Annotated in this window: 46 protein-coding genes, 4 tRNA genes and 1 other RNA gene (1 of these 51 running past the window's edge); 5 read left to right on the top strand and 46 right to left on the bottom strand. The window is 35.0% G+C overall.

Going from position 1 to position 57,671, the window contains the following annotated elements; translation table 11 throughout:
- Window positions 1–183, bottom strand: the 5' end (the start) of a protein-coding gene (gene rnhA, locus GXX20_12160) for a ribonuclease HI (protein HHW32401.1). Its footprint begins 261 nt before the window's first position; 183 of the gene's 444 nt are visible here — the first part of the coding sequence; the start codon lies at window positions 181–183; its stop codon lies beyond the left edge, outside the window.
- Complete coding sequence (gene proC / locus GXX20_12155; protein HHW32400.1) at window positions 180–989, bottom strand: pyrroline-5-carboxylate reductase; 810 nt, start codon at window positions 987–989, stop codon at window positions 180–182. Before proC ends, rnhA begins: the two co-directional genes overlap by 4 nt.
- Before the next feature lie 217 nt (window positions 990–1,206).
- On the opposite strand from proC, the gene GXX20_12150 reads away from it, so the two are divergent.
- A tRNA-Trp gene (locus GXX20_12150) sits at window positions 1,207–1,282 on the top strand.
- A gap of 108 nt (window positions 1,283–1,390) precedes the next feature.
- On the opposite strand, the gene GXX20_12145 is transcribed toward GXX20_12150, so the two are convergent.
- The 6 genes from GXX20_12145 to GXX20_12120 all read right to left on the bottom strand — a co-directional run bounded on the left by GXX20_12145 (window position 1,391) and on the right by GXX20_12120 (window position 8,558).
- Window positions 1,391–2,026: an HAD family phosphatase gene (locus tag GXX20_12145; GenBank protein ID HHW32399.1), complete on the bottom strand. Its 636-nt coding sequence runs from the start codon at window positions 2,024–2,026 to the stop codon at window positions 1,391–1,393.
- A gap of 343 nt (window positions 2,027–2,369) precedes the next feature.
- On the bottom strand, window positions 2,370–3,680 hold the full coding sequence (locus GXX20_12140) for a Ger(x)C family spore germination protein (protein HHW32398.1): 1,311 nt from the start codon (window positions 3,678–3,680) through the stop codon (window positions 2,370–2,372).
- A gap of 51 nt (window positions 3,681–3,731) precedes the next feature.
- The gene (locus tag GXX20_12135) at window positions 3,732–4,853 is read right to left on the bottom strand and encodes a GerAB/ArcD/ProY family transporter (GenBank protein HHW32397.1); all 1,122 of its coding nucleotides are present in this window, start codon (window positions 4,851–4,853) and stop codon (window positions 3,732–3,734) included.
- The gene (locus GXX20_12130) at window positions 4,843–6,732 is read right to left on the bottom strand and encodes a spore germination protein (protein ID HHW32396.1); all 1,890 of its coding nucleotides are present in this window, start codon (window positions 6,730–6,732) and stop codon (window positions 4,843–4,845) included. Before GXX20_12130 ends, GXX20_12135 begins: the two co-directional genes overlap by 11 nt.
- Before the next feature lie 474 nt (window positions 6,733–7,206).
- Window positions 7,207–7,284 (bottom strand) — tRNA-Pro (locus tag GXX20_12125).
- Between the two features lie 125 nt (window positions 7,285–7,409).
- Window positions 7,410–8,558 carry an aminotransferase class V-fold PLP-dependent enzyme gene (locus tag GXX20_12120; GenBank protein HHW32395.1) on the bottom strand — a complete coding sequence of 383 codons (1,149 nt, stop codon included), beginning with the start codon at window positions 8,556–8,558 and terminating at the stop codon, window positions 7,410–7,412.
- Between the two features lie 309 nt (window positions 8,559–8,867).
- Between GXX20_12120 and GXX20_12115 the strand changes: the two genes are divergently transcribed.
- Complete coding sequence (locus GXX20_12115) at window positions 8,868–9,659, top strand: amidohydrolase (protein HHW32394.1); 792 nt, start codon at window positions 8,868–8,870, stop codon at window positions 9,657–9,659.
- Between the two features lie 14 nt (window positions 9,660–9,673).
- Here the strand turns inward: GXX20_12115 and GXX20_12110 are convergent, their stop codons facing one another.
- From GXX20_12110 to GXX20_12015, 20 genes are all read right to left on the bottom strand, one after another.
- Window positions 9,674–10,876 carry an HD domain-containing protein gene (locus GXX20_12110; GenBank protein HHW32393.1) on the bottom strand — a complete coding sequence of 401 codons (1,203 nt, stop codon included), beginning with the start codon at window positions 10,874–10,876 and terminating at the stop codon, window positions 9,674–9,676.
- Window positions 10,877–10,928: 52 nt separating this feature from the next.
- Window positions 10,929–12,137 carry a F420-0--gamma-glutamyl ligase gene (locus GXX20_12105; protein HHW32392.1) on the bottom strand — a complete coding sequence of 403 codons (1,209 nt, stop codon included), beginning with the start codon at window positions 12,135–12,137 and terminating at the stop codon, window positions 10,929–10,931.
- Window positions 12,138–12,254: 117 nt separating this feature from the next.
- A complete protein-coding gene (locus GXX20_12100) occupies window positions 12,255–13,853 on the bottom strand; it encodes a response regulator (protein HHW32391.1) in 1,599 nt (532 codons plus the stop codon).
- Window positions 13,825–15,666 carry a sensor histidine kinase gene (locus tag GXX20_12095; protein HHW32390.1) on the bottom strand — a complete coding sequence of 614 codons (1,842 nt, stop codon included), beginning with the start codon at window positions 15,664–15,666 and terminating at the stop codon, window positions 13,825–13,827. Before GXX20_12095 ends, GXX20_12100 begins: the two co-directional genes overlap by 29 nt.
- Before the next feature lie 135 nt (window positions 15,667–15,801).
- Window positions 15,802–16,842, bottom strand: a complete 1,041-nt coding sequence (locus tag GXX20_12090) for a sugar ABC transporter substrate-binding protein (GenBank protein ID HHW32389.1) — start codon at window positions 16,840–16,842, stop codon at window positions 15,802–15,804.
- 54 nt (window positions 16,843–16,896) lie between these two features.
- Window positions 16,897–18,390: a sugar ABC transporter ATP-binding protein gene (locus tag GXX20_12085; GenBank protein ID HHW32388.1), complete on the bottom strand. Its 1,494-nt coding sequence runs from the start codon at window positions 18,388–18,390 to the stop codon at window positions 16,897–16,899.
- Between the two features lie 17 nt (window positions 18,391–18,407).
- Window positions 18,408–19,415: an ABC transporter permease gene (locus tag GXX20_12080; GenBank protein ID HHW32387.1), complete on the bottom strand. Its 1,008-nt coding sequence runs from the start codon at window positions 19,413–19,415 to the stop codon at window positions 18,408–18,410.
- Window positions 19,416–19,775: 360 nt separating this feature from the next.
- Complete coding sequence (locus GXX20_12075; GenBank protein HHW32386.1) at window positions 19,776–20,804, bottom strand: sugar ABC transporter substrate-binding protein; 1,029 nt, start codon at window positions 20,802–20,804, stop codon at window positions 19,776–19,778.
- Window positions 20,805–20,839: 35 nt separating this feature from the next.
- Complete coding sequence (locus GXX20_12070; GenBank protein ID HHW32385.1) at window positions 20,840–22,333, bottom strand: sugar ABC transporter ATP-binding protein; 1,494 nt, start codon at window positions 22,331–22,333, stop codon at window positions 20,840–20,842.
- A 9-nt stretch (window positions 22,334–22,342) separates the two neighbouring features.
- Entirely contained in the window at window positions 22,343–23,155 is an 813-nt protein-coding gene (locus GXX20_12065; GenBank protein ID HHW32384.1) for an ABC transporter permease, read from the bottom strand.
- A gap of 387 nt (window positions 23,156–23,542) precedes the next feature.
- On the bottom strand, window positions 23,543–25,141 hold the full coding sequence (locus GXX20_12060) for a response regulator (GenBank protein ID HHW32383.1): 1,599 nt from the start codon (window positions 25,139–25,141) through the stop codon (window positions 23,543–23,545).
- Window positions 25,134–26,885, bottom strand: coding sequence for a histidine kinase (locus GXX20_12055; GenBank protein ID HHW32382.1), 1,752 nt, complete (start codon window positions 26,883–26,885; stop codon window positions 25,134–25,136). The genes GXX20_12060 and GXX20_12055 overlap by 8 nt, the downstream gene beginning before the upstream one ends.
- A gap of 201 nt (window positions 26,886–27,086) precedes the next feature.
- The gene (locus tag GXX20_12050; protein ID HHW32381.1) at window positions 27,087–27,983 is read right to left on the bottom strand and encodes an N-acetylneuraminate lyase; all 897 of its coding nucleotides are present in this window, start codon (window positions 27,981–27,983) and stop codon (window positions 27,087–27,089) included.
- Window positions 27,984–28,286: 303 nt separating this feature from the next.
- Entirely contained in the window at window positions 28,287–28,865 is a 579-nt protein-coding gene (locus GXX20_12045; protein HHW32380.1) for a dipicolinate synthase subunit B, read from the bottom strand.
- A 2-nt stretch (window positions 28,866–28,867) separates the two neighbouring features.
- Window positions 28,868–29,743, bottom strand: coding sequence for a dipicolinate synthase subunit DpsA (gene dpsA / locus GXX20_12040; GenBank protein ID HHW32379.1), 876 nt, complete (start codon window positions 29,741–29,743; stop codon window positions 28,868–28,870).
- Between the two features lie 231 nt (window positions 29,744–29,974).
- Window positions 29,975–31,222 (bottom strand): insulinase family protein, encoded by a 1,248-nt coding sequence (locus GXX20_12035; protein ID HHW32378.1) that lies wholly within the window; start codon window positions 31,220–31,222, stop codon window positions 29,975–29,977.
- A gap of 30 nt (window positions 31,223–31,252) precedes the next feature.
- Window positions 31,253–33,367 carry a polyribonucleotide nucleotidyltransferase gene (locus GXX20_12030; protein HHW32377.1) on the bottom strand — a complete coding sequence of 705 codons (2,115 nt, stop codon included), beginning with the start codon at window positions 33,365–33,367 and terminating at the stop codon, window positions 31,253–31,255.
- Between the two features lie 397 nt (window positions 33,368–33,764).
- A complete protein-coding gene (gene rpsO, locus GXX20_12025) occupies window positions 33,765–34,028 on the bottom strand; it encodes a 30S ribosomal protein S15 (protein ID HHW32376.1) in 264 nt (87 codons plus the stop codon).
- A gap of 175 nt (window positions 34,029–34,203) precedes the next feature.
- On the bottom strand, window positions 34,204–35,616 hold the full coding sequence (locus GXX20_12020) for an MATE family efflux transporter (GenBank protein HHW32375.1): 1,413 nt from the start codon (window positions 35,614–35,616) through the stop codon (window positions 34,204–34,206).
- A gap of 91 nt (window positions 35,617–35,707) precedes the next feature.
- Window positions 35,708–36,598: a rubrerythrin family protein gene (locus GXX20_12015; protein HHW32374.1), complete on the bottom strand. Its 891-nt coding sequence runs from the start codon at window positions 36,596–36,598 to the stop codon at window positions 35,708–35,710.
- A gap of 246 nt (window positions 36,599–36,844) precedes the next feature.
- Here GXX20_12015 and GXX20_12010 point away from each other — a divergent pair, with 246 nt between their 5' ends.
- Window positions 36,845–37,810 (top strand): LysM peptidoglycan-binding domain-containing protein, encoded by a 966-nt coding sequence (locus GXX20_12010; protein ID HHW32373.1) that lies wholly within the window; start codon window positions 36,845–36,847, stop codon window positions 37,808–37,810.
- 7 nt (window positions 37,811–37,817) lie between these two features.
- Here the strand turns inward: GXX20_12010 and GXX20_12005 are convergent, their stop codons facing one another.
- The 8 genes from GXX20_12005 to GXX20_11970 all read right to left on the bottom strand — a co-directional run bounded on the left by GXX20_12005 (window position 37,818) and on the right by GXX20_11970 (window position 47,341).
- Window positions 37,818–38,729: an RluA family pseudouridine synthase gene (locus GXX20_12005; GenBank protein ID HHW32372.1), complete on the bottom strand. Its 912-nt coding sequence runs from the start codon at window positions 38,727–38,729 to the stop codon at window positions 37,818–37,820.
- A gap of 6 nt (window positions 38,730–38,735) precedes the next feature.
- Window positions 38,736–39,287, bottom strand: a complete 552-nt coding sequence (gene lspA, locus GXX20_12000; GenBank protein HHW32371.1) for a signal peptidase II — start codon at window positions 39,285–39,287, stop codon at window positions 38,736–38,738.
- Between the two features lie 56 nt (window positions 39,288–39,343).
- Entirely contained in the window at window positions 39,344–41,080 is a 1,737-nt protein-coding gene (locus GXX20_11995; GenBank protein ID HHW32370.1) for a peptide ABC transporter substrate-binding protein, read from the bottom strand.
- 29 nt (window positions 41,081–41,109) lie between these two features.
- Window positions 41,110–41,952, bottom strand: a complete 843-nt coding sequence (gene pgeF, locus GXX20_11990) for a peptidoglycan editing factor PgeF (GenBank protein HHW32369.1) — start codon at window positions 41,950–41,952, stop codon at window positions 41,110–41,112.
- 40 nt (window positions 41,953–41,992) lie between these two features.
- Window positions 41,993–42,256, bottom strand: coding sequence for a stage V sporulation protein S (locus tag GXX20_11985; protein HHW32368.1), 264 nt, complete (start codon window positions 42,254–42,256; stop codon window positions 41,993–41,995).
- Between the two features lie 126 nt (window positions 42,257–42,382).
- The gene (locus GXX20_11980) at window positions 42,383–43,165 is read right to left on the bottom strand and encodes a TIGR00282 family metallophosphoesterase (GenBank protein HHW32367.1); all 783 of its coding nucleotides are present in this window, start codon (window positions 43,163–43,165) and stop codon (window positions 42,383–42,385) included.
- Between the two features lie 78 nt (window positions 43,166–43,243).
- Window positions 43,244–44,815 carry a ribonuclease Y gene (gene rny, locus GXX20_11975; GenBank protein HHW32366.1) on the bottom strand — a complete coding sequence of 524 codons (1,572 nt, stop codon included), beginning with the start codon at window positions 44,813–44,815 and terminating at the stop codon, window positions 43,244–43,246.
- Window positions 44,816–44,959: 144 nt separating this feature from the next.
- On the bottom strand, window positions 44,960–47,341 hold the full coding sequence (locus tag GXX20_11970; GenBank protein ID HHW32365.1) for a DNA translocase FtsK: 2,382 nt from the start codon (window positions 47,339–47,341) through the stop codon (window positions 44,960–44,962).
- A gap of 222 nt (window positions 47,342–47,563) precedes the next feature.
- On the opposite strand from GXX20_11970, the gene GXX20_11965 reads away from it, so the two are divergent.
- On the top strand, window positions 47,564–49,699 hold the full coding sequence (locus GXX20_11965; GenBank protein ID HHW32364.1) for a methyl-accepting chemotaxis protein: 2,136 nt from the start codon (window positions 47,564–47,566) through the stop codon (window positions 49,697–49,699).
- A 59-nt stretch (window positions 49,700–49,758) separates the two neighbouring features.
- On the opposite strand, the gene GXX20_11960 is transcribed toward GXX20_11965, so the two are convergent.
- From GXX20_11960 to GXX20_11935, 6 genes are all read right to left on the bottom strand, one after another.
- Window positions 49,759–49,971, bottom strand: coding sequence for a hypothetical protein (locus tag GXX20_11960; protein HHW32363.1), 213 nt, complete (start codon window positions 49,969–49,971; stop codon window positions 49,759–49,761).
- Complete coding sequence (locus GXX20_11955; protein HHW32362.1) at window positions 49,968–50,699, bottom strand: translocation-enhancing protein TepA; 732 nt, start codon at window positions 50,697–50,699, stop codon at window positions 49,968–49,970. The genes GXX20_11960 and GXX20_11955 overlap by 4 nt, the downstream gene beginning before the upstream one ends.
- A gap of 241 nt (window positions 50,700–50,940) precedes the next feature.
- The gene (yfcE, locus tag GXX20_11950) at window positions 50,941–51,489 is read right to left on the bottom strand and encodes a phosphodiesterase (protein ID HHW32361.1); all 549 of its coding nucleotides are present in this window, start codon (window positions 51,487–51,489) and stop codon (window positions 50,941–50,943) included.
- Between the two features lie 66 nt (window positions 51,490–51,555).
- Window positions 51,556–51,906: RNase P RNA component class A (gene rnpB, locus GXX20_11945), an RNA gene on the bottom strand.
- 62 nt (window positions 51,907–51,968) lie between these two features.
- Complete coding sequence (locus GXX20_11940) at window positions 51,969–52,742, bottom strand: Nif3-like dinuclear metal center hexameric protein (GenBank protein ID HHW32360.1); 774 nt, start codon at window positions 52,740–52,742, stop codon at window positions 51,969–51,971.
- Between the two features lie 105 nt (window positions 52,743–52,847).
- Window positions 52,848–53,537 carry an SAM-dependent methyltransferase gene (locus GXX20_11935; protein HHW32359.1) on the bottom strand — a complete coding sequence of 230 codons (690 nt, stop codon included), beginning with the start codon at window positions 53,535–53,537 and terminating at the stop codon, window positions 52,848–52,850.
- A gap of 180 nt (window positions 53,538–53,717) precedes the next feature.
- On the opposite strand from GXX20_11935, the gene GXX20_11930 reads away from it, so the two are divergent.
- On the top strand, window positions 53,718–53,897 hold the full coding sequence (locus tag GXX20_11930; GenBank protein HHW32358.1) for a hypothetical protein: 180 nt from the start codon (window positions 53,718–53,720) through the stop codon (window positions 53,895–53,897).
- Window positions 53,898–53,951: 54 nt separating this feature from the next.
- Here the strand turns inward: GXX20_11930 and GXX20_11925 are convergent.
- The 4 genes from GXX20_11925 to GXX20_11910 all read right to left on the bottom strand — a co-directional run bounded on the left by GXX20_11925 (window position 53,952) and on the right by GXX20_11910 (window position 57,211).
- Window positions 53,952–54,028 (bottom strand) — tRNA-Ile (locus tag GXX20_11925).
- A 3-nt stretch (window positions 54,029–54,031) separates the two neighbouring features.
- A tRNA-Asn gene (locus GXX20_11920) sits at window positions 54,032–54,107 on the bottom strand.
- 194 nt (window positions 54,108–54,301) lie between these two features.
- Entirely contained in the window at window positions 54,302–55,381 is a 1,080-nt protein-coding gene (rpoD, locus tag GXX20_11915; GenBank protein HHW32357.1) for an RNA polymerase sigma factor RpoD, read from the bottom strand.
- A gap of 27 nt (window positions 55,382–55,408) precedes the next feature.
- Window positions 55,409–57,211, bottom strand: coding sequence for a DNA primase (locus tag GXX20_11910; GenBank protein HHW32356.1), 1,803 nt, complete (start codon window positions 57,209–57,211; stop codon window positions 55,409–55,411).
- Window positions 57,212–57,671: the final 460 nt, after the last annotated feature.

The following is a 57,671-nucleotide window of genomic DNA, read 5'->3' as shown; positions in this document are numbered from 1 at the left end:
GGGAAACTTCAGGCATTTAAGTGCTTCCACCGCTGCTAGCAGTTCCATTTGATTGTTAGTTGTATTATCTTTAAAACCTGAAATTTCTTTTTCATGTTCTCCATATTTTAATATTGCTCCCCAGCCTCCGGCTCCAGGATTTCCTGAACAAGCGCCGTCGGTATAAATAGTTACTTTTTTCATGAGTTTTCCAATTCCCGTGCCCTTCTGGTACATTCTCTCATTGCTTCAATGATTGAAGATCTGAAGGCATACTCTTCAAGTTTTGCTACAGCCTCTATAGTAGTACCCGCAGGGGAGCATACCTGATCTTTAAGTACTCCGGGATGCTGGGAGGTTTCAAGAACCATCCTGGCAGAACCTAAAACTGCCTGGGCAGCCAATTTGTATGAAAGCTCACGGGGTATACCTGACAATACCGCTCCGTCAGCCATAGCCTCAATAAGCATAAAAACATAGGCAGGACTGCTGGATGTAAGGGCAATTACTTCACACATAAGATTTTCGTTTAAAATTTCTGTTTTTCCTACACAGTTAAATAAATCCCTGACAGTTTTTAATTCTTCCTCTTTAATTTCACTGCAGGGAGAAAGTAAAGTCATTCCCTCCCTGACAAGAGCAGGAGTATTCGGCATTGCCCTTATTATTTTTTTATCCTTTCCTAAAATTTCTTTATAACGTTTAATAGGAACTCCTGCAGCAACTGATACCAGTATTTTCTCAGGACTAAACTTGTGTTTGCAGTCCATAAGTGCTGCTTCAACAGTCTTTGGTTTAACCGCGAGAACAATAATACTTGATTTATCTATTACTTCTGAATTGCTATTTAACAGATTGACACCTGTTTCTTCACATAATTTAGAAGATTTATTTCTGTCTATATCTGATACGTATATTTTTTCTGCTTCAAGTATCTTTGAAGCTATAATTCCTTTTATTAATGCGGATCCCATATTTCCCGATCCAATAAGGCCCAAAGTAATTGACATGCTTTCACTCCTATCTGACGCAAAAAGGTTGTACTTTATTTTAAACCTGTTATATTTTACAATTATACCTTAATGTTTTATTTGCTATAACTATTTCCTATAATATCATAATAACAGGAAAAATCTACATAAGATCTAAATATTGGCCAAAGAAAATTGAAATTCATCCTATTGACAATCTACAATCCGGTATAGTATACTTTTTAATGTCACTTGAAGGGGTATAGCTCAATTGGTAGAGTAGCGGTCTCCAAAACCGTTGGCTGCGGGTTCAAGTCCTGCTGCCCCTGCCAGAAGTATCAAAGCTTTAAAGCTTTGATACTTTTTTTATTTTATTTAACCTGAATTTTAACATGCTCGTCAACTTTTTCTGAAAGAATACTTATAATAATACCCAATCATCATAGAATTTCAGAAACCTCTTCAAGGTTTTCAAATATATATGCCGCAATCGAACGGATTTCCTCATCAGGTTTTACTATATCAGGTACCATAACAGGAAGCATACCTGCAGCTTTTGCCCCTTTAAGTCCAGCTTTGCTGTCCTCAATGACAATGCAGTCTTCAGGTCTGACTCCAAGTTTCTCTGCGGCTTTCAGGAAAATATCCGGTGACGGCTTTCCATTTTCAACCTCATCCCCTCCCACGATTGCACCAAATCTGTCTATTATACCGGCAATATTCAAATGATGTATGGTCTTATCCCTGGCTGTAGAAGAGGCTACAGCACATGGAAAATTTTTTTCTTTAATAACAGCCATGAGAGTATGGAAACCGGGTTTTATAAGAATTCCATTTTTTTCAAATTCCTCTTCAGCCAGGCGAACACGTTCTTTTCTCACTTCTTCAAAGGGGAAGCCAGGAATTGCCTCTTCCATTATTAATCTGGCTTTGTCAGATGGAATAGCCCTGGTTTTCATCAGAGTATCCATCGTTAACGTAAAACCCATTTCAGCAGCTGCTTTCTGCCATGCCCAGATATATATCCTTTCTGTATCAAGTATTGTACCATCAACATCAAAAATAACTGCCTTCATTATGCAGAACCTCCCTTAATAAATTTGTCTGTACCTAACTGATGCATGCTGATACCTATTTTATCATCAAAATCAGTTAAAGGAAACATTCTGCATAACCTTAAAGTATTTAATACCCATCCAATATTAGTAAGACTACCAAAGGATATTATACTTTTATATTTATCTAACCCTAAATAGCATTATAAATATAGGCATTATTAATGAAATCAATGCCAGTAACATTACAATGACAGCACCAAATTTATTCTTATTTTTTTTCCAGTTCCATGCTCCAAAACTTACAGTATGAACAAATACCCCGAGTATAAGAATAATGGCTAAAAACCTTCCAAATGTCAAATCAGTTCAGCTCCCTTTCTTCCGAGGCCTGTCCTGGAATAGATCTAATCATTAATCCAGGTCTTCTGATTTTTAAAGATACTTCAACATCAAATAAAGCGTCTTTATATCTATCCAGCCACCCGAATTTCTTCCATTCCTCCCATGTAAGAAACTTAATCTTTAGCAGTTTTCCAAAATGAAATATATCACATTTCATTTCTTCTGCTGTTTTTTTAAGCAGCCTTATTATTCCCTGTTTTATCTGCTCTTCTGCAGTTTTTTCTAATATAGGAAGGTTTCCAGTACTTTCATAATTAAAGCCGCTTTGAATTGAAATAATATCTGCTTCAAGATAAATTTTTAAACTTATTAAAGGATTGCCATTTACTATTTCTACTTTATAAAAAGGTTTTTCATTTTGCCTGGTACTCAGAATCACAACGTGTTCTTCTACAATAGGATCCTGAACAGTTATAAAAGATTCACCATATTCTCCTGTTACCATTAGATAATACAAGGCTTCCTCACCATCTAATTCTCCTACCATTCTCCATCCATCAAAGACTGCCAGCCCCATTAATTCTGATTTCAATTCACCGACTTTAGGCATATCTCCTGCCATATAATCACCTTCAAAGGGGTTAGGTCTTCCCTTTTCTTCATAAGTAGACTCTTCAAGTGAAAATTCATCTGAATCTTCATATTTAGAAACTCCAGCCATTATCATCACAGCTTCCCCTGTTGTAGATTCAGCTCTGTTATAGAAAGATATAAGCTGGGTATTGGTTCCAAAACCTGTATGTTTATGCCCTCTGAATATCATCTCATAATATCTGGCGGGACTTATCTCCAATTTCGGATCAACATTTCTTATATATTCTTCAGCAGAACCTCTGGAAACGGCCATATATATATTACCTCTGAATTCCTTACCTCTCATAAGAGCATGGATATACCTCATTATTCCTTCTCTTGCCAGTTCCTCTGAAAAAATTATAACTTTCGCATGAGATACATCAATTTCCCGCCCTATATAGCTATTTGCCATATTTAATCCTGAATAAATAGCCGGCACCTCAAGAGTTGTTATAATGTACGATTTTCCACCTCCACCACCTTCTCCACCAGTTCCGCCTCCAGAAATTGATTTAGGTACAGCTATTTGTAAAGTCATTCTTATTTTGTTAGTAGTTCCTTTATCTAAACCCAGTGCCATTACATAAGCCAGTTCATCAACTTCTCTTCTGTCAAAACAACCAGAAAAAATTACAGAAAACATGATTAAAACTATTATTAAACCAATTGTTTTAATAAATGTTGTTTTTTTCATATTATTACTTACTCCTTAATAAACATTCTGCAAATATTTAGCAAACTCAAACTATTTTTTCTCTCTTATCACTTTTTTATTTCTTACTGATCCTGATTTTATTCTCATTCTGGCTATAATAAGCAACAGAATTACCATTGCAAATGTTACCATCCATGCATATCTTCTGAAGTATTGGGTTTCTATATCAATTGTAGATAAAAGATTTTGAGGCATAAGGCTTAAAGTGAATAGTATTATAGTAAATGGCATCAATAGAGGCTTATAATATCTCAGATTAAAGGTTTTTCTGAAAATATGAGCTAACATATACAGCCCTGCACTTAAATAAAGCAATGCTGCCATAACCCATATGATAATAAATATTGATTCAATTCTTTGGAAAAACAGTCCAAAATAGAATATTCTTGCAAGATGGTATATCGGTAAGAATTCTACAATGGAAATAGGATAAGGTACTACTATTGAATAAACAAATGTAGATATTATTAATACAACCGCTGCCATAGCAGTACCTATATAGGCTACTTTATTCAAGTTCTCTTTAGTTTTAAGAAATGGTGCAATTATGAATAAGGCAATTAATCCTGAATAATTTGATATTCTTTGAATTCCATTAATAAATATATTTTTCAGGCCATTACCAAATAAAGGCAGAATCCTGGTTATGTCATAATATGGGAACATTCCGATGATGATGATTAAATATCCCAAAGTGATAACCGGTACTGCTAATGTACATAACCGTACTATTGGCACTATACCAGCGTAAGCTCCTATTAACATGCCAATAGCAAAGAATGCTGTTACATAGCTTATTGGTGATACTTGAAGAGCTATGATTTTCAAGTCTTCACTAAATTCTCTTAATACAAGTGCCAATATAGATACAAAATGTATTGTAATTATAATACCTACCAATACTTTGGTTATTTTGCCTCCTGCAGCTTCTGCTATATCAATTAAGTCCATGCCTCCAAAAGGTGAATAAAGCCTGGTTATTATAATCACCAGGATATATACAATTAAAGATATGTACACAGCAAGCATCCATCCAGCGGTACCCGCATCCTCCAGCATTATCCTGGGAAAATTAAGAAAAACCTGTGTACATAAAGCAACTAATATGAAGCTGGCGCCTTCAAATACACCAAATTTCAATCTATTTTTCATCTTTATCTGCCCTTTCACCTTTAGAATTTGATCTTACCCATCCCCTGCTTTTTTCAGGCTGACTGTATATATCTTTTGGATTTAAATAATCCGGCCTTCTCTCCTGTTTCCAAACAGGCCTTCTTGTGAAAGACTCATGTGATGTTTTTACAGTTCTTGGAGCAAAAGGTACCATAAATGGAATTCCAAATGAATTAAAGCTCACAAGCCAGATAAAATGAATGAAGAGTCCTACCGTAATGCCTAAAAATCCTGCCATGGATCCAAGAATTATATAAAAAAAACGCGTAATTCTAAAAGAAAAGGCGGAAGAAAAGTTAGGTACCCCAAAGGACCCTATTCCTGTAACAGCTACTATAATAATTAGAATAGGGCTGACAATATTTGCAGCAACCGCTGCCTGTCCAAGTATTAAAGCTCCTATTATGCCTAATGTTGGACCAATCGGTCCCGGAATTCTTATACCTGCCTCCCTTATAAGTTCAAAAGAAATTTCCATAATCAAAATTTCTAATACAGAAGGGAAAGGGACTTTTTCCCTTGAGGCAGCTATTGCCAGCAATAAATCGGTTGGTATCATTTCCTGATGATAATTGGTTATTGCAATATATAATCCCGGGAGAAATATTGATAGAAAAATTGCAAGCAATCTAATTATCTTGTGAAAATTTCCATAGGGAAATCTGGAGTAAATGTCTTCAGGGGAATGAAGCAAGGTTGCAAACGTAGCGGGCACAACAAGTACAAACGGGCTCCCGTCCACTATTATAGCAACTCTTCCTTCCGCAAGCAGAGAAGCAACCCTGTCAGGCCTTTCGGTGGCAATTACCTGAGGCATGGGGAAAAAAGCACTATCCTCTATATATTGTTCTAATTCACCTGAGTCAAATATATAATCAGTTTTTATGCTTTTAAGTCTTTTTCTTACTTCATCCACCAGACCATCATTTGCAATATCTTTAATATACATCATGGCGCATGAAGTCTGACTCCTCAGGCCAATATTTATGCTCTCTGCGATTAAATCACTATCTTTAAGTATTTTTCTTAGCAAAGCGGTATTAACCCTCAATAGTTCAGTAAATCCTTCCTGAGGTCCCCTGATTACAAGTTCAGTATTTGGCCTGTCTACTCCTCTGTGCTCCCAACCTTTAGTATCAGCTGCAATAGCAACACCAAAACCATCTATAAAAACTCCGCAGCCTCCGAAATTTACTTCTTTTATAACATCGCCGTATTTCTTTGTTACTTTTAGTTGAGTATGAGGCATAAGATGTTTCATTATATATTCCGTAATATCTTTATCGCTGCCCTTAACAGGCAAATTTGACAGCAACATTAATGGCTCAAGTATAGCCATGTTAATTACCATTCTATCAACCATTCCATCAAAAAAAATAGCAAAAGCTTTAACAGTTTCTTCTTTTAATGCTATTTCGAATTCCCTCAGTACAATATCGCTATTAGTGGGTATACTATACACTTTTTTAATGAAATTAAGGTTTTCACTTAAATTTTTACTAATTTCAGTTTCACTTTCGGCCTGGTTTTTGTCATATCCCCTACTTTTTTCTTTACTGCTTTCCTCTCCATTTTCTTTATCTTCATTTTTTTCGTCTTCATTTTTTTTACCAGAAGCATTTTTGCCGGCATCTTCTTTATTATGATTCTTTTTGTCATTTTGTTTATTTTCATCTTTATTCTTGCCTTCTTTTATTTTTTCACCTGAATTAGCTTCATCTCCTGCAGGCTTTGTTTTTTCCGTTTCACCATTATCATTTTCTTTTCCGGTTTTAAGATAATTATTTTCTGTATTATTTTTTGTGCTATAATAAGAAAGCTTTATATCTGGCTCTTTAATAGTTTTCAATGGAATCATTCTCTTTTTTGTATCAGATTCTTCCTCTTTACCCTCTGCCTTTTCTTTTTGATCCGAATCAGTATCCGGGCTTCGGTTAACATAATCCTGTTTTTCAATTTTCCCCCTGGAGTCTTTATTCTTTTTGCTTATTGAGCTTCTGTCATATCTGCTTATTTCCTCCAGGGACTCACCCATGGAAAAATCATCGGCGTTATCCGGTTCGCTAAAAAGTAAATATTTTTTAAGAAACTTTTTAATTACAGGCATAGCATTCTCTTCTCCCATAATTGATAAATAATGGTGATTTCTTTCTCTGATGGTTTTATAGTATTTGAATCATATATATTATTCATAATTTGTAAATAAAATATTCTGAATATAGTTTCTGGATTCTATTAGACTCACTATGGATTTTATATGGATTTTTCGAATTAATTTGAATAAAAATAAAAAAAGACAAAGATTTAATCTTTTAAACCCTTGTCTTTAATATGGTCGGAGTGACTGGACTTGAACCAGCGACCTCTTGCACCCCAAGCAAGCACTCTAGCCAAACTGAGCTACACCCCGTAACGAATTTAAATTATAGCACATAGGATAGTTTTTGTAAAGACTGACAACATTCAAAAAACATAAAAACAATAATTAAACTGGTCTAGACTAATTCAATCTAGGTTAATCTTCACTACGCTAAGTTAAATCAGTTCAGATATTCTTTTCAAAGCATTTATTGTATATTTTATTTCCTCTACTGTATTGAATACTCCTACACTTAACCTTACAATTCCTTGTTCCAGTGTTGCAAGTTTTTTATGGGCAAGTGGTGAACAATGGAGACCTCCTCTTGTCGCAATATCAAAATTCTTATCAAGTTCATAACTTACCTGGTTTGAATTAACATTCCCGATATTAAGAGCAACAATACCGGAATTATTTTCGTAATCATCGCTGCTGTACAACTTTATCCCTTTAATATCTTTTATACCATTAACAAGATTTTTGACCAGATTATTTTTATGAGATCTTATATAATCAATACCTAGCCTCCTAATAAACCTAATACCAGCACCAAGCCCTATAATGCCAGGGGTGTTTAATGTTCCACTTTCCAGATAATCAGGCATATCCTGAGGTTGTATAAGCTTAATTGAACTGCTCCCCGTTCCACCTTCAAGAAGAGTCTTAACTGAGAGTCCCTGTCTTACATAAAGTCCTCCTGTTCCTTGGGGGCCAAGGAGTCCTTTATGTCCTGGAAAAGCAAGCAAATCAATATTCATTTCCTTTACGTCAATGCCAATTGTCCCTGCACCCTGAGAAGCGTCCAATAAAAATACAATATTATGTTCTCTTGCTATTCTCCCTATTTCTTTTACAGGCATGATTATGCCATTAACATTGGAAGAGAGGGTAGATATTATCAATTTCGTATTTTCTTTTATAGCTTTTCTAAAAGCCTCCGGACTGATCAGCCCATAGGGGTCATCTTCTTCCAATATAGTCAATTCTATACCTTTATCTTTTTCCAGACCTTTCAGCGGCCTTATAACCGAATTATGCTCCATGCAGGTGGTAATTACATGGTCTCCGGCCGAAAGGAATGATTTTATAGCAATATTTAAGGCTTCAGTAGCATTCTTTGTAAAGCATATTCTTAAAGGATCATCTATGTTGAAGAATTGAGATATTTCTTCTCTGGCTTCCATAACAGCCCTGGCTGATGCCAAAGCCATCCTGTGCCCTCCTCTCCCCGGATTTGCACAAAACTCTCTTAAACATTTATCTATGGCAGTATATACTTCTTCAGGCTTGGGGAATGACGTTGCAGCATTATCCAAATAGACCATATCCTTTTTCCTCCTGGATAAACTCAGTATTTTTTAGATAAAAAAACAACAGGTATATGATATATTATGTATTCAGCATTGTATTGTTCACAAAATTATTTGTCTGCATTAATGCAAATATCTTCAAAAAGTAGCGCTCATCCATGCTGAATTGATACAAAATATAATAAAAATCTTGTTCAGCGGGAGATTACAAGACCCCCGCTGAATCCCCGGGCGAAGCGAGTTTGCTTGTACCCGGTGATTAATTGTGTTAAAATTTCTTATAAACCAAGCTTTTAAATATACAAAAAAGGATGATACATATTGATGCAATATAAAATAATGGACGCTCATGTACATATATATCCTGATAAAATAGCAGATAAGGCAGTTGACGCTATAAGTAAATACTATGGTATCACGATGCAAGGCAGCGGTACCATATCTGATCTTCTGGAAAAAGGTACAAAAGCCGGAATATCAAGATACCTGGTCCATTCTACTGCAACAAAGCCTGAACAGGTTAAGCCCATTAATGATTTCATATCCCTGTTAATTTCACAATATGATTGTTTTACTGGTTTTGGCACTCTTCATCCTGACATGGAAAATATTGAAGAAGAAATTGATAGAATGATTAGTATGGGTATAAAGGGCATAAAAATGCATCCCGAATTTCAGGAATTTTATTTGGATGAAGACAGAATGATACCTCTATATAAAGCAGTAGAAGGAAGACTCCCCCTTCTTGTGCATATGGGCGATAAAAACAAGAACTCTTCTTCTCCTGCCCGTTTAGCAAAAATAATAGATCAATTTCCTAAGCTGCAGGTTATTGCTGCCCACTTAGGGGGATATAGCATGTGGGATGAGTCGTTAGAATTCCTGGCTGGCAAAAATTTATATATGGATACCTCCAGCAGTCTGATGATACTGGACAGCACCACCGCTGAAAAAATCATCAGAACCCATGGTATAGATAAAATTGTTTTTGGAAGCGATTATCCCATGTGGTCCTTTGAAGAAGAGATTGATAGATTTCTTAAACTGAAGCTGACCGAAACAGAGAGAAAAATGATATTTTGGGATAATATAAATAATCTGCTGTCTTCTGTATGACTGCATGTATAATGCTACTGTACTATTATGTTGCGGAATAGCTGGCCAAAATCTATTCCTGCCACCTTGCTGTCTTTAAATCTGTCAAATATGACTCTTCTTCCTTCTTCAAGGAAGGGTGATTTTATTCCGTGATTGATTGACATACATGCTTCCATATATGCGGATAATTTATCACATACTTCAATTATTTGGCCATCCATTGGATTATACATATCAATATTATATTCTCTATTAATATCTTCGGAATCTACTTCTATAATCTGGCCTTCTTTAATTATCTTACTTTTAAATTCGTCTTTAGTAAAATATCTTAATTCATCATGCCAAGATTGAGGAATTAAAGGAAATATTTTTTCCTCTACCTGTCTTTCTTCAATTTCCTTTATAACATCACTTAATCCCTGGATAGAACGCTTTACAGGAGAAATTATATCTCTTGTTAATACTTCAGGCAGATCATGAAATAATCCTGCAAAATAATTGTTATATATTCTTTTATTACATCCTTCAAGTTCAACAGTAAAAACATATGAAAGGATTGCTACTATCAGCATATGACCCATAACAGAAGTCTCAGGTACTCTTGGTGCCTGTGCCCATCTTTGCTGGAACCTGAGCTGACCTATCAGATCAAGAAACGCCTTTGTTTTCTTCCCTATGTTTAATCTTTGAACACCAGCCAGGTCGTAATGTTCTTCAAGTTCATTATCAATACTATTTTTCGTTTCTTCCAGGCCCCAAAAACCTGAACTTAATCTGTATACTATCTGAAATTCCCAATTTGTTGCCATGTAATGAGCAGCTTTTAATATTTTCTTTTCTATGGCACTATACCCAGGATTGAAAAAATACTCTTTAATCTTTTCCTTAAAGTTTCCTTTGATGTCGTAAACACCTTTGCTCCTAAGCCCTTCAATAACCCATTGATTAAGCTGTTTTTCCTTCTTTGCCATTAATTCGTGAAAAATCGGAGGCTTAATATCAGTCAGTAATATCCTGTGAAATAATTCGAACATGCTGCCCTCAATAAGATTAACCCAATTAATAGAAGCTTTCCTGTCAGATTCTTCGTATTTAGCCAGCACATAGGCATAGAACATTTTTTGAGCCTGTTTATCTAACTCAGTAAAGCCTTTATGAGGTCTTATGTGGTCATTCCATCTTTGCATGGACGCAGCTTCAAATAAAAACTGCAAGAAATCTTTATTAATCATTTAACCTCCCTGCCCCGTAGTTTAATCTCCAACGAAGCGAGTTTGCTTCTTCTTATTCCGAGGCATAATTATCAAAGTATCCGCTTATCAGTATGATTGGGGTACCCTTATCTCCGCTTCCGCTTGTAAGGTCACAAAGACTCCCAAGTAGGCTGGTAATCTGTCTTGGGGTTGTGCCCATAGATGACTCTTTATTTGTAGGGCATTTTTCATTTTCATTCATTCTTTCATTTTCTTTAATTTTTTGTATAATGGCATTTTGCATGTCTTTTTGATTTAAAGTACCCAAATCATTGTCAGCTATATATTTAAGCTTTATTTCATTTCTATATCCGTTCAGTCCGTCAGTATACCCCGGAGATACTACGGGATCTGCCAGTTCCCATATTTTTGTTGCCGGATCTTTATATGCTCCGTCTCCATAAACCATTACCTCAACATGCTTTCCTGTCCTTATTCTCATTAATTTCTGTATTTCCTCAACTATCCTTTTGCAATCCCTTGGGAATAGCTTAATCTGTTCTTCGGTAGCCTTATTGGATCCAAGGAGCCCAAATTCTTCGTTATAGCCACTGCCATTAACCGGTTTGTTTAATATTTCATCAAGGCTATATACGGTCTTAGCCCCAGCCTTTTTCAATATCTTTTTTGTTCTGTTTCTGGAATGTATATTTGACACAAGTACGTTTTTGGTATAATTTAGAGCAACTTTAGGGTCATTGGCCAGGATTATTTCGATATTATCATTTACTGCAAGTTTCTTATATTCTTCAATATAATCCACACCGGTAATTGGATGTTTGGCATTATATCCAAACAGTTCCCTGAATTTTTTTTCTGTCAAAACATCCGTATATGGATTTATGTCAAGTTCATCCAGCAACTCTTCGTCTATAAGACTATTTCCAACTTCATCAGAGGGATAGTTTAGTACAACAAATAATTTTTTCCCAGTTAATGCAATTCCTCTTAATATTATAGAAAATCTATTCCTGCTCAATAAGGGGAATAAAACAGCTAAATTATCTTCTTTAAACTTACTGTTTATGTCACAGGCAATATCATAAATAGTTGCATAATTGCCCTGAGTCCTGGCTACAAGTGATTCTGTAATACCTATAATATCTCTGTCTTTAAGCGGAAAATTTTCGCTCTTCATTGAGTTCAAAACACTTTCTACAACTATTTCCACCAAATTATCTCCTGCTTTGCATATTGGGGCTCTGATACCTCTTACAGTAGTTCCTACAGTTCTTGCCATCTTTTTACTCCTTCCTCTGATTAAAGCTGTATATTTAACGTTATATGGGTTGCTCATTAATCGCAAAGTATATTATAACATTAAAAAGCAAAAAAGTTCCAGTATTAATAACAATTATTACAGTAATTCTCTATATTCAGTAGGTGATACCCCTACAATTTTTTTAAATACAGAACTGAAATAATGATGATCATTGAAGCCTACTTCGTATGCAATTTCATATACTCTGAGTGTGCTGTTTTCCAGAAGTTCTTTGGCCTTTTTTATTCTGACCATGTTTATGTATTCATTGACCGTAAGGCCCATCTGTTCTTTAAAAATCTGGCCGAAATAATTCTTGCTTAGCTGCAGGGCTCCTGCGATATCTGCAAGAGACAAATCTTTCTTGAAGTTCTTATGTATTATATCTTTTGCATGTTCTATTGTACTCTTGCTTTTTTTATCTCTGTTTCTTTTCAGATGTTCCATACAATTTATAACGAATTTACTTGTCCAGTTAATAATCTCATCAAGAGTTTTTAATTTAAAAAAATCATTGAAAGGATTTGACCATTTAGTTTCACTGGTATCTTCCATAGGAGTTTTTGTTTCTTCCAGAGCTACAAGGCAAGCTGTGATTATCCTCATACATATCAGGTTTAAACTATACAAATTTAAGCTTGTCTGAGACTTTTTCACACTTTGGAAGATATCATCAAGAAGCTTCATTACTTCATCTGTTTGATTTAGCTTTATCTTGCTAATAAACTCTTCTTCATTAAAATCAGCTATAGGTGTATTGTCACTTTTTTCAAGATCCCATATATTTATTATATTTCCGCCTCCAAGTAAAATCTTGTATTTCAGAGCATGAAGAGCCTGATTATATGAGGTTTTTATATGCTTGATTCCTTTCAGGATTTCTCCTACCCCAACACTTAAAGATATATTTAGTTGTTCTCTTACTTCTGTTAGAAGTTTTTCCAAAGCGCTATATACTGCATCATTATTTTCCGGAACATTATTATTAAATAATATTACAAAAATATTAGTACTTAAATGGAACAGCTCACAGTACTCTATCCGGTCAACATAATTCTTTAACCTGTTATATACCGACATAACAATAATCTGATAGTTTTCTTCATTTTTTAATTTTATAATCTGATCTTCATCATCAATTTCTATTACAAATACCTGATAAAATTCTCCTTTTAATTCCATGTCCAGAAATTTTAGCTTTTCCTGGAGAATTTCCTGACTCATGCCCTTGTTTAGTAAATCATAAAAAAACCTTTCTCGTATAGCTGATTTATTCTTCTCTATTTGTTCCCTGAGTTGTTCTATTTCTCTATCCTTTTTTTCTTTAGCCACTATACTACATAACAATTTCTCTGAAATATAACTGACATCAGCAGGAGTAAAGGGTTTTAAAATATAATCTATGGCACCATACTTCATTGCCTCTTTTGCATATTCAAATTCATCATGCCCACTAAGTATTATTGTTTCTATTCTCTTATTTCTTCTGTCAAGTTCCTTCAAAAGCTCAATACCTGTCATTTTAGGCATCCTTATATCTAATATCATGCCATGGATGTTATTGTTTTCAATAATTTCAAGAGCTACCTGACCGTTCCTTGCAGTATATACATTAAGGTTTTTATTTTCCTTTAATATTTCTTCGATTCCCTCTCTCATAATCTGTTCATCTTCGACTACTAAAATGTTGTACATTCTTGTTAACCTCCCTTAATATCGGAAGTTCTATTCTGGCAACAGTATTATTATCTTTCTTGTCAAGGCAAAGGCCGTAAGATTTTCCAAAATAATATTTTATCCTTTCGTTTACGTTTCTTAGGCCTATCCCATGATTGCCTTCATTATCTCCTTTTTTCAAATAACTATTAATATTATTTATCTGTTCCCAGGTTATATTTCCTCCGTTATCTGTTACCTCAATAATTATCTTTTTATTATCTTCATTTCTGGCAGTAATGGTTATAAGACCATCAACATCTTTTTCCCTTATACCATGATATATGGCATTTTCAACCAAAGGCTGAAGTATGATTTTAATCGTATAACAATCAAGGATATCCGGATCTATATCAAATATATAATTAAATTGATTTGAATACCTTATTTTCTGAATTTCTAGATAATTTCTTACATGCTCAAGTTCCTCCCTGATAGTAATCATATCTCTTCCCTTGCTAATACTTATTCTGAAAAGATTTGAAAGGGAATTGGCCATATTAATTACGCTTTCTTTTTCTCCTTTATTTGTCAGCCATATTATTGAGGATAAGGTATTGTACAAAAAGTGCGGATTTATCTGAAATTCCAGTGCCCTGTACTCTGCTTCTCTTTTTTTATTTTGGATATAAAATATTTCCTGGATTGAAATTCTCAATCTTTCTACCATGTTATTATAACTTCTTGCAAGTCTCCCTATTTCATCATTATATCTGGGACTGAAATCAACATCAAGATTCCCGCTTTCCGCGCTATCCATAATATCAGATAATTTTTCTATTGGTTTGGTAACCCTGCTTGTCACAAATATAGAAATTAAAATACACAAGACTATACTGCCAAAAATCAGAATCATGGTTATCTTTTTGATATTATTGGAAGAGGCAGTAATTTTAGATAATGGCATCACCCCTACATATTTCCATCCATTTGTTTCATCTGATGAATATATAAAAATGTATTCTGTCTTATTGATTTTTGAAGTAAAGTATCCGGATTTTGATGGAAAACCATCTTTTAAAGAGTATACTTCCTCGAAACTTTTGCCCAGTAATCTCTTGTCATTACATGATACTATGTTGTTTTTCTGATTCAGTATTACTATAGAATCTGAAATATTCTTTAAATCCTGGCTATAAATATTGTACAAAGCTTTTTCTTCGATATTTAAGAGTACAAATCCGATTGTATTTTTATTTGATTTATCCTTAATGAGCCTTATTAAAGGAATTACCTTATATTCTCCAAATTCTCTTATATTACCCCAATTATAATTCCTTCCATCTCTAGGTATATCATCAGAAAGGATATCCAATATATATTCAGGTTCATATATTGGATTAATATCACTTGTAAAAACGTATCCGTTATTACTGATAATATAGATTGAATGGGTATTTTCAATAAATTTATTATCGAAAAGCATTTTTTTAAGTTCAAATACTTTCTTAATTATTTCACTATTATTCTCATTACCACTGTCAACCAAAACTTCATGACTGTTATAATCTATGTTGTTAAAATTTTGTAATACTTCACTTACATTTCGGTTCAAATAAAATCTTATAGCTACCAATTCTTTTTCTTTTAATAATTCTGTGACCTTTTCTTTAATGTTGTTTAATTGATAAATTGTTTCATCGATTCTTCTTTCCTTCTCCAGATTAGAAGAGATATTATATGAAAAAAAGCCCAGCAATATGGCAGGTATCATAGATACCATCAAAAAAAATTCCAGTAGCTTTCTTTTTAGACTCTGATTTTCAAAATAACTGATTAATCTCTTAATCATTTCTATTCCTTCGCAAAATAATTCTATAATTATATTATCAAAATTATATGTATTTATCAAAAAAATGAGTGGGTACACCCACTCATTTTTTTAGGAAAATTGTTAATTAACGCAAAACTGTTAAATAAGCTAGTTTTAATTTTTCCTTCTTGCAACAATTGCTTTCCAATCAAGTTCTTTTATGTTTGTTGCATCGTATACCTTGGATTCGGACATGTAGTCCTTGGGTACTTCTTTTCCTTCCCAGTACTCTGTTAATGCCTTAATAGTATCGGCAGCCTGTACAGCAGGTGAAGTAACAAAGAATGCCTTGAGAATTGGGTCATTATTTTCAAGTTTTGTGAAAGGCTCTTCACCCCATGCTCCACCTGTAACTATAATGTCTGTTCTTCCAGCTGCTTCAATTGCTGCTGCAGCACCTGCACAGGTGTCATAGTTAATACCGAAAACTACGTCAACATCAGGATGAGCTGTCAGAATGTTTTCCATAACTGACATTGAATCAGTTCTTGAAGCTTTTCCATCCTGCTGTGCAACTATTTTTACTCCTTCCATTGTTTCCATTACATCTCTGAAACCTTGTGCTCTTAATCCACATACGATAGCTGATTGAGGGAAGTCGATTATAGCTACTTCAGCTTTACCGCCTAAATTCTCATTGATATATTTCTTTACCCATTCACCTACTGATGCTCCATCCTGATAGAAGTCAAAACCTACGTGAGTTATTACTTTATCACTTTCAGAGGGACCATCATAAGTTATAACTGGTATACCAGCTGCTACAGCTGCTTCAATTGCAGGAACCAAACCTGCTGGGTCAGCGGCAGCTAAAGCAATAGCGTCAACCTTCTTTTGTACGAAGTCTTCTAATTGCTGTGTTTGCTTAGCAGGGTCAGCATCTGCGTCCTGGATGATAACCTCATAACCTGCTTTTTCAGCTTCATAGATAAAGCTTGATTCGAGGTCTTTATAATACTCATCTCTTCTGTAGAATAAGGAAATTCCTATAACTTTCTTTTTTCCTTCACTGGTAGTAGTTTCAGATGTCTTTTCTGTTTCCTTAGTACTGTCACTACCTGTATCTGACTTTTTGTCTGAACCGCATGCTGCAAATGCTGTCACCATAAGAACCAGTGCTAATAAAACTGCAAAGACCTTAATAAATTTCTTCATGTATATTCCTCCTATTTTTTTATTATTAATTTCAACATTGTTTGTTGAAATTTACTACCTGGTTGCATATTCCATTATTATTTCCTGTGTTGCGTCCTCGCGTAATACTTCTCCGGTAATTTTACCATCATGCATAACAAGAATTCTGTCACACATCCCGAGAATTTCAGGAAGCTCGGATGAAATCATAATTACGCCTTTACCTTCTGCAACAAGATTATTTAGTATCTTATAGATTTCAGCTTTAGCTCCTACATCGACTCCTCTTGTTGGTTCGTCAAATATTATTATGTCAGATTCTACTGCAAGCCATTTGGATAGAACAACCTTTTGCTGGTTTCCACCGCTTAGGAATTTAACCTGTCTTTCTTCATCAGGCGTTGCTATTCTTAAGGCTTCTATAAATCTTTTTGCAAGGTTTCTTTCCTTGTTGGAATTAATTATTCCTCTGGTTAATACTTTATCTATACCTACCATACTGATATTCTCTTTAACTGTCATATCAAGAACCAAGCCCTGTTGTTTTCTATCCTCTGGAACCAATGCAATTTTCTTTTCTATTGCATCTGTTACGTTATTGATTGAAACCTTCTGCCCTTTAATATAAATTTCACCTTTTACTTCTGTATCAGCGCCAAAAATTGCCCGGGCGAGTTCAGTTCTTCCTGATCCTACTAGTCCTGCTATACCAAGTATTTCTCCTTTTTTAAGGGTAAAACTTATATTATGCAGTACATTTCTCCTGTTTAGATTCTTCACTTCTAAAAGCACATCACCTATAGGAGCAGGAACTTTAGGATATTCATTTTCCAACTCTCTTCCTACCATCATGGCAATAAGGGTTTTTCTGTCGATATCCTTAACATCCCTTGTTTCAATATGCTTACCATCACGGAGAACCGTTACTCTGTCAGCTATCTTGAATATTTCTTCCAGCCTGTGAGAAATATATATTATAGTTACTCCCTTTTCTTTCAGCATTTTCAAAATCTGGAATAATAAATCCAATTCTTTTTCAGTCAGCGTAGCAGACGGTTCATCCATTATAATAAGTTCAGAATCAAAAGACAGAGCCTTGCAAATTTCAACTATTTGTTTCTGTGCAACGCTTAATTTGCCGACATTTTTATTTAAATCCAAAGATACATTCAATCTGTCCAATAGTTTTTGAGCTTCTTTAAACTGCTGTTTCCAGTCAATTATTTGGGATGATTTTCTTTTGGTTATTGGTCTTCCAAGAAAAATATTTTCCGCTACAGAAAGTGTCTCAACCAATTTTAACTCCTGATGAACAACGCTTATTCCAAGCATTTGGGCTTCCAGAGGGCTATTAATCTTTACAGGTTTCCCATTATAAATGACTTCTCCCTCACTGGCTGAGTAAACACCTGACAATATTTTAATTAGAGTAGATTTTCCAGCCCCGTTTTCACCAACCAATGCATGTATATGACCTCTAACCACATCAAAACTGACATTATCAAGAGCTTTTACACCAGGAAAGTATTTAGATATTCCTTTTACACTTAAAATCAAATTATCAGCCAAAGTAATGCCCCCTGTCTCTATACTTTGTTTGCTTTCTTAGTCTTATATACGTCAAGTCCTATAGCTCCTGCAAGTACAGCTCCCTTAATGATCTGCTGGTAGTATGACGATACATTCAATAAGGTCATTCCGTTTGTAAGCAGACCGATTAGTATTGCACCAAAAAATACTCCCAATACCTTTCCTTTACCACCGGTAATACTTACACCACCAATAACAGCAGCGGTTATTGCTTCAAATTCCCATGTAAGACCCGCATTTGGCTGGCCTGAGTCAAGTCTTGATACCAAAATAACACCGCTTAATGCAGCCAGCGCCGCACAAATTATATAAGTAGATGCTATGATTTTCTTAACTTTTATACCTGATAAGTATGCAGCTTCAACATTTCCTCCGGATGCATAAACAAATCTTCCAAATTTGGTTTTCTGTGATACAAAATGCGCAACCAGATAAACAACTGCCATAATTATTACAGGAAATGGTATTCCCAACCAGTAACCTCTTCCAATAAAAGCAATTGATTTTGGCAATCCTGATATTGGATATGCATTTGTTACAACATATATTAAACCTCTCGCTGCAGACATCATACCCAATGTAGCAATAAAAGGCGGTATACCTGCTTTTGTTACCATAAACGCATTAACTACTCCTGCCAAACAGCCGACCAATATTGCAAAAATAAAAGCAGGAAGAGGATGCCAACCCCAATTTACCAGAGCACTGGCAAAAGCTATACCTGAAAGTCCTACAGTTGCACCAACTGAAATGTCCATTCCACCGCCAACCATAACAAAGAATATTCCTGCGGCAAGTATAGCTATCATTGATGTTTGTCTCAGTACGTTCATTATATTACCTGTTGTCAAAAAAACATCTGAAGCTAATGATAATACAATAGAGAGAGCGATTACTGCATAGATGATTACATATTCTGAGCTGATGTATTTGATGATCTCCACAAATTTATTTGTGCCTTTAGCAGCTTCAGCGCCAGGTCTTTTTTGAATTTCAGCACTCATAATACAATGTTCCTCCTTATAGTTGAATAAGTAAATTAAGTCATTTAACTGCAATTTTGAATTATAAAACTGCAATTATCTTGTTATAGAAAAAGGTCATTTAATGCATAAATGACAAATAGCATACACATTTGATTATAAAAAATTATACAACTTGTATAAATAGAAAAATTAATGATATGTTTTAAAAATTAAAGGTATGAACCTACAACATGAGGTGATGCTCATGAGAATTGTAGCAAAAAGGACTGTTTTCTATACAGTCCTTTTCTATTTCCATTATTAAACTATTCATTAAACAAAGCTATTGGATTATTAAGTTATTGTACTTTTTAGTATATTATAGCGTTATTAGTAGTATTATTTTATTCTGTTTTCAATAATTTCCTTCCAATCTAAGGTATTAATTGTTTCAGAAGTATAAGTGATGGCTTTCATAGCTTGTGTCTGCTCAACTTTCTTGCCTTCCAAAGCATCTACTACTGCTTGCACACCAATTGATGCCATCTTCCATGGATCCATCAGAGTAAATGCTTTATACTGTGGGTGATCTTGTTCCAGGAATCTAATAGCTTCTTCTCCCCAGCTTCCACTTGCACAAAGTACGGTATCAGTTTTTTTCCTGGCTTCAAGTGCGGCATAAAAACCTGCTATTGTATCAAAATTTATTCCATAAGCTAATTTAATATTTGGATTAGCCTCCAAAATTGTTTCAGCAGCGGCCATGGAATCTGCACGAGATGCTTTGCCATCCATCTGGGCAACTATCTTTGCATTTGGAACAGTGGCAATTACTTCTTTAAAGCCATTTACACGGCCAACGCAAATTTCTGAGGAAGCAGGAAAATCTAATATTGCTATTTCAACTGTCTCATTAGGCCAGTGTTCCTCAATATATTTCTTTGCCCAGTTTCCGACACTTCTTCCATCATCGATAGGATCATAGGTTATATTGGAAATGATTTTATCAGTGGGTGTTGAACCATCAAAGCAAACAACAGGTATCCCTTTATCCAAAGCAGCTTCAACAGAAGATACAAGTAATTGTGAACCCGTACATAAAATTGCATCAACACCTTTAGCTGTATAGTCTTCTATTGCAGCTGCAGCCTTTGCCATATCAGCATCAGCATCAGTAATAAGGACTTCAAATCCTGCTTTTTCTGCGTCAAGTCTTACTTTAGTTTCAAGGTCCATGTAAAATTCATCACGCCTGTAGAATAATACTACTCCCAATACTTTTTTATCCTTTGTTGTCTTTACACTAGACTGGGTATCTTCACTTTTTGTAGATTCTCCGCTATTTGCAGGAGTTTTAGTTGCAGACGAGCAGGCAACTATAGAAGACATAAGTACGATAATTAATAAAATTGCCAAAAACTTTTTCATTGCTATACCCTCCCTTGGTTTCTAACCGTTTTAACCTATTTTATTGCACAATCCAACAGTTTTTCTTGAGTTACTTCCTCACGTGTGAACTCGCCAGTAATGGTACCGTCACGGAAAACCAGTACTCTGTCGCACATTCCGATTATCTCCGGCATATCGGAAGAAATCATTATTACCCCCTTTCCACTAGCAATAAAAGTATTAAGCAGCTTGTAGATTTCAGCTTTAGCACCTACATCAACGCCACGCGTTGGCTCATCAAGTATCAGAATATCTGAATTAGCAGCAAGCCACTTTGCAATTACAACTTTCTGCTGATTTCCACCAGAGAGATTCCTTACAACAAAATTTTCATCAGGTGCCTGGATTTGAAGAACATCAATGAATTTGTTTGCTAAATCAGTTTCTTTCTTTCTGTTTAAAAATCCTTTGGAAATTATTCTCTTAATGTTAGCCATGCTGACATTCTCTTTAATAGACATTAGTAAAACAAGTCCTTGGGTTTTTCTATCCTCAGGAATAAGTGCAATACCATATTTCGTTGCATCCTGAACGCTGTTTATTTCTACTTTTTTGCCTTTAATAAAAATTTCTCCGGAATTCTTTTTGTTTTTATCCGCACCAAAAATAGTCCTGGCCATTTCTGTTCTGCCAGATCCAACCAGCCCGGCAATACCAAGTATCTCTCCACGATATAAAGTAAAGCTGATATTTTTCAATTTGCCAGGTCTGTTAAGATTTTTTACTTCTAAAAGAGGTTCACCTCTTTCAGCAAATTCTTTCGGATACTCATTTTCAAGCTCTCTTCCTACCATCATGGAAATAAGCTTTTTTCTGTCGAATTCATTAACATCTCCGGTATGAATATGCTTGCCATCACGCAGTACAGTCACTGTATCTGCGATTTCGAATATTTCTTCCAGACGGTGAGATATGTAAATTATAGTGATCTTCTGTTCTTTTAATTTTCTAAGTATGGTAAATAAAATTTCTAGTTCAGCATAAGTAAGGGTTGCTGATGGTTCATCCATTATGATAATTTCAGAATTATAAGAAAGTGCTTTACATATTTCTACCAACTGTTGCTGCGCTATTGACAAATTATTTACATATTCTTTCTCGTCAATATCAGATCCAATACTGTCTAACAGTAATCTTGCATTATGATTTAATTTATTCCAGTTTACCAGATGTGTCTTCTTATTTAGAGGCAGACGGCCAATAAAAATATTTTCTGCCACAGTAAGGGTTCCCACCAGCTTAATCTCCTGATGTACTACACTGATACCCTGTGCTATTGCCTCTATTGGAGAATTAAATTTTACGTTCTTGCCTTTTAATACCAGGTAGCCTTTATCAAGAGAATATGCTCCGGATAGTATCTTTATCAGCGTTGATTTTCCTGCTCCATTCTCTCCTACAAGGGCATGGATTTCACCCTTTTTTATATTAAAGCTGACATCATCTAAGGCAACTACACCAGGAAATGATTTAGTAACATGTTTTATTTCCAATATATTTTCAGACATATCACACCTCTACGCTTTCCTGTTCTTAATTGACTTATAAAGATCTGTTCCAACAGCAATTATTAATACAAGCCCTCTTATTGCAATTTGCAGATTTGAATTAATATTTAACAATGTCATACCATTTGTTAGCATACCTACAAATATTGCTCCAAGTAATACACCTAAAACTTTACCCTTTCCCCCGCTCATACTGGTCCCGCCGAGCACGCATGCTGTAATTGCTTCAAAGCCCCAGTTGGAGCCGTTGGCTGGCTGTGCTGAGTCTAAACGTCCGCAGAGTATGATTGCTGCAACGGCTACCAAAGTACCGCATATAATGTAGCTAATCAGACGAACTCTCCTAACATTAATTCCGGAAAGATAGGCGGCCTCATCATTACCACCCGCCGCAAAAAGGAAACGGCCATAACTGGTTTTTTCTGAGACAATAAATGAAATAACATATACAACCAGTACAATATATAAGGGAAAAGGTATATTAAACAAATATCCGCGCCCTATATATTCGATCTCAGGAGGGAGATCCAAAACTGGATATGAATTAGTCCAGAGGAATGCCAACCCTTGTGAAACAAACATCATTCCACAGGTAGCAACAAAAGGCAAGAAATTAAAATATGATACTAATACACCGTTACATAGACCTACTAAAGCTCCGACCAAAAGGCATATTATGATGGCTATTGCGGGATTCACATTTTTATTAACTATTAAGTCTGCAAATACAATTCCGGTAAATCCTACGGTTGCACCAGCAGATAAGTCAATTCCTCCGCCAACCATACAAAAGAACATTCCCGCTGATACTATTGAAACCATTGAAACCTGTCTGAGTACATTAAGTAAGTTGCTGGATGTCAGAAATGAGTCTGTAATAATACTGAGTAAAATAAATAGTACAATTACTATGTAAATTATAAAGTAATTAGAATTTAGAGACCGGAAAGCCGATCTTAAGAAGCTTTTATTTCTTTTGATAGGGCTACTTGTTGGTCCTACACTGATCTTCATTATGCATTCCAACCTTTTCATCTAATATTTTGTTTTAGATTCTTTTTCAAGAATGATTATATTTCTAGTCAATGATGATTACAATGGACTCAGGAAAGAATGATTTGCAAAAACAACTAATATGATTACCTCTGAATTTATAATAATTACAGGTAATTTATAAAAATCAATGATTTTATTGATAATAATAGTTAATTATACACGATATTCAGAAGGTGAAACTCCAACAATTTTCTTAAATACACGTGTAAAATACTGTTGGTCTTCAAATCCTACCAGATTTGCAATTTCATATAAATAATATTTCTTTGAAGCCAATAATTCTTTGGCCTTTTGTATTCTTATGAGATTAATATATTCATTTACAAACATACCTGTTTCAGCTTTAAATAGCTGGCCAAAGTAATTTTTACTATAATGCAGCTCCTTTGCTATGCTTTCCACATTTATAGGTGTATTATATTTTTGTAAAATAATTTGTTTAGCTTTGAAAACAGCGTTTTTACCGCTGTCATTCCTGTTATTCATTATCTCTTTACAAATATTTCTGATCAATGAAGTGAAAAATTTTTCAACCTGGTTAATTGATTGATTGCTAAAATTCATATTTAATAAATTAGTTCCTTGTTTCTTAATAAAGCTATCAAGATTATCGCATTCTTTTTCCAATAAAATCAAACAATCTATCAGAAGCTTGCTAAGTAATAATTGAATAGACAAGACATGGTATTTGTCAGGCTCACTTCTTATGCTGTCAAGATAATCAGATAATGATTTAATTGCTTCCTCTGGCTTATTTAGCCAGATTTTCTCAATTACTTCCTCAGTTCTAAAACTCAGTGGAGCTTTTTCACGCTGGTCGGGCAAGTTGTATGTATCAAATATCTGACCAGATCCATATAGTAATTTATATTTTAGAGCATTAAAAGCTGAATCATATGATTGTTTAAGGTTTAATGGATTTTTAACCGTCTCACCAATTCCAACATTTAGAATAACCTTATAGATCTCTGCCATTTCATTAATAAGAAGCTCAATATTCTCTATAAAATAAGGTAAATCCTTCTCAATATTGGCAGGGCACCATACCACTGATACAATATTGCTTGATATACTAAAGCAATCGCAATATATCCATTCAGATACTATATTTTGAATTATATCCATTATTTTAAATAGCCTAATTTCATTGTCATCACTTTGGCTAAGCAATTCTGATTCAATAGTGTCAATTTCCACAAGTGCTACTCGAATTGGTTGGCTTTTTATGCTTAAATTTAAGAAATTCCTTTGTTTTTCAAATTCAGTCAATGTAATATTATTTTGAATAAGATCTATAAAAAAGCGTTGTTTAATTAGTGGTTTTATTTCATTTGAGCGCTGAACCAGATCTGCAATTTCCTTATCCAATAAATTACGGTTTTTTAATTTACGCACAATTTTATAATATATTTTCATTATATCCCCACGGGTAAATGGCTTAAGAATATAATCAATAACTCCGTATGACATTACCTGCCTGGCATATTCAAATTCGTCATATCCGCTCAATATAGCTACTGCAACATCCCGGGAATTTGCATACTCCCGCATCTTTTTCAGGAAAGAAATACCGTCTATAATTGGCATCCTTATATCCAAAATCACAGCATCAATCTGTTCCTGCTCCATAATTCTTAATGCAGTGGCTCCATTATCTGCTTGTAAAACATTATCATTATTAATGCTTTTAATAATACTTGCTACAGAATCACGTATATGCTTTTCGTCATCAACAACCAGAAAATTATACACTGGCATCCTCCTTATATATAATGGGTACTTTTATTTGGGCTACCGTCAGTTCGCCACGTTTTTCGTACCTTAATCCATAATTTTCTTTATAATAATAACGAATTCGGCTATGAACATTAAGCATGCCTATTCCATATTCTTGAGCAGGTTCTTCCATCTGAAGCATTTGGTTCATTTCGTTGATTTTATCAATTGAAATATTACCATTATCTGCCACTTCAAAAATCAGAATATTATCCTCCTGTCTGGCAGATATCCGTATAAAGCCATTTTTTATTCCTCTTCCCCTTATTCCGTGATATAGTGAATTTTCAGCCAATGGCTGAAGAATTATTTTAATGATATAGTATCCCATTACATCCGGTTCTACATCAATTTGATAATCAAATTCATTGCTATAGCGGTTTTTTTGTATTTCAAGGTAGCACCGTACATGTTCTATCTCATCGCAAACTCTAATCGTTTCTTTTCCACGGTTAACGCTTATTCTAAATAATTTTGACAACGAATTTGTAACCAGTTCAACACTATCCGTATCCCCAATATTTGCTAACCAGTTGATTGATGATAAAGTATTATATAAAAAATGTGGATTAATTTGCAATTCTATAGCACGATATTCTGCTTTACGACGTTTTTCTTGTATGTCAGAAATATGCTCCATAGATTTTTTTAATCTTTGAGCCATATCACTGAAACTATTTTCGAGCATTCCAATTTCATCTGTTGAGCTTCTGACAACACCTGTATCCAGGTTATCTATTTTTAGTGCATCTACCTTTTCTTTTAATTTCCGTAAAGGATAAGTAACATAGCTGGCCAACACTAATGCAAGTATAATACACAGTATTACGCATACTAATACAATAACTATAGTTGACTTATATATATCATTTACTGGAAACATTTCTGAATTATACGGTATCAGCTCAACTATCCGGTAACCGTTGATGTGATTTGTAAGATAGGTAATAATATAAGGTTTTTTATTAAGTTTTGACTTAATACTTTCACCATCGTTGAAATCTGAAAAACCTGTATTATATGCTTCAAAAAAATTTCTCCCAATTTTTATCTTATCAGATGAAGACAATATAATATTATTTTCATTTAATAGTAATATATCACCATAGTCCATGAAGGCCTTATTAAAAGTGCTTTCATAAATATTCGCCATGCTTATGCCAAGTTTGGCATTATGATTTGTATAGTCCTTTATTATGCGTATATACGGAATTAATATATCCCTGTTAAGGAATAGTGGTTCACCAATAAAAAAATTTCTATCACTTTCAATATTATCCTTAAACCAATCTATTCTTTCCATGTCAGAAATATTAAACAGGGGTACTGCCTGGTTAGTATACACATTTTCTGAAAGACTGAACAGATATATAGAATGTATCTCGGGATAGTTATTGAATCTATAGAGCTTGGATTTTGCGGAAGAAGTAATTGAGGGATGAGTATTTTTCTCCCCGCTTTTTAGCAGGGTTAATACAGAGTCATCCTGTGAGATTCTGATACTTTCTGTCTGTATAATTCTTATTCTCTCATCTATCATAGTGGTAATGAGTTTTAGATTTGCAACACTGACTCTTATCCTTTCATTTTGAGAATAATGAGAAATAATTGAAATTGATAAATAACCTACTATTACAACAGGAACTAGTGACATAATAAGAAATAAAATAATCAGCCTTGTTTTTATAGAAAAATTACTCAAATTGCCGATCCTTTTCAAATGACCCCTCACCACCAACAAGTCCTGTTGTTATTATAGCATAATAATAAGTTAAAAAATGTACCAGCTGTAGTATTTCATTGTACAATTTTATATTATATAAAGCAATAGAAAAAAACCGGATATTTTATCCAATACCCGGTTTTCTGGCTTTCAAAACCAATATATTACCATAAATAATTATTAATATTTCCCTCAAAATTATTCATATTCCTCAAAGAATCTTATACTGTCCAACTCTTTACGGAAAGCTTCTTGTTCTTCAGGAGTAAATCTCTTTAACGGATAAGTTGCATAGCCAACTTCAAAGCCAAGTTTCTCAAGTGCATCTCTTAATCCTGTAATAACGCCATACTTCAAAAGTATATTAATAACCCTGTTAACTTTAAACTGAGCTTCCTGGGCTGCAGCAATATTTCCAGCATGGAAATTTTCATAAATTTTAACATATAACTTAGGCATAATATTGTATGTAGCTCCGATTCCACCATCTGCTCCCATAATAAGACCACAAAGAAGTGTTTCATCAGGACCGTTTATAACATTAATATCACCATTATTAAGCTCTTTTAGTTTTCTCATTTCATAATAATCATAGCTGGTCCATTTCAGCCCAATCATGTTTTTGATTTTCAGCATTCTATCTACCATATCCGATGTAATTTTAACACCTGACAGTGGAGATGCGTACATCAACAATGGCACATCAGATGCATCAGAAAGAGCCTGATAATACTGGGTTATCTCTCTTTCAGAATAGCCATAGAAGAATGGTGGAACTGAAGATATTGCATCAACACCAATATCGGAAGCGTGTTTTGCCAAATCAACCGCTGTTCTTAAGTCAATAGCCCCTACATGGTCTATTACAACTCCTCTGCCTTTTACTTCGTCTACCATGATTTCAGCCATCATTTTTCTTGCTTCCGGTTTCATTACAGTACCTTCACCTGTAGCACCGCAGATATAAAATCCGGAACAGCCTGCGTCCAGATGCCAGTTAATTAACTTTCTTAATACTTTTTCTCGTATTGAACCGTCTTCATTCAACGGAGTTATGATTGCCGGCATTATACCCTTGAATTTTACATTACTCATTCATTAATACTCCTCTCTTAATAATTAATCATTGATTATCATTTTAATGCTGATAATATAATTTCTATTATTATCCTCTTTATTATATATCATATTTTCAAGAATAAAAATAAGAATTAAATAAAGGATTGAATAAATGTAATCATATTGAATTAGCTGAAAAAAATAGAAAAAACCATTAGCAAACTCGCTTCGCTCGGGGATTCAGTGAGGGTCTTGCAATCCCCCACTGAACAAGGTTGCTAATAATTTTACTTCAATTCAGCTCCCGCTTATAGAAGTGAGAGATTTCTTGATACCTGGTTAAACTAATACTGGTTGTATCTGCCTACCCTTCAATGCTTCCTCTATAGTAGGAATAGTTAGTTCAAATCTGGCTACAAGAGAATTACATTTTTTATCAGGATCATCCTGTTCGAAAGGAATAAAGTACATATTTTTTCTGTTTAAAAGTATTCCCAAGTTCTTTGCATTTGCCCCAAGCCCGTCGTTGGTTGAAATGCCTAAAACTACAGGTTTATTATTTCTCAAATGAGCTTTAACAGCCATAGTTACAGAAGTATCGGTAACTGCGTTGGCAATTTTAGATAAAGTATTGCCAGTACAGGGCGAAACAACTAGTATATCTAACATTGACTTCGGACCAATCGGCTCAGCTTCAACAATAGTTGAAATAACAGGTTTTCCGGTCATAATCTCAAGCTTCGTCATCAGGTCCGATGCTTTCCCAAATCTTGTATCAAAACTTTTTACAGATTCAGAAACAATAGGAAATACTTCTGCACCTTCTTCAATTATCTTTTCAAGCTCAACCATTACTTTTGAAAAGGTACAAAAAGAACCTGTAAGAGCATAACCTAATCTTAAGCCTTTAAGCCTCATTTTTACACCCCCAGTTCATCAATAATATTATAAACCGTTTCTTTTATGATATATGCGGCAGTTACCGGAGCAACTTTACCGGGTAAGGACAGCGCCCAAATAACCTTCAATCCTAATTCTTGTGCACATTCAAAATCAATTCCGCCAGGTTTCGATGCCAGATCAATAATAAGACAGTCCTTGTTTACTTTGTTTAGCAGACTGCTATCCAATATCATATGAGGTATGGTATTAAAGATTACGTCCATATCCGGAATATATAAAACCAGTTCATTCATTGGTACAGGCCTGTAGCTATAGCTTTTGATGGAAGCAAGGTCTGAGTATTTTCTTGCTGCACAAAAAACATTTGCACCAATACCCAAAAGCATTTTTGAAAGTATCTTTCCTATTCTGCCGAACCCAAGCACAAGAACATTACTGTTATGTAAGGTTATTGGCAATTCTTCCATGGCAATCTGTATTGCTCCTTCAGCTGTTGGTATTGCATTCAGTACAGCCAGTTCTTCTCTTTGAAGTAAGTCCACAGTATATACATTGTAAATCTGGGCAAGCTGTAATATTTTTTCACTTATCCTTCCTGCAACAAATAATTGATTTTTTTTCATTATTTTAAAAACTTCTTTGACATTTATTTTTTCAGAATGAAAGGGGGCATTTATATTTTCATCATCATTTGAGCATGGAATAGGTCCTATTACTACATCTGATTCATCAATAGCTGCTTCAAGATCCTGGCTTTCCTTGGTTTTCAGCTCAAATCCTGCCTGATTAAAGCCATATATATTAACAGTATTACCTTCCTCTGCTAAAATATCTGCAAGTTTAATACTTCTTAAGTCCCCTCCAATAATCGTAAACTTTTTGTTTGTAATCATTTAATCCCCCCATAAGTAATACCTGATATTGACAACTAATATATCTTATGTAGATGGTATTTTATAAGTGCTTGTTCGCTTAAAACATAAAAAAGCCTGGTTTTCCAGGCTCTTATTTTTTCAGTACTTGAAAGTATAAGGCAATATCTGATTTAAGATAAAATATAAGACATTTAATATTTACATTTAATATTTATCGTTATATTGGATTATTTGCAATTAGATAAACTATTACAATAAAGCTTCAATATCATGCTTTATATTTCCTACCGCTGAAAATCCGATATTATCCATATCAAAGACTTGATCTATTATTTGATGCACACTTTCCATGGTTATTTTATCAATTTTATCTAGAACTTCATCCGGAGTATATATTTTATTCAACATGAGCTCTGATTTTCCGATACTGTTCATCCTGCTGCTTGTACTCTCAAGACTCAGTATAAAGCTTCCCTTAAGCTGCTCTTTTGATTTTTCCAACTGGTCCCTGGTAATCCCCTGGGCTTTAAAAGCTTTTATTTCATCTTTTATTCTACACAATACTTCTTCCAACTTGTCAGGATTCATACCGGCATAAACTGTAAACAGCCCTGCGTTCTTATAAGAAGAAGGATAAGAATATATTGAATATACAAGTCCCATTTCCTCACGTATTTTTTGAAAAAGCCGGGAACTCATTCCTCCTCCCAAAACATTATTTATTGCAAGAAGAGAATAAAGATTATCATTTCCCTGCTCAATACCTTCAAAAGCCAGGCAGATATGCACCTGTTCGGTATCCTTTTCCTTAATCCTTGCATCCTTAATAAACTTGACATCTTCAAAATCAGGCACCCTGTCATTTTCAACCTTCCAGTGGTCAAACCTTTCTTTTATGAGATCCAGCAGTATTTCTTCCTCATAATTTCCCGCTACTGAAATTACAGTGTTTTTGGGAGTGTAGTTTATCTTCATATATTCATGGATGGATTCCCTGTTAATTTTCCTGAGGGAACCCACATTTCCAAGTATTGGGAAGCCCAATGAATTCCCATGCCATACAGTTTCCGAAAGAATATCATGAACCAGTTCTTCCGGTGAATCTTCATACATGTTTATTTCTTCAAATACTATATTCTTTTCAATTTCAATATCTTCAGGAGAAAATTTTGAATTGAAAAACATATCACTTAATATGTCAATACCTATATTAACATGAGTATCTAATGTTTTAGTATAGTAGCATGTACATTCCTTACCGGTAAATGCATTTATCTGTCCACCTATGCTATCTATGCTTTCTGCTATCTCTTTGGCGGTTCTGTTCGTTGTGCCCTTAAAAAGCATGTGTTCAATAAAATGAGAGATCCCGTTGTTACCAGGACTCTCATTTCTTGATCCTGCCCCCACCCAAATACCTAATGAAACCGACCTTACATAGGGTATTTTTTCTAATACCACTCTTACTCCATTATCAAGGGTAATTTTTTTCAGCATATCTTTTTATCTATCTCCCGTAACAGTTGTTTAATTTTCCTTTTCATTTTTCTCAGCATCAATCAAGGCATCTTTCCTGGAAAGATTTATTCTTCCCTGTTTATCTATATCTATTACTTTCACAAGTATGTTATCTCCTATATTTACTACATCTTCTACTCTTTCTACTCTCTTTTTGTCAAGTTTTGAGATATGGACCAATCCTTCTTTTCCAGGAAGAAATTCCACAAATGCACCGAAGTTCATTATTCTATTTACTTTACCCAGATAAACCTGCCCGGGTGCAACTTCCTTTGCAATACCTTCAATTATTTGAATGGCTCTTTTTCCTGCATCTGTATCCGGTGTAGAAACAAATACTCTGCCATCATCTTCGATATCTATTTTAGCGCCTGTATCTGCAATAATCTTATTTATTATTTTCCCTCCAGGTCCTATCACATCTCTTATTTTTTCCGGATCAATATCAGTAGTCAGTATCTTAGGAGCATAAGGTGAAAGTTGCTTTCTGGGCTCAGGAATTGCCTTAAGCAATACTTCATCAATTATCTTTATGCGGCCTTTCCTAGTTAACTCAAAAGCTTCCTTTATGATATCATAAGTCAAACCATCAACCTTAATATCCATCTGGATTGCAGTGATTCCTTTCTTAGTCCCGGCAACTTTAAAATCCATGTCTCCAAAGAAGTCTTCTATCCCCTGAATATCAATAAACAGTTTATACCTGGAAGGTTGGTTTTCATCAACCACCAAACCTGAAGATATTCCTGCAACCGGAGCTTTTATTGGAACGCCGGCATCCATTAAAGCCAATGTGCTTCCGCATACACTACCCTGGGATGTAGAACCGTTAGACATAAGCACTTCCGATACCACTCTTATGGCATATGGAAATTCTTCTGGGCTTGGTATAACAGGCTCAAGAGCTCTTTCTGCCAGGGCTCCATGTCCTATTTCCCTTCTGCCCGGTCCTCTTGATGACTTTGCTTCTCCTACGCTGAACCCAGGAAAATTGTAATGGTGCATATATCTTTTTGTCTCTTCAAGGTCCACTCCGTCTAGCACCTGCACTTCTCCCAGAGCTCCAAGGGTTACTACAGACAATACCTGGGTCTGTCCTCTCTGGAACAGTCCAGAACCATGCGCTCTCGGAAGCAATCCTACTTCAGCATGAAGAGGACGAATTTCATCCATCTTTCTTCCATCAACACGCCTGTCTTCTTCAAGAATATATTCTCTTACAACTTTCTTTTCAAGCTTATACAAAGCATCAGCCATCTGTGTGGCGCTGTCAGGGAAAACTTCGGCAAAGTGCTCCTGGACCTCCTGGGTCAGTTGTGCTATTGCATCTTCTCTTTCCTGTTTATCTGTTGAAAGTACTGCCTGTCTCATTTTTTCGTAGGCGTATTCTTTTACTGCGTTATATATTTCCTCAGGTACTTCGAAAGAAGTATATTCAAACTTTGGTTTGCCTACTTCTTTTACGATGTCATTAATAAAATCTACAATCTTTTTTATCTCCTGGTGTCCGATTTTTACTGCTTCAAGCATGGTATCTTCACTTACTTCATTGGCACCGGCTTCAATCATTGTTATTTTTTCTTCTGTTGCAGCTAAAGTAACATACATATCACTTTTTTGTCTTTCATTGGCTGTTGGGTTTATCACAACTTTCCCATCCACAAGGCCAAGTGCAACAGCTCCTATAGGACCGTTAAACGGTATATCTGAAATACATATGGCTGCTGAAGCCCCGATCATTGCCGCTATTTCAGGTGAATTATCCTGATCTACCGACAATACTGTACATACAATGGCTACATCATTTCTCATATCCTTGGGGAATAGCGGCCTAATTGGCCTGTCAATTACTCTTGAAGTAAGTATGGCTTTTTCTGATGGCTTTCCTTCCCTTTTTATAAATCCTCCAGGTATTTTACCTACAGAATATAATCTTTCTTCATAATCAACGCTTAATGGGAAGAAATCAATACCTTCTCTGGGAGTCTTTGATGCAGTGGCTGTAGCTAAAATAACTGTGTCTCCATATCTTACAAGTACAGCTCCGTTAGCAAGCTGCGCTAACATACCTGTTTCAATAACCAGGGGTCTCCCTGCCAATTCCATTGAAAATTTTCTTTGCATAGTAATGCCTCCTTTGTTTATTAGCTGTAGAATATAATAAAGAGGCATAACAGAAAACGGACACCACAAAACAGAATTATAAGATGCTATTCTCCCGGCAATTCCATTCTCTAGTCTCTGTTCTCTGTTACTGCCTGTCACCTTATCATTTATTATATCTACAGCTTTAATTTAATTATTCTTAATATTATGTGAAATTATACTATTCAACTATTTCAAAAGCAATTTTTGATTCTTTTTTTGTAATACATTTTTTATTAATGTGATAAATATATCACTACTTTTTTATATAATCTTAAAAAAATAAGAACTTTTTATCCAAAAATATAATTCTTTATAAATAAAAATATTCTATATAAAATAAATAAAAACAATAGGCGGATTGCTCCGCCCATCCTTATTTTCTAAGATTAAGTTTTCCGATGATTGCACGGTACCTTTCAATGTCAACTCTCTGAAGATAATTTAATAAGCCCCTTCTTTGTCCAACCATCTTAAGAAGTCCTCTTCTTGAATGATGATCTTTTTTGTGAATTTTTAAATGCTCATTCAAATGATTAATTCTTTCTGTAAGTAAAGCAATTTGAACTTCAGGTGAACCAGTATCGTTTTCATGTAGCTTATACTGATTGATTATTTGCTGTTTTAACTCTTTTTGCATTAAAAAACGCCTCCTTATTTTTTATCCCCATTAGCCCGGTAACTGGCCGGAGTATCCAGAAACCGCGCAAATGGTTAAATATTCACGGTAAAAATTCTAGCATATATTCGCAAGATTGTAAACTACTAATAAAATGAAAACAAACATCCAAATACCACAATTTTCAACTTATTATTTATGATTCATTATCTATGGGACTATTTTTTACCACATTACTCTTTTCCCATTTCCCAGAAATATAATATATGAATGTAATAATGGTTGCTCCAAGACTGGCAATGGGAGCAGCAAAACCTAATCCCCACATCCCAAGATTCATAACCTTTCCAAGTAATATTGCGAATGGAATTCGAAATCCTATTGCTGCCAAAATTCCGCATATTGAAGATACTATGGTATGCCCTGATCCCGATATGACACCATTTAAGCAAAATGCGGCAGGTACAATAATATAATCAATGGAAAAAGACTTCAGGTACTCAACTCCTGCAGCAATCATATCAGGATCGTCACCAAACATGGACAAAATCTGTTCTGGAAATAACCGTGTAATTATAAACACAACAAGAGTAATTATAAAAGCCAGAGTAAATCCCACATGGAAAGTTCTCTTTGCCCTATCCACCATACCTGCTCCAATGTTTTGGGCAACCATTGCTGATACGGAGGAACCTACCGCAATGGCAGGTAATATAGCGAATCCGTTGTATTTACCCACTATTCCAAGAGCAGCCGAAGCACTCACACCCATGCTGTTTGCAATAGCAGTGAGAACCAGGAATGAAAAATTAACAATAACATTTTGTACAGATATAGGTATACCTACATTCATAAGCATGACAAAACGTTCTTTATAAAATCTGAATGAACTTAGTTTGAAATCAAATTCGAAGCCTTTCTTCTTAAGATAGACGATACAGGAAATCATACTAATGGCTTGTGAAATAATAGTTGCAAGGGCTGCGCCGGCCGCTTCCATTCCTAATCCACCGACCATCAGAATATCAAGGAAAACATTTACTATACAGGCTATTGTGACGAATATCAGCGGGCTTCTGCTGTCACCAAGCCCCCGTAATATGGCAGAAAAAGCGTTATATCCGAAAATAAAAATCGTTCCTGATAAAGTAATATTCAGATAATCCCTTGCCTGTCTGTAGGATTCTTCCGGCGTCTGAAGAAGCCTAAGAATATGGTCTGACAAGAGGGTCATTACAACGGTGAATACAACAGCCGCAACAAGCAATGAAGTAATCAGAGTCCTTATCGATTCATTCATGCTTTTTCTTTCACCGGAACCTAAATACTGCGCAATAACAACAGTGCCTCCCGCACTCAGTCCTATAACGATATTGGTCATAATAAATGTAACCTGTCCGCCAATATTTACACCGGATACTCCCGCAGAGCCAACATAATTTCCTACAATTAGCATATCAGCAACATTATATAGAGTTTGAATAAAGTTCGACAACATAAATGGCAACGCAAACAAAATCAATTGTTTAGCTACATTGCCTTCAGTTAGGTTTCTTTCAATAGATGATTTTTTCTCAATAGTTGCATTCTTAACAGCAAAGTCCTTCATAGATTAGTTCAACCTCAAATCTTTTTTACTTAAAGAAAACACAGTGACGGTTCTTTGAAGCACAGGGACGGTTCTTTTGCTTCCGCCTTTTTTATAAATCTATTCCGAGAAAATGTTTCACAAGAATACCTACTATAAAAGATAAAGCAGCTACTGACAGGCTGATTGTGGCCATTTCAGTAAATCTTTTCCTGAAAGGTAAATCTTTCGCCACTGAAATATAGTAGGTAAAAGCAAATATAATGGCAACTACAACAAGAAGCATGATAAGCAGGGCAGGCACATACTGCTTGCTTGGTAAAACAAGGTATGGCAGCACCAGCAGAATAACTGCGATAATATACATAATACCAGTATACAAGGATGACTTTAAGGGATTGGAATTACCTTCGGAACGTGCTGATAAGTATTCCGATGAAGCCATGGATAATGTAGCAGAAATCCCGGTAATCAAGCCTGAAAGAGCCACCAGTTTATTATTCTGCAAAGCAAAACTCAAGCCTGCCAGTGTTCCTGTCAATTCCACCAAAGCATCATTGAGTCCAAGCACCATTGAGCCTACATATTTCAGACGTTCTTCATCCAGCAAATCTATCAATGCCTGTTCATGCATTTGTTCTTCCTGATAAATTCTTTGTGCTTCGGAAACTTCCGAATTCAATTTTGAGTATATTTCCTGAGAAGTCTTTTCTCCATTTTCCATAACTTTAATGACAAAAGTATATCCTAAAATCATGCTTAATATACTGTAGAATAAAACTTTTAGCTTTTGAGGCTTCAGCTCTTTATTTGTATATTTTCCCCAGATCTTGCTGTGGGCTCCCTCTTCTTTGGCAATACGCTCCAGTACATCTCTGTCTGATTGTTTTTTCGTACGCTTTGCCAAATTCATATATATTGCCTGTTCAGTTATTTCGTTTTGCTGAAGCTGAAGAATCAGCTGCTTTGTTTTTTCCGATAATGGTATGGTCTGATGTTTCATATTTTCACCCTCTTTTCCCAGACAATTATAGTCATATAGTAATTATAATTATACCAGTTAATCTCTGGCTTTAACAATCCTTTAACAATCCTCTAACAATCCTTTTTGTAATAATTTTAATCATTACTATATGTTTTCGTATTTTTTAACATCTATCATGTATATTGACATAGTAATAATTACCTTTGAAGCAACAGAAATAAGATGTTACTATATTTAAACAAATGTTTTTGATTGGGGGTCAAAATGTTTAAGATAAATACTCATTTATTCGCAAAAATAATTATAGTTTTATTATTATCGTATATATGTTTTAGCACAATTGCATATACAAGTAGTCCTGTCTCTGCTGCAGGTACTGTTGAGCAGGCTACAGTGAAATATACTGTAAAAAGCGGAGATACCTTGTTTTTTATAGCAAAAAAATATAATACCACTGTAAGCGCTATTAAAAACTCCAGCAGAATTACAACAGATTTGATAATACCAGGGCAAGTTTTGACAGTGCCAGTATCTCTTACACCAGGATCTAACCTTTATTCCGTTAAAAGCGGAGATACATTATTTCTTATTGCCAGAAAACATGGTATAACGGTTACTGAGTTAATGCTGGCAAATGACCTTAAAACAGATTTAATAATGCCGGGTCAGATCCTTATTATACCTGTAAGAAGCATAAAACCTCTTAAGGATATATTAACTGAAAAAGGGATATCTCCCTCAGTTGCAGATTTAGAAATAGTTGTAGATAAGTCTGACCATACCCTTATGATTTTTTCACATGGTATATTATTAAAGACATATCATGTTGAAACTGGTGACGGCGGAATAGGAGACAAGCAAGTTGCGGGTGACCATAAAACACCTGAGGGAAACTTCTATATAACCCAGAAATCGGTATTGAATCCGGCAGATTATTATTTAGGTTCCAGATGGTTAAGATTAAGCTATCCTAACATTGAAGATGCACAGCGGGGCCTTAACCAGGGAATTATCGATAAAAACACCTATAATGAAATAGTAAATGCCATAAACCAGGGCAAGACTCCTCCTCAGTATACAGCTCTCGGAGGCGGAATAGGCATTCACGGAGGAGATATACCTGAATTTGGCAACAACTGGACATGGGGCTGTGTTGGACTAACGAATAAGGATATAGAAGAGTTTTATGATTTTGTAGATGTTGGTACAAAGGTTGAAATCAGAAGGTAATGAGCTTTTAAGCTTCTCTTAGCTGTTTTAACAGATTTATAAAATATTCCGGCAATTGGGAGGTAAACTCCATGTATTTCCCTGTAGTTGGATGATGAAATCCAAGGGTTTTTGCATGGAGTACCTGCCCCTCAATACTATATTTTTGTTGTTTACCACCATAAACTTTATCTCCAATTACAGGATGACCAATATAAGCCATATGGACACGGATCTGATGGGTTCTCCCTGTTTCAAGACGGACTTCCAGGTATGTAGCATTGTTAAATCTTTCCAATACCTTAAAATGGGTAACTGCCCTCTTACCTGTTCGTGTATTCACAGACATCTTTTTTCTGTCTGCTTCATGCCTTCCTATTGGTGCATCAATTGTGCCGCTCTCTTCAACAATTACTCCCTGAACAATTGTCTCATAAACTCTTTTTAACTTTGTAGTTTTAAGCTCTGCCGACAATTTCTCATGAGCCTGGTTATTTTTTGCCACTACAAGTAATCCTGACGTATCCTTATCTATTCTATGGACAATTCCAGGCCTGATAACACCATTTATATCTGAGAGCCTGTCACCACAGTAATCCATTAATGCATTAACAAGGGTGCCGGAGTAATTGCCTGCAGCCGGGTGAACAACCATTCCTTTAGGTTTATTTACTATAATAATATCATCATCTTCATAAACAATATCTATATTGATTTTTTCCGGTATTACTTCAAGCTTTCTAGGCTCAGGTATTTCTACCCTTACTTTATCCCCGGCTTTTATTTTATAATTTGTTTTAACAACTTTATCATTGACAGTTACATTGCTATCAGTTATTAGTTTTTGAACATATGTCCTTGAGATGTCTTCCAATTTTGATGTCAGCCAAACATCTATTCTGATACCCTCATCCTCAGATATAATGCTTATTTCTTTCATGCTTCTTTATTCCTGCTCCTTTAGGTGTTCACAATCAAGAGAGTCTTCTTTTTCTTTAATGCCGCCATTATTTTCTTCACTGGTCTTATATATACTATCCCTTTCTTTCCTGCTACTTTCTCTGTAGAAGAATAGTATATATACAGATAACAAAATTGTTCCAATAACTATAAAAGAATCAGCTACATTAAAAGTTGGATAGTTATAGCTTCCAAAATAAAAATCAAGAAAGTCCACAACATTGCCAGAGGCTATTCTATCAATAAGATTCCCAATTGCTCCACCCAGTATTAAACTCAGAGAAACCTTTAATAATTTATTTCCGGATTTAAATAAAAAATATAACATTATAACAGATGCCAAAATGGTAATAGAAATAAAAACATATCTTCCCCCTGAGAAAACACCCCAGGCAGCACCAGAATTTGTATGATGGGTAATATAAAAGAAACCTTCAATAACCGGAATCATTTCCCCGAACTCTACATTATTAACAATTACCGCTTTTGTTATCTGGTCTGCCGCAGTTATAAAAATTATTATTAAAATCCAAAACATAATTAAAATCCATCCTGTCCAAGAGTATAACAAGTAAAATTATACATTGATACTTGTTAGTTGTAAAGGCGTGGAATATACCATCTGGCTATATTGCTAAACTTGTTCCAGGCATGAGGTTGAATATTGCCGCTCATATTTCTATTTAAAAGTACCGCATCATTGTAGAAAAATAAAACAAGATATGGAACATCCTCTATAATAATATTTCTCATATTTATGAACAGTGCTTTTTTCCTTTCATCATCGTGCTCCGAATAAATTCTCTCTATGTATTTATCTACCATTGGATTGCTATAACCAGCTATATTCCTTCCTCTGAGAGATTCAGGAGAAGAATTGTCCGGTAGATAAGGAGTGGAATATAGAAATGATATATCCGGAACTGACGGTGCAGAACAACCCATAATAACCATGTCATAATCTTTTTTATCAACTTTTTTAATTAATTCTTCCCACTTCATTTCTTTAACCTGTATATCAAAACCTGCTTCAGCCAGCTGTTCTTTAATCTCATATGCAATTAATTTCCTTAAATCATTATCTTCATTTACCAGTAATTCTAGTTTTAACGGTCTCTTTGCCCAGTTTATCCACTTATAAAAAATACTGTTTTCTTCTTTCCATCCAGCCTCTTCCAGTATTTTTTTTGCCTTTGTAATACTTGGCTCATATGCAACTATATTTGAATCATTAAGCCAGCTTCCCGGAACAATGGGAAAATCTGATGCCACTGCTTTTTCAGGAAGAAGCTTTCCGATTATCTTTTCTTTATTAACAGCATAATTAATAGCCTGTCTGACTTTAACATCAGACAATATGGGATTATCCAAATTAAAGGATACAAATTCAAATCTGTTTCCTGTATATTTTTTTATTGTAAGATCATACCTTCCATAATACTTGTCATAATCTACTGTCTCATTAAAATTTACATCCACATCACGGGTTTGGAAAGCTCCCACTGCATAAGCGGAATTATCATATAACTCGATGTAGATTTGATCAATATAAGGAAGCTTTTCACTGGTATCCTCAATGTCCGCAGAATACCACCAATCTGAATTAGCTTCCAATAAAATCCTCTCATTTTCTTTATATGATAAGTATTTAAAAGGCCCTGTTCCAACAGGCTTATATTCCTTTGACATTATGACCGAGTTTTTATCTGAAAGGTGTTTTGGCAATATAGGAAAAGTCATAAGTTCTGCCGTGAAGGAATTTGGCTTGCTGAGTACTATCCTGAAATTTTTTTCATCAACGGCGGCAAAAGTAGTTACGTTCTGCAAATTATCTTTATATGTAGTATAAATGCTGTTCTTTAATATATAATCAAAGGTATATTCTACATCATAGGCTGTGAATTTTTGTTTATCGTGCCAATAGACATTATCTCTTATATGAAAAGTCCATATCAGTCCATTATTAGAAACTTCCCAGCTCTCAGAAAGAAGAGGAACAGGTTTTTGATTTTTGTCCAATGCAACAAGACTTTCAAAAATAAAACCAGAAAAATCTTTTACATATTTGTTATTTGTTATTATGGGATTTAAAGTGTCTGGGTCAGTACTAAAAATTCTTAATACTCCACCTTTTACAGGACCCATATCTAAAACAGAGTCACTATTTTTACTGGTATTGCCAGAAAGAACATACTGGGTATCTCTGCTCGCACCTGGACTATTATTAATATTTTCACTACTATTATACAATTGTTGGCAGGAAACCATAATAAACATTACAACAAGTATAATAGCAATTACAGGTATATTGCGGTATGGTTTTCTGTTCATATGCTACTCCTACAACTATGTCATCATATTTATATTATTTTCATAATTGCAGCCAAACTACCTGTTTTTCCGTTATCACCCCTATGGGAATAAAAAATATCTTTATTACATTTTGTACAAATGTTTGCAGTACATATATTTTCCCTTCTTACTCCTGTATTTATAAGAGATTGCCTTACAATTCCCTGAAGGTCAATATGCCACTTTTTTTCACCTGTTTTTCTGCAATAGGCTTCGCTCCAATGAAGTCTGTCCAGAAATTGAAAGTATACATCCTCACCAACTTCGAAACAGCACTTTCCTATGGAGGGTCCTATTGCCACCTCCAAATTATCCGGATCACAATGATACTCTTCTGCAAGCTTTTTCACAGTTTCAGCTGCAATCTCAGATACAGTACCTCTCCATCCTGAATGTGCCATTGCTATTACTTTTTTGTTATGGTCATAAAAAAGAACAGGTACACAGTCAGCATAGAATGTAACAAGGGATATGCCTCTGACGTTAGTCATCAATCCATCATGGGGTTCTGTCTTTCTTCTGTCTTCAATTTTTTTATTTTTATCTTTTTCTCCAACTTTTCTTATGTTTGTCCCATGAACCTGATTGGAAAAAACCAGGCTGTCTTTTTTAATACCGATAGCCCTGCATATTCGTTCAAAATTTTCTTCAACATTTTTAATGCTATCATAAAACTTGTCACCAAGATTCAAGGAGAAGCAGGAATCTTTACTTACACCCCCGAGCCTGGTTGTAAAACAGTGAATAATAGCATTATCATATTTTTTTAAATTTGTAAACTGCAAATATACCAGGCCATCTTTATTAGTAAATATTATGCTGTCATTATCTGCGAATCTTTTTAATTGCAAACCTTCTACTCCTTATAAACATTCCATGAGCTTTATTCAGTTATTTCCGTGGTTCCACTATTAACTTTATACCGGTTTTTATTTCACCATCAATATTAATATCAATAAAAGCGGGAATACAAATAAGTTCTATCCCTGTAGGCGCAACAAATCCCCTGGCTATTGCAACTGCTTTTATAGCCTGGTTTATTGAGCCTGCTCCTATTGCCTGAATTTCAGCAGATCCTTTCTCACGAATAACAGCTGCTAAAGCTCCTGCCAAAGCATTAGGTGAAGACTTGGCTGATGCTCTTAATACATCCATTTCCATAATTATACTACCTCCTACGTCATCTTGGTGTATACCATTAGTTTATTCTACATAGAAGGCAAAAATCCTTTTTTTAGTTAATATTGAATTATATATTGTATAATTTATTTGTTATATTTTTTAAACATCCCGTATTATTGTTATTCTTTTTACTCTCCTGGTTTTACCGGTATTATCATCTATATCGGCAACAATACCATTAAATTGTGCTTTGCCTTTAGCAACCTCGAATTTTGCAGGTAAATGGGTCAAAAACCTTTCAATTATTATGTTCCTGTCTACTCCAAGAATTCCATCATAAGGGCCTGTCATACCCACATCAGTAATAAAACTGGTTCCGCAAGGAAGAATCCGCTCATCTGAAGTCTGAACATGAGTATGAGTTCCATATACACAGCTTACCCTACCGTCAAGATACCATGCCAATGCAGCCTTTTCCGAGGTAGCCTCAGCATGTATATCAACCAGAACAATTTTCACAAACTGCTTCAGATACTCTATTTCCCTGTCAGCAGCTTTAAATGGGCAATCAACAATATCCATGTATACTCTGCCTAATACATTCACTACACCTATTTTCAACTCTTTTTTTTCAATAACTGCGGATCCTCTGCCAGGTGATTCCAGTGGGTAATTGGCAGGTCTTATTATTTTTTTATCAGAATCAATGAAATTTATTATCTCTTTTTTTGACCATGTGTGATTGCCCAGGGTTATAGCATCTATCCCCAGTTTATACAATTCCTGAGCTACAGTGTAAGTAATGCCTGAACCACCTGCAGCATTTTCTCCGTTTGCAATACAGAAATCTATATTATATTCTCTTATTAGTGAAGGAAGAACCTCTTTTGAGATTTTTCTCCCCGGATTTCCGAAAATATCTCCAATAAATAATATGTTCAATATTTATCACCTTATATTATAATAACATAAAGGGCGTGTTAAATCACGCCCTTTATGTTATAGTTATTTAATCATTAATTACTTAGCATACTCAATTGCTCTTGTTTCTCTTATTACATTAACTTTTATTTGTCCAGGGTATTCCAGTTCATTTTCTATCTTCTGAACAATTTCACGAGCCTTTAGAATTATTTCATCATCAGAAACATCCTCTGGTTTAACGATAATTCTAATTTCTCTGCCGGCCTGTACTGCAAAGGATTTTTCAACACCAGGGAAAGAGTTGGCAATTTCTTCTAATTTTTCTATTCTCTTAATATATGATTCCAATGTCTCTCTTCTTGCACCAGGCCTTGCTGCTGAAATTGAGTCTGCTGCCTGTACAAGTATTGATATAATATTGTTTGCTTCAATATCCCCGTGATGTGCTAATATTGCATTTATTACCTCAGGCCCTTCTTTATATTTCTTTGCGATTTCTGCTCCAATAGTAACATGTGATCCTTCAACCTCATGATCAACAGCCTTACCTATATCATGAAGTAATCCTGCTCTCTTAGCCAGTAGTACGTCAACACCCAATTCGGCTGCCATTAAGCCAGCTAAGAATGAAACTTCTATTGAATGATTCAGAACATTTTGTCCGTAACTTGTCCTGAATCTGAGCTTTCCAAGCAGTTTAACAATCTCGGGGTGCAAGCCATGAACACCGGTTTCAAATGTTGCATTTTCACCTTCCTGGCGTATAGTATTCTCTACTTCTTTCTTGGCTTTCTCCACCATCTCTTCAATCCTTGCAGGATGAATTCTTCCGTCAAGAATCAGCTTTTCAAGAGTTATTCTTGCTATTTCCCTTCTAATTGGGTCAAACCCGGATAAAATTACCGCTTCAGGTGTATCATCAATTATCAGGTCAATCCCTGTTAATGTCTCAAGAGTTCTGATGTTTCTACCCTCACGTCCAATTATTCTACCCTTCATTTCATCATTAGGAAGAGGTACCACCGAAACAGTAACTTCAGATACATGGTCGGCAGCACATTTTTGAATTGCACATGCAATTATTTCTTTGGCCTTTCTATCTGATTCTTCTTTTGCACGAGTTTCCAAATCTTTAATCATCATTGCCATCTCGTGCTTTACTTCATCCTCAACATTCTTTAGAAGATATTGTTTGGCTTCATCAACTGTTAACCCTGAAATCCTTTCTAGCTCCATTACTTGCTTCTGTAGTATTTCATTGATCTTTTCCTGAGCTGTCTGAATTTCGCGGTTTTTCCTGTTCAGGACTTCTTCTTTTTGTTCCAGCAACTCAACTTTTCTATCTAGGGTTTCTTCCTTTTGAAGCAATCGTCTTTCCAATCTTTGAATCTCAATTCTTCTCTCTTTAATCTCTCTGTCTAGCTCTACCCTACTTCTATGGATTTCCTCCTTAGCTTCAAGAAGTGCCTCTCTTTTTTTACTTTCGCCAACTTTTTGAGCTTCTGCCAATATTCTCTGTGCTTCCTGTTCAGCACTTCCTATCTCGGCTTCAGCTTTTCTTTTTCGAGATTCAATTCCCCATCTAAAAGCTATAATTGAAGCAACTGCTGCTATTATCAATCCAATTAGCAGTCCAATAAAAAATTCTATATTAATGCACCTCCCCATATGCAGTTTTCAATGTTCATCAATTTATTGCATATTCAATAATAGCTGTCACAAGCATAGATTAATTGTAAGCTTTTTTAATTTTTATGTCAAGAATCATTTACCAGCCTCGTTTAACCTGCTTTTCCTGACTTTTCTGCATTTCTACTTTTCCTGGAACATTTGCATTTCCTGCCACTGCTGTTTGCTGATTAATATCTGCCTTGGTTTGCTTCCGTCAGGGCCTCCGATAATTCCTCTTTCTTCCATCTGATCTATTATTCTTCCTGCCCTTGCATATCCAACCTTAAACTTCCTTTGAATCAAAGATACTGAAGCCTGCCCTGTTTCTATAACCAATTCAATAGCTTTGGGCAATATTTCATCTACTTTTTCAGATATATTATTATCTGGAACATTTTCTTTATTAATTTCTTCTATTATGTCATTGTCATATTCAGTCTTACCCTGTTCTTTCAGAAACTCTACAGTTTTTTCAACTTCAGATTCCGATACAAATGCTCCTTGCAACCTGATTGGTTTTGCTTTACCAATGGGATGGTAAAGCATATCTCCTTTACCAAGAAGTTTTTCAGCTCCCCCCATATCAAGTATTGTTCTTGAGTCAACCTGAGAAGATACCGCAAAGGATATTCTCGAGGGTATGTTTGCCTTTATAACTCCTGTAATTACATCCACAGAAGGCCTCTGGGTAGCTATAACAAGATGCATACCAGCAGCTCTTGCCATTTGTGCCAACCTGCATATGGCGTCCTCAACATCATTAGGCGCCACCATCATTAAATCAGCAAGCTCGTCTATAATTATTACTATATTAGGTAGTATTCCTTCTTCACCATTCCTCCGTAATAAATCATTATATCCATTCATATCTCTCACCGATTTTTCAGCAAAAAGCTTATACCTGTTAACCATTTCCTGAACGGCCCAGTTCAGCGCCCCCGCAGCTTTCCTGGGATCAGTTACTACCGGTATAAGTAAATGAGGTATTCCATTGTAAATTCCTAATTCCACTACTTTCGGATCAATCATAAGAAACTTGACTTCCTCAGGTGAAGCTTTATATAAAAGGCTCATTATCAGGCAGTTTATACAAACGCTTTTACCAGATCCTGTGGCTCCTGCAATAAGTAAGTGGGGCATCTTGGAAATATCGGCTATTATACACTCTCCCGAGATATCTTTTCCTAAGGCAAAAGCAAGTTTTGAGGAATGGTTCATGAATTCTTCGGATTCAATAACCTCTCTAAGCAGTACAGGAGTTATTTCCTTATTTGGCACTTCTATGCCAACTGCTGCTTTTCCTGGTATGGGAGCTTCAATCCTTACTCCCGGAGCTGCCAGGTTTAACGCAATGTCATCAGCAAGATTTACAATTTTGCTTACCTTTACGCCAACATTGGGCTGCAGCTCATAGCGGGTAACTGTGGGACCTCTGCTTATATTTATTACTCGGGCATCAACACCGAAACTTTTGAGAGTATCCTCAAGTATTTTGGCACCTTCTAAAGCTTGTGCTTTATAAGCTCTGATATTCTTGCTGTTTTCAGCAGATTTAAGAAATTCAATTTTGGGATATTGATATAGTCCTCCTGTCTTACGTTTTGCCAGCGATTTATTAATTTCCTGCTGAAATATTTCCTCACCTTTTTTCCTATCTATCTTTGCTTTCTCGCTTTCATTATTTCTTTCATTATTTATATTTTCTGCATTTCCTATATCATTCTCATTATATATTCTTCCAGATTTTTCTTTACTTTTAACCGACCTGTTATCCTTCTCAATCTTGAAATCAATTATTTTGGGTTTAGTATTGTGCTTCTGTTCTAACATATCAGTATAACCAATCTCATCGGTTTCAAAATAATAGTCTTTTAAATCATCAACAGTAATTTTTCTTTCTTCTTCTTGGCTTAAAGTAGTATTTTTTACCGCAGAAGTACCCTTCTTAACAAATAGGTTTTTAATACCTTTCAATAGGCCTGCAACAGATATGTTGGTCAGCAACATAACGTCTATAATTGATGCAGTAGTCAATATAATTATAGTGCCAAGGTTTTTGAAGTATATCATCAGAGGCAGTGTAAGCATTCCTCCTAAAACTCCGCCTCCTGACAGATTCATACCGTCCGCATAAAGCTTTTCAATACTTTTTATAAACGTTTTATTGCTATAATCTATCTCTTTATAATAACCCACCTGTATAATTGCCGAGATAAGCACAAAAAGTATTATTAAATACATAATCTTAAGGTTAAACTGAGGACTGTTTTTCTTGAAAATCATAAATACCGAGTAAACAATTATAACTGGAGGCAATAAATAGGAGGTTATTCCCATAAAACCTGAAAAAACTCCTTTTATAAATACACCAAATACACCTATTGAGTTATTAAAATAAACACTTAAGAAAGTCAGAATTCCCAGGGCAAGTACAACAACCCCCAGAATTTCCTGGTTGTAATTGTGCTTTTTCCCTTCTTTCTTTCGTTTATATTTTTTCTTATGTATCTTAACAGATTTCACTACAACACCTCCATAAATATTATGTTATCTTTTGTTAAATTATGTTGACTTCTGCTGTTAATTAACTAACTAAATCTTCCGATATAAATAGTGATATGTTTATACCTAATATATCATAATTTAAAGCTATATTCTATTATTACTTTACCCGGATGCCTTAACTCTTTCCGGATACATTTATTAAGTATTGTTAATCATATAACGAAAGAGGGTATTATAATTATGAAAGTAGCAATTAATAAGCCTGGAAATTTTATTAGGAAATTCAAAAATCCGATTAAAGTTAAAGGACTGAATAACCTAAATAAAATCGGCATAAAACTAGTTGCAATTTCTTTAGCTCTAATAATTCCAATTATTTTACTAGGAACAATTTCCTACAAGCAAGCCTCGGAAGCAGTTACTACAGTAGCTGAAAATTCTACAATACAGACTATGAAACAGTCAGAAAAATATCTTAGCGTTCTTATCGATAATATAGAATCAATATCAATGCAAATTTTTACAAATGCAGATGTTCAAAAATATTACTCTATGGAAGCTGAAATCAATGCTTATGAGTTAATAACAGCAAGGGGTAACGTAGATAAGTTTTTGTCAGGTATTTATATGGCTAATAAATATATTGCTGATATTGTGATTGTTGCCAATAATTCCAAAACCTATACTACTTCCGGATATTCAAATTATCAATTAACTTTGGACTCTATAATAGGAACGGCAAATTTAAAGGAAATCATTGATGCCGGCGGCAAAGCTTTCTGGTTGGGGAGCCATCCTGAAATTGATAATAAACGGACAAATTACACCAGCATGAAATATCCTATGTCTCTGGTAAGACCAATAAAAAATTTATCTACCGGGGAATTACTGGCAATGCTTTACATTGATATTAAATCAGATATCATAAAAAATTTATTAGAAGAAATTCAATTAGGAAATAATAGTGAAATCCATTTAATAAGTCCTGACAATCAGGATGTTTATCATATTTTCAGTGAAGAAAACAGTAATGATACTCATGACGTTAATATTCACGAGCAGGATTTTTTCCAGTCAATTCGTAATGGAGAAGAAGTGAGTGGTTCATTTATTCATGGATACAAAGGTAAAGATCATCTTATAACATTTTATAAAATCGGAAAGACCGGGTTTATTATTCTAGGCGTTGTCCCTCTCTCGGAATTATATTCTCAGACCAGGAGAATTGCAGTTTTTACTACTGTCCTTGTAATTATTGCAGTACTATTTTCAATTGTACTGGGATCTATTACAGCTTTAAGCATGAACAAGTCAATTAACAGCATAATCAAGTCAATTACTAAGGCGGCATCAGGTGACCTGACTGAAATACCTCAGACAAAACGCAGGGATGAGTTTGGTGTACTTACAAAAAGTATAGCTTATATGATACAGAATATGAGCAATTTAATTAAACAAACAATGATTATTTCCAACAGAGTTAAGGAATACGCAATAACTGTATCCGATACCTCCCAGCAAGTTTCGGCTGTTTCCCAGGAAGTATCCCGAGCAATACAGGAGATATCTGAAGGAGCTGCTTCCCAGGCTAATGACGCCGAACAAAGTGTCCTTTATATGAGCAATTTGGCTGAAGGTATAAATAATGTCTATGAAAGCGCAACGGTTATAGATGATGTTTCTAAAAAAGCTCTAGATCTTACTCAAGTTGGCCTGGTATCTGTTGAAGATCTTAATAAAAAGGCCGGTGAAACTACTGCAATAATAAACACAATTATTTCCGATATTCAGGCATTAGACAGCAACTCAAAAATTATCGGCAAGATAGTTAAGGTAATAGATGAAATTGCAGACCAAACAAATCTCCTAGCATTAAATGCCGCTATTGAGGCAGCCCGTGCAGGTGATGCGGGAAGAGGCTTTGCAGTTGTAGCAGGTGAAGTCAGAAAACTTGCAGAGCAATCTTTGAATGCTACCAGGGAAATAGGCGAAATAATTGCAAGTAACCAAGAGCAGACCAGTAAAGTTTATCAAAGGGCAATAGCTTCACAGGATATTCTTAATTCTCAGAATGAGGCAGTTGAAAATACAGTTGCGACCTTTAACAATATAGCTTCCCATATGCAACTTTTACATGAAAAATTAGAAGATATTCTGGCTAGGATCACACAAATCGGAGAGGAAAAAGATTTATCACTTCAGTCCATACAGAATATTTCTGCCGTGTCAGAAGAAACAGCTGCTTCCACTGAAGAAATCACCGCATCAACGCAAGAGCAGTTATCAAGCATAGAACAGTTGGCAGCCAATGCATATGAGCTTGGTCAGGAAGCACAAAAATTGTCTGATGAAATAAATAAATTTAAGATTTTATAAAAATAAAAATTATAAGGTAAGAGAATTTTTCTGCTGCTGAAAAATCTCCTCCTGTTGCCTTATAATCGTATAATAGTGCCCGGCTGCAGCTTTGGATCCAAGTAGACTTTTGGTGAAGTACTGATTATTCTTGAAATCATATATTCACCATTTCCCATAGCTGCAGCTAATATTTTTTCTCCTCTATAATCCAATTCCACAAATTCCTTTACATTGTTTTCAGTATACCCCTCAAACACTTTCTCTGCAGGAATCACCGAATATAGTATCACTGTAACTCACCTTTATCATTATTTATATATATGTTTTTTCTTTTCTTGTGTTCATCGATTAATGAATACAATTTTTCCAAAGCATTTGACAATCCACCAACTTCAGAAATTATCCCGTATTTCACGGCTTCTTCACCAAACAGAACCGTTCCTACATCATTTGCAAGCTCTCCTGTTTTCATCATTAGCTCCCGAAATTTTTCTTTTGATATTTTAGAATTTTTAGAAACAAATTGAACCACTCTTTCCTGCATTCTGTCAAAGTATTCATAAGCCTGAGGCACACCTATGATAAGACCGCTGAGCCTGATGGGGTGTATGGTCATGGTTGCCGATGGAGCAATAAATGAGTATTTTGTTGACACAGCCATTGGAACACCTATACTGTGTCCTCCTCCGAGAACCAGAGAAACACTTGGTTTAGACATACTGGCTATCATTTCGGCTATTGCAAGGCCTGCCTCAACATCGCCGCCCACTGTATTCAATATAAGAAGAAGCCCGTCTATTTCCTGGCTTTCTTCAATGGCAACAAGTTGAGGTATAACATGTTCATATTTTGTACTTTTATTCTGGGGAGGCAGAATTATATGCCCTTCAATCTGACCTATTATGGTAAGGCAATGTATATTTCCCCTTGGATTAGAAACACTTGCAGTACCAAACTCTTTAATTGACTCAGTTTCTTCAGTATTGTCTTTTATTACATTTGCTTCTGATTTAGCCAATGGGTTATCAAAAGTTACTTTACTCTCGCTTACCAATCTATCACTTCCCTGTTATATTTCCATATATTATTGCTTTTATTATTGCCTTATTCTTTTTTTAACTCAGATAATTAATATTTGCTTTTTGCCTTATTATTATCCAGCGTATTTATTCTTTTGTTCAAATGGCTTTTTTTATTATTAGCAATAATATATTAAATATAACAAGTCATTGGTATATGGTTGTTTAATGAGTGTAACTCTATCTAGTTATCTCTACACTCTTAAATACATTACCCTCTAAATCTTTAATTTCAACGATATTGTCTCGTAAAATACCATAGGAATTTGGATAACCATCTTTAGGAAAAGTAATGGAACCAGGATTAATAATGTATATGCCATTCTTCTGGTCTATTACAGGAACATGGGTATGGCCGTGGAATAAAACATCACCAGTTCTTAAATTTGGTAGGTTTTCTCCATTATAAATATGTCCATGAGTAAGAAAAATACGGAAATCATTAAGTAAGACTGTTGAGTATAAAGATTCGATCGGAAACTCAATAACCAACAGGTCTACATCACTATCACAGTTCCCTCTTACGGCTATAATCCTGTTTGAATATTTGTTCAGTAATGTGGCTACCTGAAGAGTATTATATTCAGGAGGAATTGGATTTCTTGCTCCATGATAAAGAATATCACCTAATATAAGTATGTAATCTGCCTGTTCTTTTTCGTATGCTTCAAGAGCTTTTTTCAAGTAATAAAATGAACCATGAATGTCGGAAATAATAAAGAGTTTCATTTCAAACAACCTCCAAAAGGTATTTACAAAGGCATCAAGCTTGCGCGCTGATGCCTTTTCAAATATTATATGAGTAAATCTATAAGCCGGGTTCTGTATTAGATGTTCATCTATCTAGGCCATACATTTCTGTATGGCTCAAGCCACCTAAACGGGACTAGCGGGCCGCGTCATCATCCCTAATGCGGTGTTGCTCCAGGTGGGGTTTACAGAGACAGCAAGTTACCATGCTGTCTGGTGAGCTCTTACCTCACCTTTCCACCCTTACCATGCAATAAATTGCAGGCGGTATATTTCTGTTGCACTTTCCTTGAAGTCGCCTTCACCGGGAGTTACCCGGCACCCTGCCCTATGGAGCCCGGACTTTCCTCATATACGACCTTTCGGTACAGTATATGCGAACATCTGATTTACTCATTTAATCATTTTACGCCTTATTATTGAAGGCGCATATATTATAATGTTTTATATGTAGTATGTCAATAGTATTTAAATGGATCGTCCTCCGTATAATGGCAAATAACTTCGATATCGGTAAAATTCTCCCTAAGCATTCTTACAGTATTAGGTACCATTATTTTTTCAGTATTAAAATGTCCTGCATCCACAACACAGAATTTATTTTCTAATATTTCAATGGCATGGTGGTATTTTAAATCTCCTGAAACAAGAACGTCGGATTTATTCATAACTACCTCAAGTATGTCCGGATCATAACTGCCGCAAAAAACTGCGACTTTACTGACAGCCTTCTCTCTCCATCCTGCCACTTTTACATTTCGGACGTTTAGCTTGTCTTTAATGTATAATATAAAATCTTCCATTGTCATTGGGCTAGTCAACAAACCTGTTTTTACAAGTTCACATGTTCGTGAATATGCACCGGTACAACTATTCTCTTCCATAAGTGGCTTAATTTGCCTCAATTCCAACGCTTCCGCCAGTTGCTGGTTTACCCCTTTATCTGCATAATCATAGTTTGTATGGGCAGAATAAATGTTTATACGGTTCTTTATTATATTATAAATTAACTCCCCATATGGAGTTTCAAAATTTATACTTTTCAGTCCCTTAAATATAACCGGATGATGGGAGATAATAAGATTTACCCCATTATCCACGGCATTTCTTACAGCCTCGGAAGTTACATCAAGACATACCATTACCTTGTTCACAACTATATTAGGGCTGCCAATAACTAAACCCACATTATCCCAGGATTCTGCAAGATCTGTAGGCGCGATCTCCTCCATGAATTCAATGATTTCCCAACACTTTCTGCTAATTGCAATCACCTGCCAATAATATTAATTTAATAACGTAATTTTTTAAGTAATATAATCTTAAGTGATTAATTCTTAGCTATATTTCCTCAATATTTTAAGGAAAGAAGCTTTTAGATTTTCCAGCCGGATTAAATCTTCTTTCCTGTCTTTGGCATTTTTTAATTCCCTTATTATCACATCTACCTGCCTGATTTTTTTCTCTAAATATTTTCCCAGAAGTGGATCTGACTTTTCAATTATTTTTTTCCCTATTATTAAATCCAGGTCGGTAAACTGCTGATTTACACCAGTATATCTGGTATTAATAACGGTGTATATTTTATTATCCTCGGAAGCTAAAGTCTCGTCATATATGTCAAAACCATTTGTATAAAGGTATTCACGCACCAGATCTATTGCATTCATGGGCTGTAGTATTAAAGTGCCTGCATTGGCTGATTTAGAGAATTCTGAGGACAAAATCTCTGTAATAAGTTTTCCTCCCATACCTGCAATTACTATTGTTTCAGCCTCTGATATACTTATTGGTTCAAGGCCGTATCCAAGCCTGGTCTCAATTTTATTCTCCAAATTATGGTTTTTTATGTTTTCCCTTGCTATTTTAAGTGGTCCTTCTCTTATATCTGTTGCAATTGCCCTGGAACAAATACCTTTTTGCACCAAATATATTGGAATGTAAGCATGATCGGTACCTATATCACATAGTGTTCCTGAGGGCGGAACTTTTTCGCATATTAGTTTTAATCTTCCCTTAAGCTCCAATCTTTTTACCGCCGTCACATTAATCTCCTGTAGTTTTTTGCTAACAATAACTAATATTTATATTATTTTCTTTTTTCTTTTTATTATTTTATCATAGTTGGGCACAATATAGAATAAAGAAGTTGCTATATAAACCCGGGCTCATTAGGAACAAAAACCATTATAGTAGGTGCAAGGATTATGAATAAAAAGTTTAGAGGAACCAGATTAAAAGATATTGAAACAGCAAGGGAAACAATTTTTTTAAATGCCGGATTGCAAAATAATTTAATAAATAAGTTAAGTAAAAAAAGTTCATCCGCCATTTCATCTCAACTCTGGGGAAACGATGATTTCGATAATTTAACAGAAAAAAAATAAGAAGCAAAGCTTCCTATTAATTATATATCGTGAACAAAACAATATTAAATTCCTTGGTGGGCCTTCAGGGACTCGAACCCCGGACCGACCGGTTATGAGCCGGTTGCTCTAACCAACTGAGCTAAAGGCCCTTTTGGCTCCTCAAGTAGGACTCGAACCTACGACCCTGCGGTTAACAGCCGCATGCTCTACCGACTGAGCTATTGAGGAATGTTATGTGCCGGATTCAAACTTATGTTATCACGTCGCCGGCACAAAATATATTATACTTGTGTAAAGCCTCAAGGTCAAGAGTTTTTTTTCTTTCATTATGCTTTTTACTTAAATTAGAATATTATTGCTAATTAATTCTTGTTTTATTTCGCTATTCCTTTAAATTCTTGGCTTGAAAAAGCAGTTTATACTCAGTCCAGATAATCCTTCAGCTTTTTACTCCTGCTGGGATGTCTGAGTTTTCTCAATGCTTTTGCTTCAATCTGGCGTATCCTTTCTCTTGTTACATTAAACTCTCTGCCTACTTCCTCAAGAGTTCTTGCCCTACCGTCATCAAGCCCAAATCTAAGCCTAAGGACTTTTTCTTCCCTGGATGTTAGTGTATCCAGTACATCTATCAGTTGCTCCTTGAGGAGTGTAAAAGCAGCTGCTTCTGCAGGAGCAGGCACATCGTCGTCAGGAATAAAATCGCCCAGATGGCTATCCTCCTCTTCACCAATTGGGGTTTCTAAGGATACAGGTTCCTGAGAAATTTTCATTATTTCTCTTACTTTTTCAACGGGCATACCCATTTCCTTGGCTATCTCTTCCGGATGAGGGTCTCGTCCTAATTCCTGCAATAGCTGGCGGGATACCCTAATGAGTTTATTAATGGTTTCTACCATGTGAACAGGTATTCTAATGGTTCTTGCCTGATCAGCAATAGCCCTGGTTATTGCTTGTCTTATCCACCATGTAGCATATGTGCTAAATTTATAGCCTTTTCTATAATCAAATTTTTCTACAGCTTTTATAAGTCCAAGGTTACCTTCCTGAATTAAATCAAGAAACAGCATACCCCTACCTACATATCTTTTAGCAATACTTACGACAAGCCTTAAGTTAGCCTCCGCCAATCTGCGCTTTGCTTCTGTATCTCCTTTTTCCATTCTTTTAGCCAGCTCAATTTCTTCATCAGCAGATAAAAGGGGTACCTTTCCTATCTCTTTAAGATACATTCTTACCGGATCGTCAATACTTACTCCTTCCGGCAGAGTCATATCTAAATCTATTTCCTGCTCTTGCAAATCTTCAATTTCATCATCTATATCTCCAACTATATCTATACCAACTGCTTCTATAGTTTCATATATTTTTTCAATCTGTTCAGGTTCAAGCTCTACTTCTTCAAAAGCATCCATTATTTCTTTATAGGTAAGCATGCCTTTTGCTCTTCCTCTTTCAATCAGATCTTTAAGTATAGCTTTCCTGTTATCATTTTTCGCGCTCAAGAATTACCCCTCCTTTCTCTAATAATATCATTTGTTTTTTCGATTCTTTATTAATAATGTAAGTTGTAGTAATTCCTGTTTTAATTTTTCAACATCTCCTTCTGTCAATCCTGTTTGGTTTTCCAAAACACTAACTATTTGTTTTTGTCTGTTTTTTATATGGTACATTTCCATACTTGTAATCTTTCCCATAATTGCCTTATATATATCATCGCAATGGCTTAATTCGCTAATAATTTCTGCAAAAATATGTGCTAAATCTACTCCTGCAATATCCAATAATTCATCAGGCGTAATTTCTCTTTCATTTTCAAGCCTGCTAAAAACTATTTCTGCTATTCTTTTGTTTTGTTCATCTGTGAACAAATTAATATTAATTCTATCTCTAAGATTCCGGAAAAGTCCATTATCTATACATAATAATACAAGGAATATCCTTTCATCTTGTATTTGTTTTTCTGCCATTTTATCCAGTGATTTTTTTTGTATGATATTTCTTACATTATTATTTGTTCTAACAGCTAATTTCCTATAATTTTTTGCTCTTATTTTTTTATCTATCTCCAATAAAATAGATTCTTCACTAATACCGTATTCACTGGCTATTTTTTTTACATACATTTCTTTTTCTATATTATTATCAATCTTAGACAAAACTTCTGCAGCCATATCCAAGAACTTAATTTTCCCTTCAGTTGTTTCTGTATCTGTCTCCTTTTTTATGGTTTTTATTCTAAATTCTACAACGGAGAGAGAATTCTTTACCAGTTTTCTAAATTCTTCTGCTCCATTGCTCCTGATATATTCATCAGGGTCTTTACCTTGAGGCAAAGTAAGTATTTTCACATTGCAACCAATACTATCCAGTAATTCCAGGCTTCTTAATGTGGCAGCCTGGCCTGCTGTATCTGAATCGAAAGCAACAATAACTTCATCGGCATATTTTTTCAGCAGCCGCCCCTGAGTTTCAGTAAGAGCTGTTCCCAGTGATGCGACAGTATTTGTAATCCCATGTTGATGAAGAGATATTGCGTCCATATAACCTTCAACCATAATAATACTTTTTTCATTTGACTTCCTGGCAAAGTTTAATGCATATAGGTTTCTTCCCTTATTATAGACAATGGTTTCCGGCGAATTCATATATTTAGGCATTGAAGAATCCAAAACTCTTCCACCAAAACCTATTACATTCCCTCTCAAATCGAAAATAGGGAACATCAATCTTCCTCTAAATCTGTCGTAATAACCTCCTTTTCTGTTTTTTAATACTAAACCACTTTTTACAATGGATTCTTTAGAAAATTTTTTATTTTCCAAGAATAAAAACAACTTGTCCCATTCCTCAGGTGAATAACCTAATCCAAACCTCCTGACAATATGTTCCTGAATATTTCTTTTTTCCAGATATTTTTTTGCTTTTTCTCCCTGGGCAGAATTTAAGTTTTCAAAGAAAAATCTGGCAGCCTCAACATTTATATTCAATATTTCCTGCCTCAGTTTAGCCTTTAGCTTCTCTTCCCTGCTTTCAACCTCTGCTATCTGAATATTGGCTCTTTCCGCAAGTAATCTGACAGCTTCCACATAGTCAAGGTTTTCAGCATTCATAATAAAATGAATTACATTTCCACCCTTTCCACATCCAAAACAGTAAAATATCTGTTTTGAAGGTACTACACTGAAAGACGGAGTTTTTTCTTTGTGGAAGGGACAAAGTCCAAAAAAGTCTTTACCTTTTTTTTCAATCTTCACATATTCAGATACTACGTCCACAATATCGTTTCTTAATTTAATTTCTTCAATTACCTCTTCTGAAAAATACCCATACATTAACATTCTGGAATATTTTCTTTATAAATATCCTCACATACCTTTCTAAATATTTTTTTAATTTTTTCTAAATATGTATTATTAATTGTTCGACATTTTTAGCAATAATCCTTCTTTTTTATCGGCATAATTATTACTCAGGTTTCTTATTAAACTCTTGTGCTGTATTATATATTCTATATATACCCTTAATTATCCTTTAAATATAGATATTTTTTATGATATTTTATTCCATATTTGTATTTTATATACATTACATAAATTATAAAAGCATATTATTTTTAATTGAATTGTTTTTTGGATAAAAATATAGCCTGCTTTATACACTCAAAAGTGCGTATTAAAGCAGGCCATCCAGAAACTTGCTTCTCTCGGGGTGTTTTTGGTACAATGAAAACCGAGCGTTCCGGAACTTAAAAAACCCCGCATAAAATGGAAAAACTCCATTGCGAGCACCCCT

It is taken from the genome of Clostridiaceae bacterium, from assembly GCA_012840395.1.
In the GTDB taxonomy this organism is placed as follows: domain Bacteria; phylum Bacillota; class Clostridia; order Acetivibrionales; family DULL01; genus DULL01.
The sequence above is the reverse complement of the archived record's forward strand: the minus strand, read 5'-3'. Positions and strand labels throughout refer to the sequence as shown.

Bases quoted from the DNA above. Each gene is read 5' to 3' on its own strand.
- GXX20_12120 (HHW32395.1), bottom strand. From the start codon at position 8,558: ATGGTCTATTTGGATAATGCTGCAACGTCATTCCCCAAGCCTGAAGAA.
- yfcE (HHW32361.1), bottom strand. From the start codon at position 51,489: ATGAAACTCTTTATTATTTCCGACATTCATGGTTCATTTTATTACTTG.
- GXX20_12035 (HHW32378.1), bottom strand. From the start codon at position 31,222: ATGCTGAAAAAAATTACCCTTGATAATGGAGTAAGAGTGGTATTAGAA.
- rny (HHW32366.1), bottom strand. From the start codon at position 44,815: ATGGGGAGGTGCATTAATATAGAATTTTTTATTGGACTGCTAATTGGA.
- GXX20_11995 (HHW32370.1), bottom strand. From the start codon at position 41,080: ATGAACAGAAAACCATACCGCAATATACCTGTAATTGCTATTATACTT.
- GXX20_12080 (HHW32387.1), bottom strand. From the start codon at position 19,415: ATGAGTGCTGAAATTCAAAAAAGACCTGGCGCTGAAGCTGCTAAAGGC.
- GXX20_12075 (HHW32386.1), bottom strand. From the start codon at position 20,804: ATGAAAAAGTTTTTGGCAATTTTATTAATTATCGTACTTATGTCTTCT.
- GXX20_12110 (HHW32393.1), bottom strand. From the start codon at position 10,876: ATGATTAATAAAGATTTCTTGCAGTTTTTATTTGAAGCTGCGTCCATG.
- proC (HHW32400.1), bottom strand. From the start codon at position 989: ATGTCAATTACTTTGGGCCTTATTGGATCGGGAAATATGGGATCCGCA.
- GXX20_12105 (HHW32392.1), bottom strand. From the start codon at position 12,137: ATGGCAAGAACTGTAGGAACTACTGTAAGAGGTATCAGAGCCCCAATA.
- GXX20_11985 (HHW32368.1), bottom strand. From the start codon at position 42,256: ATGGATGTATTAAGAGCATCAGCCAAGTCTTCACCTAATGCTTTGGCA.
- GXX20_12010 (HHW32373.1), top strand. From the start codon at position 36,845: ATGTTTAAGATAAATACTCATTTATTCGCAAAAATAATTATAGTTTTA.
- GXX20_12070 (HHW32385.1), bottom strand. From the start codon at position 22,333: ATGTCTGAAAATATATTGGAAATAAAACATGTTACTAAATCATTTCCT.
- GXX20_12020 (HHW32375.1), bottom strand. From the start codon at position 35,616: ATGAAGGACTTTGCTGTTAAGAATGCAACTATTGAGAAAAAATCATCT.
- GXX20_11940 (HHW32360.1), bottom strand. From the start codon at position 52,742: ATGGAGGAGATCGCGCCTACAGATCTTGCAGAATCCTGGGATAATGTG.
- GXX20_12050 (HHW32381.1), bottom strand. From the start codon at position 27,983: ATGAGTAATGTAAAATTCAAGGGTATAATGCCGGCAATCATAACTCCG.
- GXX20_12090 (HHW32389.1), bottom strand. From the start codon at position 16,842: ATGAAGAAATTTATTAAGGTCTTTGCAGTTTTATTAGCACTGGTTCTT.
- GXX20_12115 (HHW32394.1), top strand. From the start codon at position 8,868: ATGCAATATAAAATAATGGACGCTCATGTACATATATATCCTGATAAA.
- GXX20_11910 (HHW32356.1), bottom strand. From the start codon at position 57,211: ATGTATGGGTATTTTTCAGAAGAGGTAATTGAAGAAATTAAATTAAGA.
- GXX20_11965 (HHW32364.1), top strand. From the start codon at position 47,564: ATGAAAGTAGCAATTAATAAGCCTGGAAATTTTATTAGGAAATTCAAA.
- GXX20_12015 (HHW32374.1), bottom strand. From the start codon at position 36,598: ATGAAACATCAGACCATACCATTATCGGAAAAAACAAAGCAGCTGATT.
- GXX20_12065 (HHW32384.1), bottom strand. From the start codon at position 23,155: ATGGTTTCAATAGTATCAGCGGGAATGTTCTTTTGTATGGTTGGCGGA.
- lspA (HHW32371.1), bottom strand. From the start codon at position 39,287: ATGTTTTGGATTTTAATAATAATTTTTATAACTGCGGCAGACCAGATA.
- GXX20_11930 (HHW32358.1), top strand. From the start codon at position 53,718: ATGAATAAAAAGTTTAGAGGAACCAGATTAAAAGATATTGAAACAGCA.
- GXX20_12140 (HHW32398.1), bottom strand. From the start codon at position 3,680: ATGAAAAAAACAACATTTATTAAAACAATTGGTTTAATAATAGTTTTA.
- GXX20_12145 (HHW32399.1), bottom strand. From the start codon at position 2,026: ATGAAGGCAGTTATTTTTGATGTTGATGGTACAATACTTGATACAGAA.
- GXX20_12130 (HHW32396.1), bottom strand. From the start codon at position 6,732: ATGATTCCATTGAAAACTATTAAAGAGCCAGATATAAAGCTTTCTTAT.
- GXX20_12135 (HHW32397.1), bottom strand. From the start codon at position 4,853: ATGAAAAATAGATTGAAATTTGGTGTATTTGAAGGCGCCAGCTTCATA.
- rpsO (HHW32376.1), bottom strand. From the start codon at position 34,028: ATGCAAAAAGAGTTAAAACAGCAAATAATCAATCAGTATAAGCTACAT.
- GXX20_12045 (HHW32380.1), bottom strand. From the start codon at position 28,865: ATGAGGCTTAAAGGCTTAAGATTAGGTTATGCTCTTACAGGTTCTTTT.
- GXX20_12030 (HHW32377.1), bottom strand. From the start codon at position 33,367: ATGCAAAGAAAATTTTCAATGGAATTGGCAGGGAGACCCCTGGTTATT.
- GXX20_12005 (HHW32372.1), bottom strand. From the start codon at position 38,729: ATGAAAGAAATAAGCATTATATCTGAGGATGAGGGTATCAGAATAGAT.
- GXX20_12095 (HHW32390.1), bottom strand. From the start codon at position 15,666: ATGATTAAGAGATTAATCAGTTATTTTGAAAATCAGAGTCTAAAAAGA.
- GXX20_12100 (HHW32391.1), bottom strand. From the start codon at position 13,853: ATGTACAACATTTTAGTAGTCGAAGATGAACAGATTATGAGAGAGGGA.
- dpsA (HHW32379.1), bottom strand. From the start codon at position 29,743: ATGATTACAAACAAAAAGTTTACGATTATTGGAGGGGACTTAAGAAGT.